The sequence below is a fragment of the Paractinoplanes toevensis genome, assembly GCF_018332695.1.
Classification (GTDB): domain Bacteria; phylum Actinomycetota; class Actinomycetes; order Mycobacteriales; family Micromonosporaceae; genus Actinoplanes; species Actinoplanes toevensis.
The window spans coordinates 1-57,671 of sequence record NZ_BOQN01000023.1; the positions used below are offsets into that span (position 1 = coordinate 1).

Sequence of the window (57,671 nt, forward strand, 5' to 3'; positions counted from 1 at the left end):
CCACGCACGCGGATTTGCCGAATTGAGTGCGTCGCACAAAGGCCCTCGGGCCAGCCAAAAGTGGTCGTTCAGTCACTTCTTGAGTCCGAGGAGAAGGAGCAATGCTGCTACTATGATTCCGGCCACGATCGACGCAGTCATGGTAATCATCTGCTTGGATCCCTCTTGGCGGAGGGTGACCAGAAATCCTTCCCAAAATGTTGGCCGAAGACCTTTCACGAGAAATAGATCATGTCCTAACGCCGAAGTTATCGCGGCGACCGAAGATGAATTATCCGGTGACCCGATCCATGATTTGGCGAGCATCTTCTCGATGTCGGGTATAGTCTCTCTGACGCCATCGTCTGCGAGCGCGCCCCTGCAGTACTGGCACAGATACGACGATAAAACCTTCTGACGCACCTCATCGAGAGACGGCGTGAAGTCGCAGGGGCAGCCCTTTGTTCCGACGTGCACCGATCCGCTCAGTCTCGGGCTCACGGACGCGATCACCTCACGCACGATCAAGGTCAGGATAAATTCGAGGATGGACGGAGGCGCCATCGAGCGCTTCCAGTTGCCGAGTGCGATAACAGAGATGCGGTCGCAGCGTAGGCTATAGAAGTTGTCAGAGAACCGCACGGTCGACAACACGATGATGCGATCTGGTGGCAGCTCTTTCGTCAGATATCCTTCAGCACGCCGACGAAATACTCCGAATTGCCTTTCCTGGAAAGCTGCGCAACCGTTGCGTATATCTTCCCGATCGACAGGCGAGTTCGAACGCAAACCTATTAGCATCTGATCCTGCGAGTCAAAGGGAATGAACTCAAACTCGAAGCGGTCTTGAATTGTGTTCAAACTGAGAACAAGAAATCGAAGTGCGGCATCGTTGACCTCTGCCATAACCGACAAAATGCCGAATCGGCGACGTGGCCCAGAAGAGGGTTGGGCTTCATCGATCATGGCATCATGCACGGAAGCCTCCTGATTGGTTGGACATTGCAGCCCCACACCTACAGCAGTTGCCGCGCGCCGTCCATCGCTAATTCCGTCGGAAGCGTGTACGGTCCGGACGGAGATCTCCAGCCTCGTATATGGCTAACAACGTCCCGGCCGGACGACAACATCGGCGACGTGGTCGCGAGCCCGCTCGTCTACCCGAGCAACGTAGCGGCCTTCGTTACCGACCATCGATACGCGCTCTCATGCCGCAGACAAGGCGTGCCCTGTCTCAGCACCCGTCACAGTGCGTGAACAGCGGGGTCGGCCGACGACGCGCGAGCGGGTCTCGCTGGGGTGGTGCCCGAACTTCACCGGCTGGTCGACGTGTTAGCCGAGCGCGGTGACTTCGAGGCATTGCGCGGCCGCGCTGACGCCGGCGACTCTCACGCCGCCGGTCGACTCGCCGAGCGCGGTGTCTTCGACGCACTGAGTCGACCTGTTCGCCGGCGTCGGCGGGCTCGCCTACGGCCGCCACCGTTCCACGTCGGCCGGATCAACGTCAGCGCGTAGGCGTAGCAAGCGAACGGGATGGCGATATCGGCCTTGGTCGTACGCCTGATCGACCACGACCTCGACGACAAGCAACGGTTCGACCTGCTGGTAGGGCTGAGGCTCGCGGCGGTCGACCTGGCCGATCCAGGCGGCGGGCAGCGGTTGCGGCCACTGATGGACGCCGCCGGAAGCGGTGAGCATCCGGCCGATCTCCTGGCGCTGGCTCAGCGCGAGCGGTACGGTCCGGGCGACGTAGCGTAGCCGACGGCCGTGGTCGTCGAAGCGGCCGAGCAGCAACGCTCGCGGTTCCTCGACCGCGCCGATCACCCCGCCGACGATCGCCTCGACGGTGACCTTGCGCTTGTACTTCCACCAGGTCGAACCTCGGCCGCCAACGCGATAAACCCCGGCCAAATCCTTCACGACCAAGCCTTCCGCGCCCGTCACGCCCAGCTCGTCGAACCAGGTGCGGGCCAGCTCGACGTCGTAGGTCTGCGGGCAGAGCACGAGCGTGGGCGGCGCGTTGACGAGCATTTGCTCGAGCCGGGTTCGCCGCTGGCGCAGTGGCAGGCCAGTGAGGTCGTCGCCGGCGGCGGCGAGCACGTCGAACACGACCAGGTTCGCCGGCCGAGCCGCGGCCTCCCGACGCAAACGACGCCCGGCGGTGATCCGTCCGAGCAGCGCCGGGAACACCGTCCTGCCTACCTCAGTATCGAAGATGATCAGCTCACCGTCGACCACTGTGCCCGCCGGCAGCGTCTCGCGTACCGCAGCGGCAACGTCAGGAAAAAACGGCGTGAGGTCCTTGGCCCGGCGGCTCTGGAGGTAAACCCCATCCTGCCGGGAGAACGCCAGGCATCGCCAACCGTCAAACTTGACCTCGTAGGCGCAACCGCCGCGGCACATCCGTGGCTCGGGCAGCTCGGCCACCCCTACGCAGCGCATCGGCTCTACCGGCGGCCTGAGCATATTCCGACGCTAAAGATCACAACGTGTCCCGCGTGCCGGAATGACCATTTCATACATGGCCGGGTGGCCGGGTGCCGCCGAACTACATCACTGTTCTTTGATCAATGATATTGCTGATGACCTGCGCAGACGCGATCGTGGAAGAACCGGCGGACGCTCGGAACACACGGAAGCAATGAGTCACTGAAGGTCACACTCACCCATGTGCCGAGGTCCGCCGTTTCACCGCCACGCGATCTATCACTCGAAGCTTCGATCACGTACCGGCGGTCGAGTCGACGCGGCGATAGGCGCGCTGCGCATTGAACACTGACCCCGGTCCCTCGCGGACTTTCCGTCTGGTTGGCCACCACGCCCAGTTGCTCCGCACGTTATGTCCGACGGCCGTAGATGACCGGCACGAGTTGCCGGCTCCCTCGAAGCTGTACTCGCCTGCGTGCTCCAGGCGCCGGTGTTCGCGTCGACCAAAAGGTGCGGAGTGCTCGCAGCTGTGGGCGCTCAGCGTTTCGTGTCGTTCGGCGGGCTACTTTCCTGCTAAGGCCCGGGTGGCGGCTTTACCGATCAGGGCGATCGCGTCGATGGGGTCTTTCACCTCGATGGTGGTCACGCGGGTGTAGGTGTGGGTGCTCTGGTCGGCCGGGGCGAGCCAGAGCACTTTGCAGCCGGTGGCGGTGAGCCAGTCGATGGTGCGTTGAGCGTGGTCGTAGCCGTTGCGGTAGAACAGCCCGTCAGAGACCACGACCAGCAACCGTGCGGTTCCGGCGGTTCGTAGGTCGAGAAGGTTGTGGGCGACGCCGACCGCGACGTCGAAACACTCCGCCTGGGCATCGGCCTTGAGCTTCGAGACGGTGCCGGGCCGCTGTCCGGGAGCGATGACCACGGTGGCCCGGCCCCCGACGGCGATAGTGGTGCTGCGGGCGCCGGCTTTGTGGGCGGCGGTGCCGAGGATCCACGCGGCCGACGACAGCGGATCGACGAAGGACCGCATGGAGCCGGACACGTCGACTAGCACCGCGACCTTAAGTTCGGGGGCGGGTGCCTGCTGGCGAATGGTGCGCTGCCAGGGTAGGGCGGTCGGCACGGCCCCGGCGGCGGCCTGCGCCTCACCGGCGATTGCGGCACGCGCTCGTAACCTTCCCGGGGGTAGGGCGGCGTCGTGACGCATCATGATCGGCTCGCGGGCCTGAGCCCGGCGCAGGGCGCCGGCCAGGACGCGCGCCGCCCGTAGTTCGGCCGGGCGTGGTGTTCGGCTGGTCCACTCGGCTTGCGGTCCGTCGCCGAGGAATTTGGGCACCGGCGGCAGGGTTGCCGGGTCCGGCGCGGGTGGGGATGCGGCGTCCTCGTCGTCGGGCTCGCCGCTACCGGGTTCTCCGCCGGGCGGTAGCGGGGGGAGGTCGACGACGGCGGCCAGGACGGCGGTGATCGCGCCCGCGATGCTGGTGCCTGTGCCTGTGCCTGTGCCGCTGCCGGGGGCGGGGATTTGCGGGGCGGCGTCGGGGTCGATCCCCAGGGCGATACACCAGCGGCGGGCTAGGTCGATCATCGCTGGGGCGTCGTCGTCGGCGACGGTGTGCGCTTCGCGCCACAGCGTGCGCAGCTTGCGGAGCAGGCGTTTGCCGAGCACGCGGGTGGCGGCGGCGCGCAGCGGGCGGACGTCGGCGGGTTTGAGGATGCCGGTATCGACGCGGGCCAGTAGCAGCCCGGCGGCGTAGGCGGCGTTGAAGGCGGTGTCGGTGGGTGCGCTGCTGGGGTCGACGATGGTGCGCACGCACGCGCGCAGCCATTGCCGGTCGCGGGGCCGGCGCCGGCGGTGGCCGAGTTCGGCCCGGGATTCCTCGAGCATCCCGGCGATGTGGGACAGGATCGGTGCGGTGCCGGGCGGGTCCGTCCACCGGCTGTGCATGGCGTGCGCGGCTTCGTGGACCAGCGCGCCGTACGGTGCGGGCACATCCTTCTTGTGGCCGGGCCGGGCCGGGTCGGTGATCTCGGGATCGCCGATGATCGTGGCGTCGACCTCGACGCGGTGCTGTGAGGGGATGTAGCAGGCGGGCGCGCCGTGACCGAGGCCGGGGGCGACGGTGACGGTGACGTCCGTGCGGCCGGTCAGTACGGCGATCTGCTTGGTCCAGGCCGCCGACCACCGATGCCAGCGGGGGTCGGCGACCGCGCTGCCCGCCGTCGCCGTCGGGTCGGGTGGGGTGGCTGGGTGCTGGACGTGTCCGGTTTCAGCTGCCATCAGCAGACCTCCCGACCGGAGCAGAGACGATCTCTCGGGGCCGATCGCGGGGTCAGCATTGCTCGCCCAGGCTGAGCGGGCTGGCGGTGTGCCGGGCCTTGTCCTTGATGGTGGCGATGACGGTGTCGCGGTCGTCCTCGGGGGCGATTCCGGCGAGGTTGGCGAACGCGGCGTCGAGGCCGAGGGTGGCGGCGATGCGTTTGAACGCCAGCAGCTCGCGCAGTTGCGGCGCCCAGTCGATCTCACCCTTGCGGAGTTTCTGGTTCAGGATGCGGGCCACCGTGATGGCGTCGGGGGGAACGCCGAGCGAGCGGGCGAGGGTGAAGTCGGTGGTGACCTCGATGTGCACGGAGAGGCGGGAGGCGAGAGCCTCGGTGAGGATCGCGCCGTGCACGCCGGGGTTGTGGCCGAAGATGACGTAGAAGCCGGGTTGCGCGGTGACGGCTTCGTGGTGGTGGGCGGGGATGGTCAGGGTGCCGCGGCCGTCCATGACCGGGTACAGCACGGCGAGTACGCGGGGCGGGATGAGGGTGCCGTCGTCGACGAACAGCGCCCGGCCCTCGCGCATCGCGGTCACCAGCGGTCCGTGCGAGAACATGTAGCCGCCGCCGGGCTCGGGGACGTAGGAGCCGAGGAAGTCCTCGACGCTGGTGTCGCCGTGCCCGCCGACGGTGATCACGTCGGAGAACGCGGCCTCGACCAGGCTGGTCTTGCCGGTGCCGGGCGGTCCTTGTAGCAGGACCTGGATGCCGTCGGCGCGTAGGCGGCGCAGCACGTCGACGTCGCGTCCGCCGGCCAGCCGGCGCGGCTGGTACCAGATGCCGCCGGGGCGGCGCACCGGCCCGGTCGTGCTCGTAGGTGCTGCCGCCGCGGCGGGTGCGGCGGTGGACGGTGTGGTGCTCGGGTCGGCGGCGGCGGTCCCGGCGGGGGTGACGCGATAGCGGCGGCTGCCGGCGGGCTGCTCGACGACGTGGCCGACAGTTTCGAGGCGCTGCAGGGCGGCGCGCACCGCGCCGGATGACCGGCCGCCGAGGACCTTGGCGATGTCCCCTGCGCTGTGCTGGCGCTCGGGTGCCGCGGCGATGACGGCCAGGACCTGAGCGCGGAGTCTGCCGGCGGACAGTTTCGGAAGGCCACTCTTGGTGCCGGGCCCTGGGTGAGTCATCGGCCGGCCGCCGGGCTGGCCAGCGCCGGGCTGAGGGCCGGCAGGGTGGAGGACGGGACTGGGGTTCGCATCGATGGGGTGCTCCTTGGCGCACAAAGGGTGCTGCCGCGGCACCCCGGGTTGTCCCGGGGCACCGCGGCAGCCACCCGAAGCGGGTTGGGTTGCCGTGCCGGCCGGGACGACCGGGACGAGAAAGGGCGCGGGGCGAAGGCCCGCGCCGAACGTGGAACAGAGACGGGACGGTTACCTGGTCAGGCCGGGTGGCCTGGCCGTAGTCCGGACGCCGGAATCAGGTAGCGGCGCCGGGGCGTGACGATCACCGCCGGGCTGTCCGCGAGGGTGCCGGGATCAGGGCGTAGGTCCGACGGTGTTGATGTCTGCGTCGCTGTCGCCGTCGATGTCTGGTGCGACGTAGAACGTGTTGCCGTACCGCCAGATGCGTCCCACCTCCCAGGGATCCTCCACGTCGGGTATGACGCACTCCAGGCGCACGCGACCGACGAAGATTCGCGGGTTCTGGGCGGCGTGGCGGATGAGCTCGTCCAGCAGCTCCTCGACGCGCGCACCGTCATCGGCGCTGTCCGGCGGGTCGTGCCGTGGGTCGGCTGCGGTCGTCGTCGGCGGGTGGTCGGGTGCTGGGTCGGTGAAGCGGCGCGCGAGGGCGTGGCCCAGCTCGGCGAGACCCTGCCGGTTGTCGACGTAGACGGTGCCGTCGAACAGCTCGATGCCGGCCTGCTCCTCGGTGAGTGGTTCTCCTCGGAAATCGTCTCCCGGGCCGAGCCACCTGGCGATCCAGCCAGCTCCTTCGACCAGCAGCCGCTGCCCGCGACCGATTCCGAGCCCGCGCCCGTGGAGGGTGAAGCAGGCCGGGCACATGTTCGCCCACGGCCCGAGCCGGGTGGCGCCGTCGTAGCCGGCGGGCACGACCATGCCGTGCATCTGCAGGTGGATGTCGCAGTTCGGGAGTTCGACGACGTGGACGAACGTCCCGTCGGTCATGCCGCTGGCGGTCGGGCCCGGCCTGGTGGCCGTGTCACCGGTCCCAGTGGGGTGGCCGAGTTCGGTGGGCTGGTCGACGGCGGCGATCTGGTTGGCGTCGTCGAGCCGCATCGACACGCTGTCCGCGGTGTCGAAGTCGATGTCGACAATGTTGGTGTGCCGATGGTGGCGGCGAACGGTGCCGAGGGCGCCGGGCCGCAGTGCGGTGTGCGGGTCGCTGGTGCGGATCAGCAGGATGCGTTGGCCGCTCTGGTAGATGGTCACGGCCGCGCCCCGCCGGTCGGCTCAGCCACCGATGTGGTGGTGGGTAGCAGGTCGGCTGCGGTGACCAGCCGTTGCCGGTCGTACAGCGGGCTGTCGGCGGCGTCGGCGTCGGTGACCTGCACCGGTTCGGGGCGGTTGGCCTTCAGGATCCGGCCGGCGGCGGTGCGCAGCTGATCGGCGGTGGCGATTGTCGCGTGTTGCAGGGTGACCAGCCCGGTAGCCAGCGCGGCTCGGATCTGGTCGAGGCGTTCGCGTTCGCGGTCCAGCCGGACGAAGGCGCGGCCCTGCTCGACCGCGACCGCGTCGAGGTCCTCGCTGCGGCAGCTCGGTGGGACGAGCGCGATCGCGGCGTGCAGGAGCCGGTGGGCGTCGAGCCGTTCGTGGTCGGCGCGGAGGCGTTCGCGGACCGCGATGGCCCGGTAGTGCTCGATGACGTCGGCGCTGGTCGGGCCCTCGGTCCGAGGAACCGCGTCCCAGCCGTGCTCGTACCAGGCGGCCAGCCACTGCAGCAGTTCCCCGGCCTGGGCCCGCGAGAGCAGGATCGAGCGCCGTGAGGAGTCGCCGTAGGTGCGGTGCTGCACGCCGAGTACCAGGTCATCGGTGCAGGGGCGGTGGTGGCGGGGGCCGAGCAGCAGCACGTCGTTGCCGCCGGTCTCGTGCAGTTCGAGTCGAGCGAAGCGGGCGCTGTCCGCTTTCGGTGTTCGTGTCACGGGGTGTGGTCTCCTTCGGTAAGGGAAGAGACCGCGCCGACCGGGCCGGCCGGCGCGGTGCGAACAGGCCCGCGTGGCGCGGGGTGTCTGTTCGTGGTCGGCCGGCAGGCCGGTGATGCCAGAAACGTGCGTAGCTCCCTGAGGTCAGGTAACGCCGCCGTCGGCGGACGTGTCCCGTCAGGGCGGGTCAGTGAGGGCGTGTGGGACGTGCCGTGTCACCAGTCGGGGGTCAGCCCGAAGTGTTCGGCGAGCCGTTCGTACTTCTCGCGCAGCTCCCCATCGACCGGGAAGCTGTCGTCGACCCCGTCGTCGCGGGAGTGGTACGCGTCTTCCAACGCGCCTTGCAGGGTGTCGCGCTGCTCCACGGTCAACGTGTAGGTGAAGTCCGCTGGCGCCGCCGTCTCGCCGGCCGGGCTGCTCGACCACCGGTAGAACGTGACGGTGGCCGCCGTCGGCCCGTTGGCCTGCGGGTGTATCAGCCCGAGGGCGGCGCTGAGCTGCACGCACCAGCCGGTAGGGAACTTGTCGTCGGCGTACGCGATGTCCCAGGCTTCGTAGCTGTCGGTGAGGGCGTCGCTGGGGGTCACCCCGCCCGTGACGTAGGCGTCGACGGTGTGGCCGGGGTTCTCGCTGCGGGTGCGGTCGTAGGGAAAGCGGACCACGTCGCGTTCGGCCAGCGATGTCATGAAGGCGGCGAGCAGCTCGTGCAGCCGCTGCTCGGCGGTGACGCGCAGCTGCGCCTGGTGGGGGCGGATCTGCTCGTCGGACAGCTCGTAGCCGTACAGGCTGGGGTGCTCGATCCAGTCGTTGTCGAGCAGGGTCCGCAGGTCTTCGATGGTGGCGTTGCGGCACAAGGTGGTCGCCGCTGTTTTCGCGGCGGGTAGGTCGGGGATGCGGTCGGCGGGCAGGTACAGGTCACGCAGGCTCATGTGAGCACTCATCGCGACCACCTCCTTCTTGTTGGGTGGCGGTGCATTCGTGGGTGACGCCCGGTGGCGGGCAGTCGCAGTGCGCAGCGGCCGGGGCCGGGACGCGGGCGGTGCCGCGTCCGGCCCGTTCACCGGCGGATTGCCGTCACTGCGTAGCGGTGTCGGTGGTGAGGTTCAGCCGTGCGCGTTCCAGGGCGATCAGTTCGCGTGCCGGCGCCTGCCAGCTGTCGTCCCCGGTGGGTGCGGGTGTCTGCCCAGTGAGCAGGGCGCGCAGTGCGGGCACCTGGTCGGCGTAGGCGCCGCCGAGGGTTTCCAGGTCAGCGCAGGCGCGTTCGGTGGCCTCGCGCATCTTCTTCGACCACTGCCCGGGTTGTCCCCACTTTTCGCGGCGCCGGCCGAGCATGGCTCCTTCGCACAGGTTGTAACCCAGCCACACCACGGGGGTGTGCACGCCGAGGGCCTCGGCGATCAGGGCGGTCTTGTCGTAGTTCCAGGCCCGGCCCCGGCCCATGCTCGCCCGGAACCCGGCGGCCCGCGGGTTGGTCAGCGTGCGCCAGACGTCGGGGTGTACCGCGGTGGAGGCGACCAGATCCTTGGCGTCGGTGAAGCCACCGGCGACGAGTGCCTGCGGCAACCGGTCGGTGATCAGGTGGGCCAGCTCGCGGCGGGTCACGGGAACGGCGGGATCGTCCACCCGGGACCGGCGAGCCCGACCCGTTGCCGGGGGTTGCTGCGCGGTCTCGTCGAGGTCGGGTAACGGGGCGCCGTCGGCGAGGTACTCGAGCATCTGCGCGGCGAAGTCGCCGAGCACGTGCTCGAAACCGCGGCAGCGGTCGGCCCAGTCGGGAACCGGGATCCAGCGGCCCCCGCCGCGATGCGCGACGCGGTGGGCCGCTTCGTGCAGCAGCACGCCGAGCAGCCGGTACCGGTCGGCCAGCGCGTTGAGGTGGACGGCCACCCCACCGGTCTGGGGGTTGTAGAACCCGTCGGAGCACAAATTGGTCTCGCTGGCCGAGTACACCCGCACCCCGTCCAGGGCGAACGCCCCGATCCCGCGGCGCACCAGCAGCGTGGCCTCAGCCAGCGCAGTGCGCTGCTCGTCGGTGAGCGCGCTGTTGGGCACCCAGGTGGTTTTGTTGCGAGTCTTTTCGTAGTGCCGGCGCTGGCTCTGCCGGGCGGCCTCGACCCCGAGCAGGTGCATCAGCGCCCACCGCTGGTGGCTGGACAGTCCGTTGGCGGTCACCTCGGTGAAGCCCTTGTCCCGCAGGTCGAGGGCTGCTTCCTCATGATTTGGGTCGGTGTAGAACGTCTGGGCCGGTAGGTGCACGCGGGCCCAGGACCGCCACGCGGCCTGGGGTCGTGGCTGACTGACCTTGTCGAAGAATTGTTCCTGTTCGCGGAGTTTGTGCCCGGCCAGGACGTGGGTGGCGAAACGGTCCACGATGGTGGGGTCCTGGCTGTCGGCGAGGATGGCGCGGACCGCGTCGCGCAGGGCGCCGGCCTCGATGACGGTCCGGTCGCGGTTCTGCAGTGCTTTGTCGTCCAGCGGCAGGTCGTAGGAGGCCAGGAAGCCCGGCATGGTGCAGACCAGCACGCCGCCGATCCAGACGCGTCCCGGCTCGCCGGTCAGCACGCACCGGCCCGGGGCGTCGGGGGCGGTGTAGCCGGGTTCGCTCAGGGCCCGGAACCGGCCGATGGCCTCGTCGGCCGGCTCTGGTGGGCAGACGATGCTGATCACGGTCCCCTGGGTCCGCGTCGTGCGGAACAGGTGGTAGATCAACACCTCCGCTCCCTGCTCGGAGCGCGAGGGAATTAGTCCGCCGAGCAGCCGTCGATGTTCGACGGTCGGGGTGAAGCCGTAACCGACGGTGTCACAACGCACCTGCCCGATGTGCGGGCTGCGGGCCAGTACCAGGCATGCGAGTTTCTTGCCCTCGCCGAACTGGCCGATCTGCGCGTTGGTTTTCGACGAGTAGCCGAGGATGAGTCCTTCCTCGGGGATGCCCGGCCCGGTATCGGTGATGGTGAGGACGCCGTCGGCCCAGACGACCCGGGCTTGCGGGTCTTCGTCGAGGGCGTTGGCGATGAGTTCACAGATCGCCCGGACCGGGGTCCAGGACTTCACGTAGTCCGGGGAGATCGGATAGGCGAGCGTGTCGACGGTGGCCGGTAGCGGCGCGAGGGCCGGCATCGCGGCCTCAGGGTGCCGTTGGGGGGAATTGGTAGGGGGGTGGACGGAATCCACGGTGAGCTCCTCAGGGGAGGTGAATGGCAGAAGGCCGGCCCGGGGGTGTCCGGGCCGGCCTTCTGGTGTGCTGTGGTCTTGCCGTGTCGTGCGCCTGTCATTGCTGGTCAGAGGTCGTCTGGCGGCTCCTTGCGCGTGGGGCGGTGATGCGACGCGCCACTGAGGTGGGCGGCGACATGGGTGTAGCCGGCCGGTGGGCGTCTCGAGCGAGAAAGCAGGCGAGGCTGCCGGCCTGGCCGGCTGGCGTGTCGCGTGATGCGGTCGGTGGGGTGGGCCGGCTCGCGGGCCAAGGACGCCGGGCTCGACCGCCTCTGGCGCGCAGCGCGAATGCGCTACGCCCAGCCGTGCCTCGATCACTTGCGACGGCATCTGGCCAGGGCGGTGCTTGGCGTGACGATCGGGCTGTGCCGGTGGTTCAGTCACGCCAGGTGGGACTGATGGCATCCAGGGCAGCTTCGGCGGCCTCGGCGAGGGTGCCCGCACGCAGTTTGGTGCGTTGCCGGACGAGCCAGGCCCCGATCGGGTAGCCGTCGGGGCTGGTCGTGGCCTTGGCCATGTGCAGGGTCTGATGCAGGCGGTGGTATTCGCGGGCGTGGGTCAGACCGTCGGCGAAGCTCTCGGCGAAGCTGCGGCTCCATTTCATTCCCAGCAGGTTGAGGGCGTTGATCCGATCGGCGGCGACGGTGCCTCGCTGGTGGAGCATGCGTTGCGCGACGATGAACTGACCGAGCCGGTAGCCGTCGGCATCGACATAGTGGGCCGGGACCCTCAGGTGGCCTGTCCGTGCGTGGTAGGCGATGGCGTGGCTGATGCCGCGCTCCCACATCGCCTGGTAGGGATCCCATTCGATGCCCAGCCGTTGCAGAGCGGCGGCGCGATCGGCATCCAGTTGGCCGGCGTTGAACTTCTTGCGCTGCAGGCGGATCCATTGGCCAAGCCGGTAGCCGCTGTCCGTGACGTAGTCGGGAGGAACCCGAAGATGGCCTTCCCGGGCCCGGTATTGCGCGGCGTGCAGCAGGCCGGTCTCCCAGCGGGCACCGCGGGGGTCCCAGAGCATGCCGAGGGTGTCCAATGCGCGGATCCGTGCGGCAGGGAGCTGGCCGCGGCGGCGTGCTTTGCGTTGGTGGTGGATCCAGGAGCCGAGCCGGTAGCCCGTGCTGGTGACGTGATCGACGTGGACGAACAGGTGCCCGTGCTCGGCGTGGTATTGGGCGGCGGCGCCGTAGCCCTCCCACCACGGTGAGGTTGTCGCGGTGACCAGTCGCACGGTCAGGTGGCGCAGGTAGTTGTCGATGTCGTAGCCGTCGGGAAGCCGGACCACGATCTTGTCGGGGAGGGCGGTGGCGGATGTGGTGGCCATGCCGCGGCGTTGCAGGTCGAGGGCTGCGGCGAGCGCGTCGTCGTGGGCGCGTAACGCGCGGACGACCTGCCAGACGGTGGCGTAGCCGTCGGCGTCGGCCTGTGCCGACAACTCTGCGTCGTCGTCGACCAGGACCGGGATGAGGATGGTGGCCACACCTGTGCCGTCGCGGTTGCGGCGTAGGGCACGTCCGACACCTTGGATGACCTCGGTGACCGAGGACTTGGGGTGGCTGAACGCCACCGAGTCGATGGCGGGCACGTCGATTCCTTCGCCGAGGCAGCGCACGTTGGACAGCACGGTCCAGCCGTCGTCGGGCGGATGCGCGAGGTCGGTGAGAAACTCCCGCCGCTGGGCGGCGTTGTGTCGCCCGTCGACGTGGTGGCAGGTCAACTTGGGCATCGGCTGCTGCGGGTCGTGCAGGGCCGCGGCGATCGGCGCCAACGCGGCGACCAGAGCGCGCGACGCCGCGATGCGGGGGGCGTAGACGATGGTCCTGCGCAGGTCGAACTCCGCGGCGGCGCGACTCAACGCCGCCGCGACCATCGCCGTTCGCAGCGGCCCGTCACCACCGGTACGCAGGCCCGGTGGCGCGGTCAGGTCGCGCAGCAGGGGCAGGATCTCGGCGCGGCTGACCCCGACGACGGCGATGCGGTAGTCGTCGAGCCAGCCGTCGGCGATGGCCTGAGCGAACGTGTACCGGTAAAGGACCGGGCCGAACACCTCAGGGTCGTCCATCGACAGCGCGTTGTCGTCGTCGGTGTCATCGACGCGTGGGGTTGCCGTCAGGTACAGCCGCCGCCGGGCTGGGAAGGTGTGATCGGTGTGCAGCCCGGCGAGCTGTTTGCCGTCGTGGCCGGCGCTGTGGTGCGCCTCGTCGACGACCAGGATGTCGGCGGTCTCGCCTGCCTGCAGCAGCGCCTGGCCGAGTAGCTGGGCCGAGCGGTGGGTGGTGACGATCAGCCGGACACCGGCGGCGGCAGTGCGTAACCAGGCGGTGATGGTGTCGACGTCGGTGGCGACGGTCGTGGGTAGATCTTGGGGGTGAACGGCGGTGTCGGCCACGGCGTCGTCGCCGCAGACGGCCAGGGTGGCTGTGGCGGTGGGGCTGAGCACGGCGAGGGCTTGCCCGACCAGAGCCACGGTCGGGCAGGCCACTACGACGATCCTGCCGGTCGGGCACAGCCGGGTGGCGATATGCGCGGCGGTGATGGTCTTGCCGGTGCCGCATGCGGCGTGGATCTGTCCGCGGCCGCTGTCGCGGAGGTGGTTGACGGCGGCGTCGACGGCGGGGCATTGCCAGCCGACAGTGTCCGGCAGAGCGTTGGCGCCGACCCGTAGCGGACCGGGTCCGGTCATCGGCGGCGTCCGATGGTGCCGGTGGCCGTAGCCGTTAGCTGCTGATGCGCCCTGCTTTTCGCGGCTGTGCGAGCGCGAGGAGGACAGGCGAGGTGTGGTCGTGACATGGGCAGTGGTCCTTTCGTCGGCAGGTCGGCGAGACCGAGCCGGCCGCCCGGTCTGCTCACCGCGGGTAGCCGCCGACCGGGGTGGTCGCCGGTAGGCGTCGATCGACGCGTGGTGTGCGGGGAAGATCAAGTGCTCAGGTGGTGGTCCACCCAGTCGGTGATGACGGCGTTGGTGTCGACCCCGCCCGGTGTGGCCCGCTGGTCCTCGCGGGTGTCGAACGCGATGTCGATGGCGGTGCCGGTGTCGGTGGCGCGCACGGCGTTGTCGATGAGCTCGGCGGCGGCGTCGAAGGCGTCTTCGGCGGTCTCGGCGGTGACTTCGCAGACCATCGGCAGGCTGAGGTGAACCCGCCAGCGGCGCGGCAGCGGCGGCTCCCGAAGGCTTCGAGCATGCTGTTGGCCACCTCGATGTCGAGGCGCCCGTCGTTGACGGCGGCGGCGAACTGTTCACCGATGCGGTATTGCAGGCGCCGCACGACGGTGAGCAGCCGCTGCAGTCGCTCGGCGTCGCGGGATTCGGATCCGGCGGCAGGCTGGGTGGGCGCGGGGCCGGTGTCGCTCATGCCGGCACGCCGGGGCAGGTGAGGCGGGTGACCGCAGCGGCAAGTGCCGACAGCCCGGCGGTTGCGATGACTCGTGCGGGTCAGGCCGATCGTTGAGGTGGGCGACGGGACACGTCTCGCCCGGTGCCAGGCTCAGCTGGTAGGAGCGGCCGTCGACATCAACACCGTCGATGCGTACTACCTGCTGCGGGAGGCCGGTGGACACGTCGATGTCGGTGTAGCGGGCCGCCCACGTCAGGGCCCGGTCACCGACCGAGGCCCGGTCGCCTGCGGCTCGCAGCGTGTGGACGGCCTGCAGGATCGGGTGACTGGCGCCGTGGCGGCTGAGCGCCTCGGCGGTGTCGCGCAGCAGCAGCGCCAACGGATGGCGCGAGGCCGTGCCGTGCGGCAGCGGGATCTGCAGCGTGCGCCGCAGCCGCAGGCCGGCGGTGGCGCGGTGCTCGTCGAGCACCACCAGCAGCACGGGGGCCTGGGTCAGACGGTGGACGACGAGGGTGCGGCTCGCGGCTGGGACGACGGCGGCCACGAGGTATTCGGTGATGGCGTGGACAGTGTCGAAGAACAACACGGTGGGACGCTCCGATCGCGCAGAAGGGGGTGGAGATAGATGGGTATGCAGACAGGAAGGCCCCGCAGCCGATGGCTGCGGGGCCTTCCTTAGTTCTTGGGGTGTTGGTTTTCTACGTTGGCCGGTGGCGGGCTCCGGCCCGGCCACGGGGGTGGGACTTAGCGGTGGTTCAGTGCGGTGCTCGTGGCTGTGGCAACGATGAGCTCCGCGACGTTGGTAGCGGCAAGGTCATCATTGGCGGTGGGTGCGGTGCTGGCCGTACCAGGCGACGGCTCTGACCGCCGCCCAGCCGGCGCAGCGTGGCGCGAGGCGGGCCGCGATGGCATACACCCTCGATCGATCCGATGTGGCCGCCAGGGTGCGGGGGAGCTTGGCCAAATCCTCGGCAAGCGTCCATGACGTCAGCAGGTCGCCGTGGCAGAGCACGAACCCCTCGAACTCGACGCGCTCCTGCACGCGCAAACGTGCCACGAGCAGGTAGTAGGGCTCCTCGAACTCTGGATCGAGCCGAAGGCCGTCCGGTGCGGTCGAGTCGGTGTGTACCTGGGTGGCTATCTCTGCGGTTCTGGACACCGTTTGAACGGCGCTCTTGACACCGCTTGATCGTCGGTCGATTTCGTGTCTGCGAGTATTGACACCACGGCGCAGCGGTCGGGACGCGGTACGCGACTACGCGTCGAAACCTTCGGCGCGTAGAGCAGCACGTAGCTCGGTTACGGCGTCAAGCGCCCGGCTGAGGTTGGCCTCGGCTTGTGCAATGAGCGTTTTGATCTCGCCGGCCTCGTTCACGGGCAGGAATCGCAGCTTGATCGCGGCCGCGGCCGCGGCCAGTGAATCGGCGATGACGGCGCCGCGCGGGTCTCCTGGATCTATCGAGTCGATGGTGTGCTGCAGGCGTTCGTGGATAAGCACCGCCCATCCCTGAACGACTGCTTCCTCGCTGCCGGCGGTCAGCCCATGGAGGGTCGCCCTATAGCCTTTGAGGAAGCTGTCAGATTCTGTGCCGGCCGCGGCGACTTCCGCGAGTGCGAGCAACGCACCGACGCGGTAGCCCCGGTCTTGAGGTAGGTCATCGACGGTCACATGAGGCGGCTTTCCGCGGAGTGCGTCGAGCGCTGTGCGCAGGCGAGAGTCGTCGATGAGGGTGTCTCCGAGAGGCAGGGGCACGGATGTTTACTCCTTACGCACGTCTGTGGCTGGTCGGTCGTGGTGCAGTTCAACAATCGGCGAACGATACGGTGGCGTTGCCTCTGAACATAACGAACTCCTTTGTCCGGCTCCCTACGCGGCCCCACCGGCTCCGGCCAATCCGTGACGGCGGACGGGAGTGCGGTCAAAACTCGCGGAGATTGATCAACGGCGGAACCGATCAATGGAGCCAAGACTCACGGGCCGCTGGTGTCGCAACTCGCGAGCAAAGCCACCTGGGCCAGGGCGGAGCCGAGCACGATGTCTGTCATTTGCCATCGAGGTGTGTCCGTCGTGCCAGCGAACTCTGTCCCGGCGAAGGTTTCTGCCAGCGAAGTTTGTCAGCGATGGTTGCAACGAGGCATCGTGTGGAGCTCGCTAGTCGTCCTGGTCGAACTCGAAGTCCCTGAGCGTGGCGACGAGGTCGACGCCGTCGGGAGCCCAGGTGTCCAGGTAGCCCTCGCCTTGGCGCTGGTACGCCATCCACTTCAAGGCCTGCTCGAACTGCTGGACGGCGATGCCGTTGGCGATCGCCTGTTCCGCGATCTCGATGACCCGCGTCTGTGCGCCGATCATGGACACCTGGTCCATGGCGATGCGCACGATGACCCGGTCATCGGGCCGACCTGTCGCGGCGCGCTCGGAGGCGAGCGTAGTGAGTCGGATGGAGTCAGCTTCGAGGCGCTCGCGGAGCCAGGTGGTCAGGTCGTCAGTCATCCGGCACATGCTGCCAGCTGAGGAAGATCGATGCGACACCATAGCCCGCCTGTGCGGCAGCGCGAGCCCGTCGCCTCTGCGAACTCGATCTCGAATCCAACACGGCCAGCCACATCTTCGCCGGCCTGGATCTGCGGCTCAGATCGATCGTCTTGACGCCAAGGACAAACTTCGCTGGCAGAGACCTTCGCCGGGACAGAGTTCGCTGGCACGACGGACACACCTCGATGGCAAAGGACAATGTCACCCACGCCCTGACGCTCGGGGTGCAACCCGCGACAGAGTCCGGCGAGGAGGACCAGGTCAGGGCGGGCACGCGACAGGCAGCGTACGGCGTCGTGCACGGTGTCACCGGGCTCGGCGACCTTCAGGTAGAGCCGCGCCCGGCTGTACGTCGCTAGGTACTCGACACCGTGCCGCTGCCGCCAGAACCGAGGTTTGCGTTGCCCTGCAGTAGCGGCTCGCATCGCGGTGGCCTCAACGGGGAGTTCCACGACGATCAAGATCCGGTTGGTTCGCCGCCGGCCCACCCACGCCGTCACTTCCTCGACGAGCCCGGACCTATGGACGGCGAACCGCAGAATGATCAGAATCGCCAGGGCGAAGGTGGAGACGCTGATCAAGGAGTAGAGCAGCGAGCCGGCCTGGTCGACAGTGATGCTCGTTCCTACGTCGTGGTCGATGGTCATAACCTTTCAGCTCTTGCGTCGACGGTAGCGGCGCTGCACGTCGCCGTACGGCTGCACCGCCTCGAAGACATCGATCAAGGAGCATCGGAGGCGGGTGAAGGTAACTGCGACGTCCGCCTCCGGGCTCATCGGCACGGTGGTCGGTCAGGCGCCGGTACGGGCCAGTTGGAAGGTGGCCGGTTTGTCGACGGTCTGCGTCAGCAGTCCCGCGGTCGCGAGTTTGGCGCAAGCGTTGGAGACCGCGCCCTGGCTGACTCGCTTCGCGTTGGTGCCGGCGTTGTTGGCGTCGATGAGCCGGCTGAGTTCACCGACCTTGTACTGGTGGTCAGGGCGGGCCTGACAGATGGCCAAGATGGCGGCGGACAAGCTCCCTCGTGCGCGCCGTCCCCGCGTGGTCGCGTCCTTGCTGGTTCCCTCAGCGGTGGCATCACGTTGAGTGGCGGCGGGTACGCCCGGCTCCGTGTCGCCCTGGGTATCCGCAGCGGACGGGACAGCGGGTTCGACGTGCTGCCGGCTGCCGGCGTCCGACGTGACACTCTCGGACCGTTCGTCATGTCCGAAGGGCGGCTGCGCGGCGGGCTCGGACCGGCTCGTTGGGTCGTCGGCCATCGGGGTGGACGGGGCGGTGTCCGGGCTGTCGGACGGTGCCGCCGTGGCCGCTGTCGTGGCCGTCGTGGCCTTCGCGATGTCGGGTTCCGGCTGGTCAGCGGGGTGCGGCGCGGGGTCGGTCTGCGCATGGTGGGGCTCTGCGGTCGCGGTGGCGGCACGGCCGGCGTCGGTCAGCCGCCACAGCGTGCGTCCGTCGCTGGTGCGGACTCGCTCGGCTTGCCCGGTGTCCTCCCAGGTGCGCAGCTTCGCGGTGGTGGTGGAGTAGGCGACGCCGACGTGCGCGGCGATGGCCGCGGCGGTGGTCTCGCCGAGTTCGGCCAGCGCGGCGAGCACGCGGATGGTGGTGTGTGCTCCCGGAGACGATGTCTCGGTCATGGTCAGTTTCCTTTCGTCCGTGGTCTGAGTCGTGCGTCAGTGCCACCGGACGCTCACCGGGGCCGTTGGTCAGCGTCCCGGTGAGCGCCTGGCGGTGGTGGTTCAGGCGGTCGCGTTGCTGATCAGCGCTGCTCGGCGGTGTGCCGGGCCGCGTCAGGACGTGGTGCCGAAGAGTGAGGCAGGTTCATCCAGTGGGTGCCGGTCCAGATCAGCCACTGTGTCGCCGCAGCCGTGCCGGACTCGGCGGCGAGTCGGCGCCCCAGCTCGGATAGCTCGGCCCAGCCACGGGGAGCCGGTCTGACGGGGCGCAGGGACAGGGTGTGGCCGGTGTCGTCGACCAGCCGCAGCTGGCCTGCACCCTCGGCCTGCGATTGCGCGACGGCCTGCGCCAGGTAGTACTCGTCGGCGAGGGCGTCCATCAGCCGTGGCATGGTGACGGGCCGGCCCTGGTAGCGGCACCCGGCCAGGTATCGGCTGAGGAGGTCCTGGTTTGTCTCGGGGTGGGTCAGCACCACGTCGGTGCCGCCGCTGGCACCGTCGTTGCCGACCGTGCCGATCCGCTGGTCGTCGAGCATCAGCGCGGCGACGTACGCGAGGTCACCCGATACCGGCCACAGCCGCAGCATGCGCAGGTATAGCCGGTTGTGCGGGACCCGCATGCCGGGGGTGTGGCGCAGCATCTCGAACTGCTGCTGCTCGCCCGCCTCGGGTAGGTCGCCCACGATGCGGTCACAGGCGTACGGGTCGACCGCATCCCAGCACCAGTTCCAGCCCATCACCACGTACCGGCCGTCGATGTCGGCTTCGATACGTTCGATGGCCTGCGGATCGTCGTACATGGCCCGCTGGTCGGCGACGATGACGTCGCCGTCGAACCGCAGGTCTGCCAGAGACTGGCCGACCTGCTGGTTCAGGTCGGCCTCGGGGACGCCCTGGTCGCGCAGAGACTGCTGGTACTCGTCACGTTGGTGGCGCTGGTCGGCGACGATCGCTTCGGCGACCGGCCGGGTGCAGGAGAACACGGCCCACCCGTTCCACCGGTCGATGAGGGTGCCGACGAACCCGACACCGATGCGCTGAGATCCGTCGGAGCCCTCGGTCCAGGCCCAGTCGCCGGAGAACACGCCGACGCTGCCGATCCGGACCTTGTCCGGGTGCAGGTAGGACACGTCGCGGCCGGTCGGGCTGGAGGCCAGCCCGCACAGCTCGGTCACCCGGGTAAGCACGGCGGTGTCGAACGTGTCGCGGTAGGCGTCGATCGCCTCCTCGCGTTGGTGGTCGTTGAGGCTTTCCCACGCGGCGACGTCGCCGGCCGCGTCCGTGTACAGGTCGGCCTCGCTCGTGCTGCCCGCCTCCTGACCGAATAGATCGAGGCCAGGCAATGTGTCGAGAACGGCGGGGTCGCCGTCCTTGATGCCCGTGAGGACGCGCCGGGCGGCGGGACGTACATCGCCGGTTGCTCGGCCGCCGATGATGTCCTGGGCCCACCAGTCGGCGGCGGTCGCACCCGCCACGGCCCCGGCGTTGCGTAGCTGCCGCAGCGCTGTCGCCCACGAGGCGACCTCGGGTTGGGCGGTGTTGTCCCCGCCGGGCACGGCGGTGATGCGGTCGCCGGCGTCCAGGCACATCGACAGCGTGGAGCCGCTGTCCCAGTCGACGTAGACGGTCTGCTGTTGTTCGTCATGACGGCGCACGGTGCCGGTGTCACCGGGCCGCAGGTCGGTGTGCGGGTCGTTGGTGTGCTCGAGGCGGACCCGTTGCCCGGGTCGGAAGGTGCTCACGGCTGAGGTCTCCTTGCTCATGAGGTTCGGGACTGCGAGGTGGGCCTGCGCGATGCCGCATCCGGCGGCGTCGCACTCTGTGGGTCGAAAGCGATGGCGCCCTCGGCGACGGCAGCCGGATCTGTCGCCGCCGCGCAGAAGGACTGCGACGTGAGGGCGTGTTCGGCTGAGGCGGCGCGGTTGCGCTGAGGGCGCACGGTGCGCGGCGTCCTCGACCGGATGCGGCGCGGGTCGAGGAATGAGGCGGGCCGCGAAGGGCCGGTTCCCTTGAGTCACCGCGGCGCGGCTGCTTCCAGCTTCGGAAGCTGACTGGTCCATGAGATCGGCTCGGGTGAGGCCGGATGTCGACCTCACCCGCCGGGTCATGGCAGTGCGCGAGACAGTTGCACGGTCACCGTTTCTGGTGTGACGCGCAGCAGCAGGTACCGGTAGTGCTCTCGGTTGCCTTGCCGGAGTAGCTCGAGAACGGACTGACCGTGGGCGCCGTAGGGATCGTTGAGGTGCAGCTGCTCGCTGAAGTCGTCGCCGCCCAGCGGGGTGTCGGTGGCGTCGGGGTGGTCATCGCCGGGGGCCCAACCGTGGGCGTAGGCGACGAGGTTGGGGCTGCCGTCGTCGCCGGGCAGGGCGGGCCGGCCGGTGGACATCAGGTAGGTGCCCCAGTCCTTCGCCCAGACCAGACCGCCGGGGCAGTCTTTGCCCTCGTCGCCGTCGCAAAATGCGGGGGCGTGCTGGTCGCAGTCCAGGGCGTGTTCGGCGAGGCGCAGCGCCAGTCGCAGGTCGAAGTACAGGTCGAGGCGGTCAGTCACGGGTCCGGTACACCCTTCCGATCGGGCGCTGCGCCGGTTCGGTCGTATCGCGGGGCAGATCCCGCGAACGGGGTCCACCACCGACGCCGAGGGCTTCGGTGGTGGCGCCGTGAACGGTGGCTCGCCCGCGCCGTTTCGCCTGGTACATGGCGAGGTCGGCGGTGTGCAGCAGGTCGCGGACGCTGGTCCCGAGACCGGCGGTGGCGTGCCCGACGCTGGCGGTCACCGTGATGGCGCGGTTGCTGGTGCGCACCGGGGCGCGGGTGATGACGCGCAGGGCGGCGTGGGCGGCGGCGGCGCTGTGCTCGGTACCGCCGTCGACGACCAGGGCGAATTCGTCGCCGGACAATCTGGCGGCGAACAACACTGGTCGGGTCAGGGTGTCCAGGCGGTTCGCGATCTCGGCGAGGACGTCGTTGCCGTGTTCGTGGCCGTAGATGTCGTTGATCGCTTTAAACCGGTCGAGGTCGATCAGGACCAGCCCGATACTGCGGCCCTGGCGCAGCGCTTTGCGCAGGTAGGTGGTGACGGCATGGCGGTTGGCCAGGCCGGTGGTGGAGTCGTGGGTGGCTTGGTAGCGGGACCGGCGCAGCTGGACGTGGAGCCGGATGTTCACGCCGAGGACGGCGAGCAGAGCCGCGCTCAGGCACACGAGGATGAGGTGTTGCCAGGTCTGGAACACTGGACTCGCTCCTTGCTGGTTAAGGAGCACCGGGTCGACCGTCGAGACCGTCGAAGTGTTGACGGCCGGCCCGGGCTGATGGACGGTGTCAGTCGGTTTCGGCCGCAGGCGGCGCGGCCTGGTAGGTGGCGTGCGTGGCCTCGACCTGCACGGCGAGGCCGTCGTTAACGAGTTTGGTCGCGGCGTTGGCGACGGCACCCGCGCCGGCCTTGTTCGTGCCGTCAGGCGCGGCGGCGTCGATGGCCCTGCGGATCTCGTCGACCTTGAACCCGCGATCCGGCTCATCAGTCAGGACTTTCAGCACGGCGGCGCGCAGGGCGCCCTTCTCGCGGCGCGGCTGCGTCGGTTTGCGGTAGGCCCGGGTGCCCGCCGGGCGGTCGTCGTCGCGCCGGGGCTCGGTGTCGTCCTGCGGCGGTTCGGCCCCGTCAGCGGGCGCGGCTGCGTCGATTTGCGTCGCTACGGTGCCGGTCTGAACTGGCGGCTCATCGGTGTTGCCGTCGCCGGGGTCGTCGGTGCTCGCCTTTGCCGCATCAGCGGTGTCGTCTGGTTGTTCGGTGTCCGTCGTCTCCGGCGACTTGGGCAGGTCGGTCGCTGCGGTGTCAGCACTCGGCGGCTCGGCGTCGTCGGGCGCTACCGAACTGCCGGCACGGGTCGGGGCGTTCCTGTCGTGGTCGGAGGTGCTGCTGGCGGTCAGGTGCCACTGGGTGCGCCCGTCGGCCTCGGTCTTGGTGGCCTGCTGGTCGGCCAGCAGGGCGCGCAGGATGGGCGTGACGGTGGAGTACCCGAGCGAGGCGGCTTCGGCGATCTGCTTCGCCGTGGCGGGCTGCTGCATCGACCACATCGCGGTAACGACCTTCTGCGACGCCGTGGCTGCGGGACGCGGGGTGTCGGACATGATGAGATTCGGCTCCAATCTGGATGGGCGTGGACTTGATCCACGCTTCGTTGCGGGATTTGTTCAAGTCGTGCGCTGCCGCCGCGTCCGCATCGGCGAACGTGGTGGGGTTGTGCGGCGGCGGACCGCCGGTTCTCGGCTGCGCGGTGAACGGGCCCTTGGCCTCGGTCGGCGATGAGGGCCGAGACCGTGACGGGAGGCTCAGTGCTCGGTGAACGGCGCTGCGGTGTCCCGCTGGTCACCGATGGGCGCCGGTGCGAGGTGTAGCAAGGTGGCGACCTGCCCGACGGTGAAGTCACCGAGCAGGCATCCGTGCTGTTCTCCGTCGCGGTCGGTGACCATGGACGCGTTGGCGTAGACGGTCACGACGACGGTGCCGTCCTGGACCAGGCGGCGCAGGATGGTGCCGAGGTGGTCGGCCAGCTCGGCGATCTGCTTCTGGTCGTGCCGGGCCGCTGCGATCGCGGGATGCGCCTGAACGTCGGTGAAGTCACCGACGACGTCGGCGAGCATGTCCGCCATGAAATTGGGCGGATAGCGCTCGGCGATCCATTCTTCGGTGGGCATGTGCGGTGCACCTTTCCGGGTGGAGGAGAAAACCCGGGCACGGCCGCATGGCCGTGCCCGGGGCTGCGCGGGAGTGCGCGGATGGGCCGGGCTACGGCCGGGTCATGCGGTATCAGGGCGGGCAGCGCTGCGGAATCAGGTCAGCGCCGGGCCTTCGAATGCGGCGCCGAGGCGGCGCGGGCTGACCGAGCCCCGTACGGTCGACGACCGCAGAGGGTCGGCTCGGACTCAGGGGTACGCCGATAGGGGCGCAGACGCCTGTCCCGTGCGCTGATCGGAGCGTTTGCCGGCTCAGCTGTTCAGGGTGCCGGGTTCGGCGGTGATACCTCGACGAATCCCCACAGCCGTCCGATGACCTGCAGTTGCCACGTGGAGTAGCGGTCGGCGAACCCCCGGCAGATCGCAGGTGGAACAGGGCTTTCGGCGTAGGGCAGGGTCTCGTGGCAGATGATGTACCCGCCGTCGGCGCGGGCCCCATCGACCAGTTGCCGAAGCCGGCCAGGGCCGAGGAACATCGGGTTGCCGGGACGGAAGATGCAGGTCCGGCATTGCTCGGCGAGCAGACGGGTCTTACCGAGCGTCTCGTCGGCAACACTGAGCCGCCGCGAATAGTCGGCGCTGGATCGGCCCGAGGGGTCGGACCTGTCAGTCACAGGTCTCTCCCACGCGGGTACGCCGCACACCGCCGACGCATATGACGGACCCCTCGCGCCCAGTGGGTGGACCCTGGTTCGTGAGGGCGGGTGGAGCAGTTGCTCCGCGGATACGAGCCGCAGCGCGGCAGTCCGCCTTCAATTGCTTTGCCACACCGAAAGCGTCCAGGTCAGCTTGCTGGAGTTCAGTTATCGGCATGGCGCTGCTCTCGGCGACGAGCCGCTCGAGCGAGGCGCCTCTGGACTGCTGCCAGCCGGGCAGCATCAGTACGCTGTCGCACTCCAGCATCATGCGCAGGCTGGCCCGCACCCAGCAGGGGTAGGGGTGCGAGCCTGCAGCAGTGCTCTGCTGCTCGCCGGCAGGACATGGCCCGGCATGCGCGGGATCGGTGTTGCGAGGGCTTCGCACCTGCCAGCCGCGGCCGATCACGTACTGCTCGGCGAGCATGAAGCTGCGACGGTTGTAGTCGGGGTAGCCGGTCATAGGACCGGCGATGTAGACAATCATCGAAATTCTGTCCTTTCGGAAAGGGCTGGCGCCGTATCGGCGCTGCATAACTGCGCGTGCCGAATCGGGATGCGTCAAGGCCGATGGCATCTATTGGCGTTGCGAGTCGCCCGCCGAATCGGGGAAGGCGTCGAGACGGTAGCCGACACGGTTGCGCAGGATGTCCTTGTACTGCGGGGTGTCAGCCGGTTGCGGCAGCAGGACCAGTCGAGTCGGGTCGACCTCGGTGAGTGCGGCTCCGGGTAGCAGCAGGGCGTATTCGCCACCGGGTCGGATGAGTGTGTATGCGTCGAAGTCGTCGCTGATGATGTACGGCTGGTCGGGATCAGCGTCGTCCTCTCTGCTGTCCGGGTCGGTGATCAGTACGACCGAACCGATGACCAGGCGGGCCGGGTCAGCAGTGCGGTGGCCGGCGACGATCGCGACACTCCAGGCGGCTGGCTCGAAGTGCTCGGCGTCGTTGATCTGTCGTTGCCCGGTGAGCAGCTGTTCGAAGATGTCGTGAAGCTCGAGGGGTGTGGTTCCGTCAGGGTTTGAGCTGAGCCAGGTGTAGCCACGGGAATCCACGAATATGTCGGGAAGGGCGGATCGACGCTGGTCGGTGGGCTGGGTCAGGTGGCGCCAGTCGGCGAGCAGGAGGGGTAAGGGCACGATGTCGCCGGGGTGGGCTTTCCATTGGCTGCTGCCGGCGAGCAGGGTGCCGGCGTGGCGTCCGAGGCTCTCGGCGTCGCTGCAATGAGGGCACGGCTGTTGGTCCAGCTCGGCGGGGATTTCACACATCTCACAGGGCTGCCAGTTCGCCGGATCAATCTGCGGCGTGTACGTGGGGTCCCAGATGCCGGTGAACATGCCACCGAGCCGGTATTTGTCGATGATGTTGGGCATGAGGTGCTGCATGGGGCCAGCGAGGTGCGTATCGATGGTGTCGACGGTGGTGTCGGCGGGGACGAGCGCCGCTATCAGGAACATATCCGATTGCATGTGATTATCTCCTTGTAGCAATTTTCTGGAATGCGATGACGGACTTCGATAAAGGGGTTACGCTTCAATTCATTTCGCCTAGCGGAGCACCATTCCTGATCATGAAAGGGATTGGATTTATCGCCCCGGCCGTGGATTCGTCCGCGTTGGTGTGTACCTCGAAGTGAAGGTGCGGGCCGGAGGAGTGGCCGGTGCTGCCGACGACCCCGATGGGTTGTCCGGCGACGACGGCGGCGCCGACGACAACGGCGGGTGGCCGTCCCATGTGGCAGTAGCGGGTGATGATGCCGGCGGCGTGGGCGATGTCGACGTACCAACCACAGCCCCTGGTCAACTCCGGGCTGCCGTCGCGATCGCAACCCCACTCGCTGCCGTCGCGGGCATCGATGGCGTTGCACCGGACCCGGATGACCTTGCCGGCCGACGCGGCGCGGATGGTGAAGCCCCGGGGTGCGATGAGGTCCACACCGTCGTGGCCGGGCCTGCCGCTGGTACGGAATCCGGAGCCGACGGGCGCGTTGACCGGCTGGGTCCAGGCGCCGGTCGCGAAGCAGCCATCAGGATCCGCACCGGCGAGGGCGTTGACCAGGGCGGTGGCCGCGGCCTCGTGTTTGGCGTAGGCGTCGGGGTAGGCGCTGTGTTGTACCGCTTGCGCGGCCTCGGTCAGGGCCAGCTGTTGCCAGCCGGGTACCTGGTCCAGGGCGGCGTAGAACGTGTCGGCGGCGTAGGCGGGATCCTGCAGTTTCGCCGGGCTGCCCCATCCTTGGCTGGGTCGTTGCTGGAACAGTCCGACGGAGTCGCGGTCGCCGCCTTCCGAATTGTGCAGGCTGGACTCTTGGATGGCGGTGGCCACGGCGATCACCCACCCCCGCCGGGGTATTGGCCGGTATCGTCCCGCTGTGACGATCGCCGCGGCGTTGGCGACCTGCTCGGCGCTCCAGCCCGCCACACGAGGCAAGGAGCCGGCCGGCGCGGCGCTGGGGGATGAGGTGTTGCTGGGTGGGGTGCCGCTGGTTGAGCCGGCCGGTGACCCCGACGCGGTGGGCAGGTAGCAGCTCACGGCGGTGATGCCGTCGCCGGACCCGCCGCCGAACAGTGCGGTGACTGATCCGGTGCACAGCAGGATGACGGTGCAGGCCGTGATCGCGATCCAGGCGAGGACACGCGTGCTCATCGCGGCACCTGCGCCACCATGGTCGGTGTCCGCTCCGTAGCCGGGCGGTGTGGGGCGAGGCAGGTGACGGGTCGGAGGCGATCAGGCATGGCGGTGTCCTTCGCGGCGAGGGTGGGAGAACCGGTGACGGCGGCGACCAGCCGGATCGGAATGTGGTTGGCCGGTCACCGCGGCGCGGGCCGCACGGCCTAGCGGCACGTGAGGTGCGGCGCTGGCCAGGCCGGGTCTGATTCGGCCAGCGCGAAGCCCCGCGGCTCGGCGGAGCCGCGGAGCTCTACGGGTTTGAGGCGGTATGCGCCGGGGGCCGCTGCTGCGCGCAGGCGCAGGCGGAGGCCGGTCAGGCGGTGAGGCCGGCGTAGAACGCGGCCACGACAGCCGGATCCTGCGGATGACCGGTGCACTCCAGCGCCCCGCAGGACGGGCAGCGCTGTATGTAGCGGCCGTCGGTCCAGACGAGTTCGACAGCACCCGGGGTGCCCTCTGGCACGTGCCTCAGCTGGGGGCGGTCGACAAGGTCGTGCCCGAGCAGTACGCGCGGTCGGCGCCAGACCCGCACGGTCGCGTCGCGGTCGGCGTCGACGCGGACGGTGGGCGCGCAGTCCTGGTCGCGGTCGGCGCTGGTGTAGACCGCGACGTTGCCGAACAGGGGCACCGCAGCGCAGTACCAGCGGCACCCGTCGACGGTGAACAGTTCACCGTCGATGAGGTGGTCGACGACGCGGCCGTACGTCGGGGCGCCCGCAGGGGGCGGTCCCGGCCAGCCAATCCCGGCGCAGTGGCGGCCGTCGGCGTGGCGGCTCAGATGACCGGTGCGTACGGCGGCGGTCCGCAAACACAGCGGGCACAGGCCGTCGTAGTCCACAGCGGGGGCGGGCGCAGGGCTGCGACGCTCGTCGTGGTCGGCGTGCCGTGGGGCATCGTGGTGGGTCATGCGGCACCGGCCGGCATGTGCATGTCCGTGCGAAGCCACGGCCACAGGTGCGCGCCGACGGGGTAGTGGCCGTCGGCGTCGGGACCGATGACGTCGTAGCGGCGCAGCGCCGGGATGCCGCCGAGGTCATGTTGCTCGAAGACCTCGACGCGGTCACCGGACCAGCGCAGCACCGGCCGCGGGCCGGGTTGATGGCCGTCGGCGGCCTGCGCGGCTGCGAGGTCGAGGATCATGTGGGCCACGGTGTGGGTGTCGAAGCGGGCGATCTCACCGCCGAGGGTGTTGCGGTAGCCGTCGGCGACCAGCGCGGGGTAGGTGCCGCTGCCGGTGGTCGGGACGCAGGCGACGGCCGCCGGTAGCCAGGTGACGTCGGGCGGGTAGAGGTCGCCGCGCTGCTCGACGACGTCGAGGCGGTCGGCGCCGATCACCGGGCGGGCCCGGGTGATGTCGATGCTCAGCCAGTGGCAGCCCGCGACGGCCGCCTCGCGGAGCCAGTCGATGACCTGGATTCCGAGGCCGGGCACGCTGCGCAGGGGAAGGTAACCGCCCGCCGGGCCGGTGGGCTCGGGGCGGCGGCTGCCTGGCCGTACCCAGCTTCGGCTGCGGACGCGGTGCGGGTCACCGTCCGGGTCGTACCAGCCGGGGTCACCGTTGGAGGCGAGGGTGTCGGCGTCGCCGGTCCGGGCCCAGATCAGGGCGGGCAGGCTCGGGGCATGCGCGGTCAACTGCTCGCGGGTGAGCGCCTGCCGGGGGGTGCTGGCGGCATGCGCGGCCAGGGGTAGGACGTCGTCGAGGTGGAACCACAGCCGGTGCCGGCCGGCGCGATCGGTGGGCTGTGGTGAGGTGGCAGGGGCTGCCATGGTGAGGCTCCTTCAACTGTGGTGGGAGCCCCGGGTACGGCCGTGTGTCGGCCGCGCCCGGGAACTCACGCGGTCAGCGCGGGTGCGCGCTGGGTTCGGCCGGGCGTCGGCCGCAGTCGTGGTGCTCGTCGCATCGGACGGGGGTCGGGTCGTGGTCGGGCGGCTCAGATCCGCCGCCGGCTGGTGGTGTGGCCCTTCCCGGAAACGGCCGTGCCCCACGGCCGGGAGTCGGCGGCGGGGCACACGGGGTAGGGCGCTCAGGGGTCAGCTCGTCGGCGGCTGCCCCGGCGTGTCCAGGGTGGGACGGGTGAAGGCGATCTGACCGTCCGGCAGGCGGCAGGCCAGCAGCCAGCCCTGGCGGAGCGCTTCGACCAGGGCCGCGTCGAACGCGAGAGTTCCTCGGTCGCCGTCGGGATGCTCGCCGGTGATCAGGACAGCAACTGCCTCGTCGGCGGTGAGCAGCCGGGCCCCAGCCGGTAGCGGAGGTGCCAGGTGGGCGGTGCCGCTGTCGTTCGGGTCATCGGCATGCGGTGCGGAACGAGGCGGGCTCACCGGTGGCGGTCCGCGACGATCGGATACAGGGGCACCAGGAACCACTCGACGGCGTCGTCGCCCGGTTTCCAGGCGCTCGCGCTGGCCGGGCTGAGGAACGAGCCGCCGGCGGCCAGTCGGTGGCCGGCCCGGTCGAGCAGGACCACCATGCAGGCGCCCGTCTCCGGTGGTGCGTCCAGCAGACGGTCGGCGAGGTCGTCGGGCAGGTGCCGCCAGGCGTCGGGCGCGATGTTCGCGTCGGTCGGATTGTGCACCGGCACCGCGACGGTCGCGGTGATCATGCCGTCGGTCAGGACCAGGTCGGGCGCGTATTCGAGGGCGGTGGCGGGTCCTGCCACGGTTCCGTGGGCGGTGAGCCGTCCGTCGGTGTGCACGGCGAGCAGCACGTGCGGATCGCTCACCTCGAGCGAGTCCAGAACCGTGAGACTGATGGTGTCTCCGCTGGAGACGTGAACCAGGCTCAGTATCGCCGGCCGGCCGTCTTCGCGGGCCCAGGTGAGGACTTCGAAGTGCTCGCTGGCCAGGGCGAGCAGCCGTTGCCAGGCTCGGTTGTCGGTGTCGAAGGGGTATTTGTCGTCGTTGCTGTCACGCATCGGGGGTCAGCTCCGTTCGGGGGGTGTCGTTGCGGTGCGCGGACGCTGCCGGCGCAGGTCCGGTGGTGTCGGGGTGCGGCTGGTCGGCTGTGGTGGTGGGCTGGTCGGCGTGCCGCCACGGCCACAGGTAGGCGCCGAGCGGGTAGCGGCCGTCCTGGTCGGGGGTGAGGTAGTCGGTGGCGCGGACGGTGCCGCCCTTGAGGTGCGGGTTGTCGTGTTCCTGCAGGACGGTCAGGACGTCGCCGCTCAGCCGCAGGTGCGGGTATTCGCCGGGTATCGGGTCGCTGTCGCGGTCCGGGTTGGTGTGGATCTGCTCGAGGTCGGCGGTCATCCGAGCGATGGTCGTGGTGTCGAAGCGGGCCAGCAGGTCGCCGCTGTCGCTGGTGTAGCCGTCGGCGATCAGAGCGGGGTAGGGCCGATCGTCGACGTGCCGGCAGGTGACCTCGGCCGGCGTCCACGCCGTGTCGGTGGGTACAAGGCCGTGGCGGCAGGGCAGGGCGTGGACACGGGTCGGGCCGATCAGGCGTGCATCGGTGGGGTCGATGTCGACGGCGAGCCAGCTGTAGCCGCTGTCTCGGCTACCGCGCAGGACGTTCATGACGAATCCGGTGGAGCCGTCGGGGTTGGTCAGGGGAAGGTAGGCGGTGTGGTAGCCGTCGGTGTGGGCGGTGCCGTACGCGCCGGTGGTGTTGCGCCAGGTGTAGGCCTCGGCGATGTGCATGCTGGCGTCCTCGCGGTGCCAGGTCGGCACGCCGTTGGAGCTCAGCAGGTCCATCAGCGCGGACCCGGTCCAGATCAGCGCCGGTCCGTGCGACACGTCGAGGCCGACCTCGACGCCGGTGGTGCGGTGCTCGAAGCAGGCCATCGCGTGCTCGGCGAGCGGAAGGACGTCGGTGAGTCTGAACCACATGCGGTGCGACATGAGTGGATACCTCCGGTCGAGAAAAGGGGTTGGGAAGAGCCGATGTACGGGTTGCAGTACCGGGCCTCGGCTCGGCCACGGGGACAGACCCGGATGGATGCGCGGCCTGGTCGTGGGCTGGCGCATCGGCGCGGTGGCCCGACAGGGTGCTGCATCCGTCGAGTACGGCCCGAGGCTTTAGCTGGTGCGCAGGTCGCGGGCGAGTCCACGCAGGATGGCGACTGGCTCGCTGTCGTGGGCCGGGTCAGCGGTGCGGATTGTCAGGTCGCCGTCCGGGACATAGCTGATCGTCATGTCCGGTCTCTGTCTTCGCTAGTAGCGGTCGGCGGGGATGTGGGCGGGCCGGTCGGTGAGGTCGGTCCAGCGGCTCTGGTCGGCTTGCCAGAGCTGCCACCAGCCGAGCGGGGGCGGCGCGTGCCGGGTGTGGCCGAGGAGGCTGGCGCGCAGCCTGCCCCGGTTGGCTGCCACCGTCTGGGCGGTCTCGAGCAGGCCGGTCACACTGGCCCAGCCCTGGGGCCTGTTGCCGTCTTCGTGGTCCTGCATCAGGCGCAGCAGGGTGTTGCCGCGCTTGGCGGCGCGGGCGATGTTGCGGCGGGTCTGGTATTCGATGACCAGGTCACCGAGGACGTATTCGACGTCGGGCGTGTGGCCTTCCGCGTCGGTGCACTGCGCGGCGAAGGTCTCCAGTGCCGCCTGCTGCCCGGCGTTGGCGAGGGCGTGGTTGGGGTGGAACGTGTCGGGGCCACCCACGCCGTCGTTCTCGACCGTGCCGATGATCTTTCGGTTCAGGCGCAGGGTGGCGGTGAAGGCGACACCGTCACGGGTTGAGAGTTCTTTGTAGGCGGTGACGGTGTAGCCGTCGTGCGGGACGGTGAGGCCGCTGTGCGGCAGGCGCAGGGATTGCGGTTGCACGAGTTGATCTCCTTGGTCGTTAATGAGGCGGATGCCTTCGGGGAAAGAGGGAAAGAGCGGCCATAGGCGCCGGCCGCGGGCGTTCTGGCGCTGCCCCCGCCTGGGGTCCCGGCCTCGGTAGGCGGGCAGCTGCCGGTGCGGCGGTGGAGTCGGCTGCCGGGATGCTGCCGCGTGGCTGGTCCGCGGGCGGGCTGAGGAGTCGCCTGACGTGGGAGTCGGTCGTGTCGAGCCGCCCGAGTGCAGGTTCGTTCGGTCGCCGTGCGGGTTCACCGCGGGGCCGCAGGGATGGAGCCGGTCGGGCAGCACACTGATCCCTTCGGGTACGGGGGATGAGGGTGTGCTGCTCCGACCGGTCCGTGGTGTCACGCCAAGGTGACGGCGAGCAGGCGCTGCGCGGGGTCGAGGGACTCGACGTAGCGGATCGCCTGGCTCAGGTAGGTCAGCCGGTCGGCGGCACTGTCGCTGGCCGGTTGCATCCGGGCGCCGTTCAGGGTGTAGACGGCGTCGGTGCAGACCACCCACATGCAGTGGTAGTTGGCGTAGGCGGCAGGACCGGCCTGCAGCAATTCCAACTCGAACGGGTCGAGGTACACGTCGCCGAACGTGGCGGCGTTGTGTGCCCGCATCGCTAGGACCCGTGGCTGGGCCTCGAAGTCCTTGATGGCCTGCTCGACCGGGTACTTGACCTGGTCGCTGAGGTGCCGCAGCAGGTAGTCCTGCCACGGTCGGGCGTCGCGGGTGCCGCGTACGACGCCGGCCCACTGCTGATGGCGCATGCTCGCGCCCAGGGCGCCGCCGTGACGCATACCGGCCAGATCCAGCAGTCGGATCGGGCCGCCCGCGCAGTAGCGCGGTCCCGTCTTGGGCTTGCGCAGATCGATGAGGTGCTTGTTCTGCCACATGTGGATGTTCGGGTTGACCCAGAACCGGGCCTCGCTGCTGGCGGTGGCACCGATGTGCCGGTCGAGCTGGCGGGTGCTGTCGAGCACCTGCGTGGACAGCTCGTCCGGAACGCAGACGATCATGGTGCGGATCGTCGGCAGCGGTCGCTGCACCGGTGCTGCGGTCGCTGGCGCGGACGCGGCCGTCGGCGTCTTTGCGCCCGTCCGTCGGGTGGTGGTCGGCTTCTTGCTGTCTTTGCTCGGCGGCTTGGTGCTGCCGTTGAGGGACGTGGTCATGGTGGTGGCCTCCTGGGTTGTGGGCGCTGTAGGGCGCGCAGAGATGGCCGGCCCACTGGGTGCGGGGGTCGGCTAGGGATGTGGTGCTTGCTGGAGCGGTGGTGCGGGTGGTTGGTGCGACCGGGAGGGGGCGCCGCGTGGCGGTCTGGACCGACCGGCCCGAAGGCGGGTGGGTGCAGGTGCCACTGATGCGGCGAAGGAGTCCTCGGGGTGGGACCGAACCGGGGTGGAGCGATATATGGGTGTTGGTAGTGCCGAAACCGTAGCGGCCTGCTCTGACACCACCGTCTTCCTGCGGACGCGGGTGCAGGGCGGCTGACCTGCGGTGTCAGAGCGAACAGGCCGTTGGCGGGGTGTGTTGCCGCTGTGGTGTCAGAATCTGCGCGCTGACACCACAGCAGGCCGCGTCAATTCTTGAGGTCGGTGGGCAGAGCCCGGTCGTGGAAGCCCTCGACGGGCCCGCTGGGCAGCTCGTGCAGACGCAGCCGGATTCCCGGCTGGTCGACCGGCGCCCAGATGGCTTGCGCGGGGGTCCGGCAGTGCACCGCGGTCGCCACGGTCACCGCCATCGGGGTGTCGGCCAGCGCCTGCTGCAGCCGGCGTTCCCGGTCGGCGGTCGGGACCCAGAGCAGCACCGGCCAGCGTGGGCCGTCGGGTTGCAGCGCGAGGTACTCGTAGTGGCGCAGCTTCCTGACGACCTCGAGGACGCTCATCGTGTCGTTGTCGTACTCGAGGAACAGTCCGATGGTGGTGTCGCCGACCTGCCAGGTGCCGTGGCCGTCGGGGCGGATGATGATCGGTTCGGCCGCTGGGCCTTCGGAACTGTTTCGGTAGCGCCCGCCGAACACGGTGGTGGCGTGCTGTTCGGACCACCAGTGCGTCAGCCGTGCGCCGGGATGCGTGCGGGCGTGGGCGTAGAGGTCGGTGAAGAACCGGTTCACGCCCATGAGGTGGCGGCGGGTGTGGCTGCGTTCGATGCGGGTGCGCCGTTCCAGGTGGGTGCGCGGCGGTTTGGCCTTGATGTCGTCGGGATCGTGGTAGGCGGTGGGGTGCAGCAGGACACCGAGCGGGCCGAGGGAGTAGCGCAGGTCGGCGGGGTCGATTTCGGGGACGCCGAGGCCGTAGCGCGGTAGCGCGCCGATGCGGTACAGCACGGGGTCGGCGGCGGTGGGGTTGTACCGAAACGCCGACAGCGCGCCGTTACGGGTCAGGGCGGTCAGGCGGCGCTGGGCGATGCGGCGGCTGGGGAACAGCGCGGCGGTGACCTGCGAGGTGCTCAGCACGTAGTGCTCGGCCAGCCAGGACAGCAGCAGCCGGTCACGAAGGGTCAGGACCCGGGCGGACTTGAGCGGATCGAAAACAGACGACGAGGAGGAGTTGGCGGACATGAGGATGGATCTCCCTAGGGAAGGAATCGGACCCCTCCTATCGGAGGGGACTCTTGGAGGAAGACAGTGGTGCGAGGGCTCTGTCACCGGCCACTTGCTGCACTGACACCGCAGCTCAGCACCGTTGCGAACAGTCGTGGCGGCACGGGCGACGACCGGCGAGACGATCACCGCAGCGATCACCAGGACGATCGCCACGAATGGTGTGGGCAGCTGCAGATGCCCAGTGAGGCGTTGGCGGGGAAAGCCGGCTCAGCCGGCCGGGGTGCCGGTGTCCTTCTTGCTGCGGCGGACCCGCTGGTCGTTGGCCGGCCTGCTCAGCCTCTTGACGAGCTGATCGATCCCGGAGACATCCTGCGGCTTGACCCGATCGCTGGCGGCCTGCCGGATCACGGCGGCGACGCCGACCAGGTCGCGCGGCGGCCGGGTCTTCATGGTGAACGCCGCAGTCTGGCGGCCGTCGACGACCAGGCGGGCGGCGGCGGTGTAGGCGTCCAGGTGGGACAGGTCGTGCTCGTCGAGCTCGGGCAGGGTGTGCCGGGCCAGGACCCGCGCGTCCTCCGGAGCGACGGAGAAGTAGATCTTGTTGCGGGCGTTGGCGCTGACCGCGGCCAGTAGTTCTTTGGGGAACTGAGCGAGGTCCTGGTGGGCGAGTTTCATCGACAGCCGGTACTTGCGGGCCTCGGCGAGCATGCTGTCGAGGCTGCTGGCCAGGGTCAGGAAGTTCTGGCACTCGTCCAGGTAGATGGATGCGTCGCGGCGCTGCTCGACGGGGATGGACGCGCGGGCCGTGGCGGCCTGCCACACCCGGGCCAGGATCAGCGAGCCGAGCAGTTTGCTGGTGTCCTCACCCAGTACGCCTTTGGGGATGCGCACGAGCAGGACTCCGCCGTTGAGGATGTCGGCCATGTCGAAGCTGGACTGGGGCAGCCGCATCGTCTTGCGGACGAAGTCGCGTAGCAGGAACGCGCGCAGCCGGGCCAGGACGGGACCGATGACCTGGGCGCGCATGCCGTCGTTCATGGTGTCGTACCACTGCCAGAACCCCGCGAGGCCGTCCGGGTCCTGGAGGTTGACGGTCATTTCGGAGCGGAACTGCGCCGAGTTGAGCAGCGGTGGGATGTGCTGCAGGGTGACGTTGGCGTGCTTGAGCAGGGTCAGGCAGGCCACCCGCATGACGTCGTCCATGCGCGGGCCCCACGCCTTGGCAAAGATGTTGCCGAAGATGGAGACGATGTTGTCGACGACCAGGTCGTGGTCGTCGCCCTCAAGCGGGTTCAGCGACGGCGGGTTGACCTGGTCAGGGTCGAACAACACCACCCGGCCCTTCACGCGTTCGGGGAGCCGGTCGAGGACGTCGAGGACGAGGTCGCCATGCGGGTCGAGCACGACGGTGCCGCGCCCGGCGAGGATGTCGTCGATGATCATGTTGGCGAGCAGGGTGGTCTTACCAGAGCCGGTCTGCCCGACCATGTGGGTGTGGTAGCGGCCGTCGGTGACCTTGAGGCCGACGGGGTGGCCGCCGACCTCGGCGTCGCCGAGGATCGTCAGGCCACGCCCGGAGCTGGGCACGGCGACCGGCGCGGGCATCGACTTGGCGCGGGCCCGGTCGAGGCCGGGGACGGCGAGGTCCTGCGGCAGCGCGGCCAGGGCGGCGAGCTCGGGCAGTGAGGTGAGGAACCCGGCGCCGAGCCGGCGGGCGGCGAGCACGGCGACGGGCTGGTGCATGCGGGTGCGGTGGGTGAGCCGGTTGCGGGCGGAGTACACGGCATAGGACGAGGCGATCGCGTCGGCGATGCCGCGCAGCCGGCCGGTCGGGTCGGCCCCGACGCGGGTGTTGGTGCTGGCCACGGCGTAGCGGATGCCGGTCTGCCACAGCGGGTGCGCGGTCTTGTCGAGGATGGCCCGCACGTCGCGTTCGGTGCCCGGGTCGCGGCGGGCGGCCGGGACACCGCGTCGCGTACCGCCGGTCGGGCGGGACCGTCCGGGCAGGAACACCTCGATCAGCGCGAGTAGCGGCCCGGCGACATCGAGAGCGGCCACGGCGGATTTGCCCTCGCGCAGCCGGGATGCGGCGTGGCGGGCCCGAGCGGCGCGGCGCGGGGCGGCGGGTCGGGCGAGGATCTGCACGCAGCTGTGCTCGTCGGGGCGTAGTTGCGCTCCGGCGGACATCAGCGCCCGCAGCGGGTCGGCGTCGTGGTCGACGTGGAACGGCAGCCAGTCCGGGTGCCGTGGCAGCACGTGCCCACCGACCGCGGGATCGGCGTGCTCGGGGATCGGCGGTGGGGCGGGGGTGTCGGTGGTGGTCGCGGCGCCGGGCCAGGCCCCGCGGACGGCGGCCTCGACCGCGCCGAGCGGCACGGTACCGGGCACCCAGAGCGAGATGAGCAGTTCCCGGCCGGTCCAGGTGTACTGCCAGACCAGGTGCGGGGTGCCGTACAGCAGCCGCTGGCGCCACGAGGGGGTCAGGATGCCGGCGAGGTTGGCCCACAGCGCGGTAGCGCCGGCCGCGTCGACCTGCGGCGGCGGCGCGATCGTGACCAGCCGGGCGTCGGTGGCGAAGCGGCGGTGCCGCCACGTGGCCAGCAGGGCGCGCGCGGTGACGTACGCGATGACCAGCATGGCGGCTACGGCGGCGAGCCAGGGCCGCTGGAGGGCCCACGCGACGGCGTGTTCGGGCCAGTCCGGCACCGACGGCGGGGCGATGGGTTCAGCGAGGATGGCCGCGGACGGTGCGGCAGCTGAGGTAGCGGGTGTCACGGGTGCTCCTTGATCGGTGCGGCGACGCGAGGGTGAGGAACAGGGCGGGAAAACGGACGACGGCGCCCCGCCCGGGTGGGCGAGGCGCCGTTGTCGGCGGCAGGCGAGCTGCCGCGAAGGCGAGCAGGGGTGAGGCCGTCAGGCCAGGTCCAGTTCGCCGTCGTCGTCGAGCAGGTCCATCGGATTCGTGGTGGCCAGAGCGTGCTCGTCGGCGGAGCTGATGGCCTCGAAGGTGGTGCGGTTGACGCCACTGAGGAGCAGGCCGTGTCCGATGGGTGCGTTGAGCAGCATCCGGCGTTCGCCGTCGGTGAGACCGAACGCGGCGCCGACGGCGGTGATGGCCTGGGTCGGCTGCTTGAGCAGTACCTGGGTGGCGGCGTTGGACACCACGGCCAGGCCGAGGTCGGTGCCGAGCACGTCGGCGACGTCCTGGGTGACGACGGTCAGTCCGGCGTGGCGCTTGCGGGCGGCCTTGGACATGCGGAACAGGAACTTGGCGCCTTCGCCGTCGCGCAGCAGCAGCCATGCCTCGTCGACCACGACCAGCCGCCGCCCGGATCTGCCCGCGGCGGGGCTGTCGACCGAACGCCAGATCGAGTCCAAGGCGAGCAGAGTGCCGATCGTGCGTAGCTCGTCGGGCAGCTGTCGCAGCGACCACACCACCAGGTGCCCGTCCGGTCGGGTGGTCGTGGGCCCGTCGAACAGTTCGGAGAACGAACCGTGCACCCATGGGGCGAGCCGCGCGGCCAGGTGCTTCGCCGCCGGGTCGGCGTCGGCCTCCAACGCTGTTGCGAGATCACGCAGCAGCGGCGCGCTGCGGTCGTGGGTGGCCGGGTCGGCGGTGATGCCGGCGGCGCGGTAGACCGCCAGCACGGCGCGATCCAGGGCGGCGCGTTCGCCCGGTGGGGGCTGCTGGCCGATGAGTACCGCGATGACGGTGTGCAGGAACATCCCGCGTCTGGTCAGCACATCCGGTCGACGGTCCCCGGCGGGCAGGTCGAACGGATTGATCTTCACCCCCGGTGCGCCGAGACGCACGACGGTGCCACCAACGGCGTCGGCCAGACGCACGTACTCGTCCTCGGGGTCGACGACCGATACGTGAACGCCTTGGTAGAGGTTGCGCAGCACGTCGAGCTTGACGAAGTAGCTCTTGCCGGCGCCGGAGCGGGCCAGGACCACGGAGTTGTAGTTGTCCTGGGTCCACCGGTCCCACCACACGATGCCGTTGCTGGCGGGGTTGATGCCGTAGAGCACCCCGCCGGCGACCGGCGGGTCGCCGGGCAGCGGGGCGGGCAGGTCCGCCGAGGCGAGGGGAAACGCCGCGGCGAGGGCCTGGGTGTCCATGGTGCGCAACATCTGCAGGCTGTCGGTCGCGAGGGGCAGGGTGGTGGTCCACCCGGCGAGGTGGCGCCAGGTGGCCGGCTGCACGTCCAGCAGGGTGGACGCGGCGGCAGCTTTGACCTGCGCGCAGGCCTCGGCGAGCTCCGTCTCGGTGCGGGCGTGCACGGTGCAGTACAGCCCGACCCGGAACAGTTTCGCCGCGCCACGGGCCAAGCGGTGGGCCAGGTCGGCGGCGTCGTCCGCGGCGGCGTCGACCATGGGGTCGCCGAGTTTGCCCTTGTCGGCGTCGGAACGCCGTGACGATTCCAGCTTGGCGCGCTGGTTACGCAACCGGGTCGCGGCGATCGGGGCGGGCAGCGGGTCGATGTGCAGGGTCAGATCGAGTCGGCCGGGCCAGGACAGCAAAGGTTCGAGCCAGGCGGGGCCGACCTCGGCGGGGTAGCCGGTGACGACCAGGGTGGCGGCGTAGCCGTCCCCGACGCGCAGGAACCGGGGAGTGACCTCGACCGAGGCCGGGGCGACGGTGCCCGCCAGCCCGGCCTCCACCGTGGTGGGCCGGCGGGCGGGTGGACGGCGGGTGAGGTTCACGGCGGTGGCTCCTTCGCAGGCGCGGTGATGACGGTGTCGGGGGCGGCCAGCCCGCCGGGGCGCGGCGGCCGGTACGGGTCGGCGGCGGCGGCCACGGCGGCGGTCACCGCCGCCCCGTCGAGGGCGCGTGCGGTGACACCGAGGCTGGTCAGGCTGCGGGCGGTGTCCTCGGCGCGGCGGCGGGCGCTGTGCCCGGCCCGTTCACCGGGGTGGGTGCGGGTGACGATCAGGACCTGCCGGCGCAGCGGGTCGCGGCGTTCGGCGAGGTCGGCGAGGAACGCGGCGTGATCGCCGCAGGCCGCCCGCAACCTCGGATCGGGCAGCTGGTGGGCGGTGTCGGCGAGCGTGTCGGCGTGCGAGCGCAGGTCGACCGGCTGGGCGGACACGACGACCTGGGTGGGCGTGGACAGGCTGTTGAGCCACCGCCCGTAGGAGTCCAGCAAGGCTTGCTGCTCGTCGTCGGTGCGCAGCCCCAGGTTCACCGTGGTCGCGGCGACCATCGCCGCGGTGCCGCCGGCCAGGCTGATCTGCCCGTCGTCGCCGATGGCGTCGGCGGGCAGCCGCAGCGGCGCGGGCAAGGCGACCTTGGCTCGGGGCTGCTGCACCCAGTCCGGGACCGGGGCGGTGGTGTCGGTGCTGGCCAGCGCCTTCGGGCTGCGGGAGTGCCGGACGGCCGACAGCAGCCACAGGTCCATCGGCCGGCCGTCGCGCCGCGATACGGCGAGCGCGAACACGACGCCGCCGAGCACGACGGCGGCGCCGAGCAGCAGGGTGGTCGGCACTCGGGTGTGCAGCGCTTGCCAGGCGCCGTAGAAGACGACGGCGGCGACGGCCAGGATGGCCAGCTGCCGAAACGTCAGCCCGTAGGCGACCTTGTCCGGCGCGTCGACGTCGGCGGGCATTTTGATGCGGTCCGGATCACGGCGCTGCTCGCTCATCGTCCACGCACCAGACGACCGACGCCGGGCACCGCCCGGGTGATCTGCTGGACGACCGCGACGCGGGCGATCATGGCGAGCACATTGGTCTGCCGGCCGCCGCTCATCACCCAGCGGCTCATGAGGCCGGGGATTCGAACGGTGTAGAACAGCAGGACCACAACGACGAGCAGGTTCATGATGCTCCCGGGATCGATGGGCAGCCCGAAGGCCGGCATGAGGTGGCGAGGGTCGAGCAGCATCCACTGCCCGGCGTAGAGCAGGAACCCCTGCGCGGTCGGAACGGCCAGAGCACCGGCATAGCCGCGCCACCACAGCCGGGCTATCGAGTCGGTCTGAGGCAGTGCGTGGCAGGCCAGGGCCATCGGCGCAACCGCCGTCATGATCAGCAGCAGGGTGAAGCGGCTGATCATGGAGAACGTCGTCGAGGCGAGCAGGACGATGATCAGCACGATGAGTACGGCGAACAGCAGCGCTGCCGTGGGTTCGCGGGCGGCCTTGATATGCGCTTGCATCGCCGCGACGGCACCCTGCTGGTTGATGTCGTCGGAAGTGACCGCCGCAGTCACCGCGTTGGCCAACTCGATCATCTTGGAGCAGAACAGCTGGGAGAAGTGCGCGGCGACGAACCCGACCACGCCGCGCGGGATCAGGTCCTTGGCGGTGTAGCGGGCCTTCTCGTCGCCGCCGGCGAACATGGTCAGGGCGCCGGCGGCGGTGAACACCAGGACGAAGGCGACGTCCACGATCCAGATCGATCGGCCGGTCAACGCCTGGACCTGCGGCAGCGCGGTCACCTCCGGCGTCTTCAGCAGCGCACCGGTGATCAGGGCGAACAAGCTGTCCAGACAGGTGAGCAGGGCGTCAACGACCCAGTCCATGATCTGGTCGAGGACGGAGCCCATGCCGAAACCCATCACTCATCAGCCCCGACGATGCCCTGCACGACCTGCAGGAAGATCGGGGCGAGAACCGCCAAGGCGTAGCCGATGAGGGCATTGCGGAACGTGGACTTGGCCTTGTCGACCTGACCGGGGTCACCGGCGGCGGTAGCCGCGTACACCCCGGCCAGGACGAGAAACAAGGTGGCGACAGAGAGCAGGATGTTCCGGAGCCAGAAACGGATGTTGTCGACTACCACGGGCAGCGGATGCACTGCCCATACGGTCGGTTCGCCGGTGCCGGCAAAGGCCGCCGGCGCTGCCAGGACCAGCACGATGGCGCTCACGGCGAAGGTGAATCCGACCCGGCGCCAGAAACGCCGCCGGGTGGTAACGGGCGCCGCACGGCACTGTCCCTGGTAAGGGCGAAGGCTGCGGGTCAGCCGCAGCAGAAGAGGGTGGATGCGGGACATTGGTGGTCACCTCCCGCCCCGGGCGCCGGCCTCTGGAAGGTGGCGCTCGGGGCGAATCACGAAGCGGGAAGGGACCGCCGCCGGGCAGTACCGGCGCTCACGACCTGGTGACCTTCGGGAGGAGCTGTTCCTCCCTCATGGGTGGTGGCGTGATCGATGTGGTGTCAGCGCACCGAATGGCGCGGCACCCGAAAGGGCCCGGCAGTGTGCGCGGTGGCCAGGCGGCGGACGAGACCGAAGCCGGGGGCGGGCTGCGCCTCGCCGCGGTGGTCTCGCACCTACCAATCGCGATGTGTCAGAGCTGACGAACGCCTCGGCCGATGACACCGGATGACAGCGCCACTGACACCGCCGTAACCTGCGGATCTGACCTGCATGACACGCTCGTCGCCCCGGTTGCACCGGCCGCTGACACTGCCGTGCGAGCCGGTGACACCGCTTCCATGCCGCGTGACGGCTCTGACACCGGACGCTGCTCTGCGCCCTGCCTGCGCAACCCGCCCGCAGACCGGGGGATGACGCACGGTGGCCCGGCACCGTCCATCGGTGCCGGGCCACAGGAACTGCTGATGCGGGCTGCTCAGGCCGCCGCCGTGGTGGGGCCATGGGTCGCGGGGGTGGCCATCGCCGCCCGGATGTTGCCCCGCCTGGATGCGCGTTCGCTGAGCCGGGTGACGGTCTCGGATGACACCGAGCCGCTGAGCAGACCAGCCAGCACCGCCTCGCCGATGCGGCTGTCCGCCCGGGCGAGCCGCATCCGCAGCAAGTCGGCCGGCAGACCGAGACCTTGGGCGACCCGGGGGACGCTGTGACGCGCGAGCCGGGTATCGATCCACGGCTGCACGTCCTCGTCGTCGATCAGCCCGAGGGTGGCCGCGCGTTCGATCAACAGGTCCGGGTGACCGTAGGGCAGCTGCGGCAGCCGCGGCCCGGGCACCGCGTGCTCGATGTCCTCCACCGGGACATACTTGAAGCGTTCGACGCGGACGCGCTGCCCGGCGCGGAACCCGGCGTAGACCAGCGATGCGCACACGGCGGGCTTGTCGAGGTCCACGGTGTTGCGCAGGGCGTCGAGGAAGCCGGTGAGGATCTCGTTGTCGATGTCCGCGGCGTCGCCCTGATGGTCGGCGGTGAGCTCTGCCGCGGCGCGGATCAGCGCGGGCATGGCCATCCCGACGGCGGCGACGACCCAGTGCGGCGCCCCGGTGCGCGCCAGCCGCACCAGCTCGCGCCAGACGATGTCACGGGCCAGGTAGTAGTGCGGGTTGGCCAGCAGCCATTGCCGCAGCTCGGTCAACGGCACCGTGCCGGGCGGCAGGCCGCAGTCGACGCCGGCGGCCGTGGCCACGGCGTCGCAGTCAAGACTGAGCGGGTCGGGCTCGCACGTCAGCGCAGCGAACGCAATGTCCGCGGCCTGCAGGTGTGAGGTCGGCCAAACGGCCGTGGTGGACGAGGTCATGGTGGAAACTCCCCCAAGGGTGTGGCCAAACGGGATTGGTCACCGCCTCCGGGTGGCCGGCGAATGCCGTGGCCACGGCGGTGTACCGGTAGTGGCCCACACCGCTCTGACAGGCCGATGTCACCGCAGGTCACCGCGGCGGTCACGGCCTGATCTGCACCGGCGCACCGTCGAGTGTCATCACCGCCCGCGGGGGTTGTCAGCGGTGACACGAACGGCAGCTGTGGCGGACACAGCCCTGCTGGCCTGCGATGTCATCGGGTATCGAGCCACGCGACGAGCCGGCGGGGTGACCACAGGGGCGATGCGCTGACAGCGGCGGCGGCTCCCGAGTGCCCGAGTGACCCGCTGACACCGTCGCCGTGTCAGCGCGCGATGCGCTGACACCCCACCGGTGAGCGTGCGACGGTCATGGCCACGAGCTACGGCCATCCGGCAGTGGTGGCCACGACGGTCGATGACACCAGGGTCAGTCCTCGGTGTCAGCTGGTCACTCGCGACGGCGGTCGCTCATTGGCCACGGTCATCTGGCCATGAGTAGGCGGGCAAGGCGACGGGCAGCGTCCCGGTGACACGGCGGTCCGTGGCCGACGCCGCAGTCATAGCCAACAACGCGCCGGCCACGCCTGCGGCCTCGCCGGCGTCTTCGCGGTCACGATGTCTCTCACACGCGCATGGCCGGGCGCTGTTGAAACCAGCCGACCCCACTACCCGCGCTCAGCGCCGTGCGCACGAACGCTTCCTGAGAGCACCACTGGTGGGCCAGCCGAACAACGGGCCGCGTCACGGTGTCACCGGCTGCCCGAGGACCTCGGGCACTTCGAACTCACCCCGCCGGTGACACCGGAACCGGCTCCGGCCTAACGCGATCGGCGTCCATGCTGCGAAGCCGAGGTGCGTATGAGCTGCGGTGTCATCGCCGAGGACCGCGGTGTCATCGCGGCAAGCGTTCGTCAGCGATGACACATCGCGTTTGGTAGGGGTCAGCGCATCACGGTGCGGCGCGGAGCCGACCCCGTATGAACGAGCACTTCACTCCTGAGCCCGCCGACGCGGGCACGTCCCCCGTCCCGTCCATCGACCTGGTAGCCGGTGACCCGCCGGTACCGATCACCGTCTGGCGTACCGCTCGCAGCGAGCAGGACACCAGCCGCAGCATTCCGACCCGCCTGGCCTACCGGATCGTCGCCGCCTACAGCCACCCCGGTGAGGCGGTCATCGACCTGACCGACGGCCACGCCATGGCCGGCGTCACCGCCTCCGGTGGCCGCGTGCACCACAAGGCCTGGTTCTCCGACATCGCCACCCTCACGGTCGGACCGCCGAGCATCGCCGACGAAACCGACCCGCCAGCCGGCGACGCCGACCCGCCGGGCGACGACGACGGCAGCGACGACGAGGACGCCGTCGCGATGACGGCGTGGTTCGGCGACGACCTCACCCACCCCGACCCGGCAGCACAGCCGAGCCCGCATGCCGATGCCGACGTGCGGATGGGAGCCGCCCTGGTGGTGGCGAACTGGCCGCTGGATCCGAGCGACACCACCAACCACGTGCGGCTGTCCTGGCTGCTCGCCGCCTGCAGCACGATGCTGCGTCCCGGCGGCTGCCTCGTGCTGGTCGTCGCCGTCCCGACCGGGATGGCCGCCACCCCGCAGGACTTCACCCCGGTCGTGAAATCGGCATGTCGAGCCGGCCTGGGCTACCTGCAGCACATCGTTGCGGTGGCCGCCGACACCGACGGCGACACCTTCTCTTACCACGCCACGGACGAGGAACTAATCGCCCTGCAGCACGCCCGCGCCCAGCAGTGGTTCGTGCACATCACGGTCCACGCGGACCTGCTGGTGTTCACCCCGACCGGGGGTGAGCACCGTGACTGACGACCTCAACCCCCTGGGCCCGTCCGAACCGGGCGGGCCGATGTTCACCGGTGAGGACCTGTCGGTCTGGGCCACCGCGCAGTCGACCGGGCCGGTGCAGCGCCGCGGCCGATACCTGCCGCAGTCGATCAAGCACCCGGCGCGGATGCTGCCGGCGATCGCCGAGCACGCCGTACACGCCTACACCCGGCCCGGCGAGCTGGTGCTCGACCCGATGTGCGGGATCGGCACCACGATCGTCGAGGCCATCCACGCTGGCCGTGACGGCATCGGCGTGGAGTACGAATCGCGGTGGTCCGACATTGCCGACGCCAACGTCGCCCACGCCCACACCCAGGGCGCCACCGGCCGCGGGTCGATCATCCGCGGCGACGCCACCCGGCTGACCTCGCTGCTGCCCGCAGCATTGCAGGGGCAGGTGGCCCTGGTCGTGACCTCACCACCGTACGGGCCCACCGTGCACGGCTCGGTCCGCCCGGAGGCCGGTGCCGGGATCCACAAGTCCAACGGGGCCTACAACGACGGCGCCGACAAGGGCAATCTGGCCTACCGCGACCTGGCCGGGCTCACCGACGGGTTCACGCAGATCCTCACCGGCTGCGCGGCGCTGCTCAAGCCCGGCGGCGTCGTCGTGGTCACGGCCCGGCCGTGGCGCAAGAAGGGCGAGCTGGTCGATCTGCCGTCGGCGGTCATCGCCGCCGGCACCGCGGCCGGGCTGGTCCCGGTCGAGCGGGCAGTGGCTTTGCTGGCCGCCGTCCGCGGCGGCCGGCTCGTGGCCCGCCCGTCGTTCTTCCAGCTGTCGTCGGTGCGTAAGGCCCGCGCGGCCGGGGTGCCGATGCACCTCATCGCGCACGAGGACGTCCTGGTCCTGCGCAAACCGCCGACCGCTGAGCCGACGGGGCGGGGGCGCCCGTGACCGACCCCACCTACAGGTTCCTGTCGCTGGGCGCCGGGGTCCAGAGTTCCACCTGCCTGCTGCTTGCCGCCCACGGCCGGATCCCCAGGTTCGACGCGGCGATCTTCTCCGACACGGGCTGGGAGCCAGCCGCCGTCTACGAGCATCTGCACCGGCTCGAACAGCTCGCCGAGTCGGCGGGGATCCCGGTGGTGCGGGTGTCAGCCGGGAACATCCGCGCTGACGCGCTCGACCCGCACCACCGGTTCGCCTCCATGCCGCTGTTCACCCTCGGCCCTAACGGTGAGACCGGGATGGCCCGCCGGCAGTGCACCTCGGAGTACAAGATCCGCCCGATCAAGGCCGAGGTACGGCGCCGTCTGGGTTACCCGCACCCCGCCAGGGTGCCGGCCGGGATGTGGGCGCAGATGGCGATCGGGATCTCGGTCGACGAGATCGGCCGGGCCCGCGACGCCGACGTCGCCTTCATGCGCAACACCTTCCCCCTGCTGGACCTCGAGTGGCGGCGCAGCGACTGCCTGCGCTACCTGCAGGCCCACGGGTGGGCGGACACGCCGAAGTCGTCGTGCCTGGGGTGCCCGTTCCACGACGACGCGTTCTGGGTGACGCTGAAAGAGAACAACCCCGAAGAGTGGGCGGACGCCGTCGCGTTCGACCACGCGATCCGACACGGCTCCGCGCGGGCCAACGCCGACGGGCATCCGCTGCGCGGGCAGTTCTTCCTGCACCGCCAACGCGTTCCGCTCGAGCAGGTCGTCCTGCGGCCTCGCCGGCAACCCGATCCGGACGCGCCGGGGTGCGGCCCGTGGACGTGCCCGCACCCGGGCGAACCAGCGCCGGCGCACGCGCAGCCGCACGCCGGCTCCAGTCGTGATCCGGAGACCGTGTCGGCTGGGGAGGTGGCGTGATTGCCGCCGAGCCCGGACCGCTCATCGGCTCGTTGTGTACCGGTTACGGCGGCCTCGACCTGGCCGTCGAGCTGGTGCTCAGCGGCCGGCTCGCCTGGTACGCCGAAACCGACCGGCACGCCCAAGCCGTACTCACCCACCACTGGCCCGACGTGCCCAACCTCGGCGACCTACGCACCGTCGACTGGGCCCAGGTCGACCCGGTCGACGTCCTCACCGCAGGTTTCCCCTGCCAGGACATCTCGAATGCCGGCAAACGCGCCGGCATCACCGGCCAGCACTCCAGCCTGTGGACCTGCGTCGCCGACGCCGTTCGGGTACTTCGACCCGGACTCGTCGTCGTGGAGAACGTCGCCGCCCTGCTCCGGCGAGGATTCGACGTCGTCCACCGTGACCTGGCCGCGCTCGGGTACGACACGAGCTGGACGTGCCTACGCGCATCCGACGTCGGCGCCGCCCACCGCCGCGACCGGCTGTTCCTGCTCGCCGCCCCCGCCGAACGGATCGGGGGTGCGCACGTTGCCGACACCGTGCGCTCGTGACGGCAAAGGCCGTGGTCATCAGCGCAGCAGCCTGCCAACGCTTCTGCAGTCCGAGGGCGGCGTGCACGGCCCGCTGCCAACGCCGACGGCTGTCGCGTACGGCTCCAACCGGTCGCCGTCGCCGGGGGCGACCCGCCGGCCCGGCCTACATCAGTGGGCCTGCCAGCTGCTGCCCACCCCGACGGCCGGGGACAGCCGTTCGTCGGCCGACGCCACCGCCGGGCGCAGCAGCCCGCACACCGGGCACGCCGGTCGCACGCTGACCGACGCCGCCCGGCTGCTGCCCACCCCGCGGGCCAGCGACACCGGCACCCCGGGCTGGCGCGCCGGAAACGGTTTCCGACCGCCGTTGTCGCAGGTGCTGCTGCCCACCCCCCGCGCGAGCGACGGGGAGAAGGGATGTCCGGGGCAACGGGGCTCGCACGGGGATCTGACCCTGCCCTCGGCGGCGGTCCGGGTTCCGGTGCGCACGGTGCCGACACCGCGGGCGTCCGACGGGCACGGCTGGAACCGGCACGGCGACGGCGGCGCGGACCTGGTCACCGCCATGGTCGACCTGCAGAACTCCGGGTTGGGGGACCTCGACGAGGCGCGGTGGGGTGTCTACGCCGCCGCGATAGCCCGGTGGGAGGTAATCCTGGCCCGGCCGGTGCCGGACCCGACGCAACCCGGCCGGCACGGCAGGCCCGTGCTGGCGCCGCCGTTCGTCGAATGGCTCATGGGTGTCCCGCACGGCTGGGTCACCGACCTGGACCTGCCGCGCACCGCCGCGTTGCGGGTGCTCGGGAACGGGGTCGTCCCGCAGCAGGCGACAGCCGCGATCCAGGCGCTGCTGTGCCCGTGCCGGTGGCAGGTGAAGCCATGACCACCAATCAGAATGGACCTGCCGCATCCCCTGAAGACGGGCCGTTGCTGTACTCCAGGAACGGCCCGGTCAGCCTGCACCTGGGCGACGCCCGCGAGGTCCTGGCCGCGATGCCCGACGGCAGCGTCGACTGCGTGGTCACCTCCCCGCCGTTCTGGGGTCTGCTTCACTGAACCTCGGCGAACGTCGATGGACACTCCACTAGACACCTTTCGAGGTCAGGGTCTGAGATGGGTCTATTGAAGACGCTTTTGGGGGATCGACTGTTTTAGGTGTTATCGGTTGTGCTGGTGGTATGCGGTACGGCGATGGTGGTGGGGTGGATCAGCGGCAGCGGCAGCGGCGTGAGCAGGTGCGTTGGCGGGCGGCGGGTTTGTTCGCGGCCGGTGTGACGGCGCCGCAGGTCGCGGTGATCCTGGAGGTGTCGACGAAGTCGGCGTATCAGTGGCGGCGGTCGTGGGTGGCCGGTGGCACGGCGGGGTTGGCGTCGAAGGGGGCTCCAGGGCCGCAGCCGGTGTTGTCGGATGCCCAGCTGCTCCGGCTCGGCCAGCGGTTGGCTGCTGGTCCTGCGGCGGCCGGCTACGGCGATGATCAGCGGTGGACGCTGGTGCGGGTGGTCGCGGTGATCGCCGGCCTGTTTCATCTGCGGGTCAGTGTCAGTACGGCCTGGCAGGTGATGCGCCGGTTGGGATACACCGTCCAGTTGCCGGTGCATCGGGCGATCGAGCGGGACGAGGACGCGATCGCGTCGTGGCGCAGGTATCAATGGCCGGCGCTAAAAGAGTCGCCGCCCGCAGCGGTGCGTGGATCTGTTTCGCTGACGAGTGCGGGCAGACGTTAAGGGCGCACAAGGCCACCACGTGGGCGCCGCGGGGTGTCACTCCGGTCGTGAAGGTCACCGCGGCCGGGAATGTGCGGGTGTCGGTGGCGGGGCTGGTCTGTTACCGGCCGGGCCGGCGGTCCCGGTTGATCTATCGGGCGATGGTGCACGGCAAACGTAAGGGCACACCTAAGGGGTTCCGCGAGGCTGACTTCGTCCGACTGCTCGATGCCGCCCATCAGCGGTTGCAGGCGCCGATCGTGCTGGTCTGGGACAACCTGTCCGCGCACCGGTCGGCCCGGATGCGCGCGATGATCGCGTCCCGGCCGTGGCTGCGGGTTTATCAGCTACCGGCCTATGCACCCGAGCTCAACCCGGTCGAGAAGGTGTGGTCGGCGATGAAACGCAGTCTGGCGAACCTGCCCGCCCGCACCGCCGGTCAGTTGCACACCGCAGTCAAGAACCGGCTGAAACGGATGCAATACCGGCCCGGTCTGATCGACGGCTACCTCGCCGCAACAGGCCTATCCCCACCAACACCAGCCAGACCCTGACCTCAAAAGGTGTCTAGACGAGACCTCGTCGGATAGCCGCGATGTCGGGTTAGTCGTCGAGCCCATGTCGTTCAGCACGACTTTGTTCCGCTTCCGGTCGCCGTAGGACGTTCCGGTTCTGCCAGAAGAGGTGAATCCGGATCGAGCCTTACGTCGACGTTTCGGCGCTGATTCGGCGGCGTCGTCCGGGCGGTGGACCACCCACCGGGCGGCGTTCGAAGCCGTCCGACAGCGCCCTGCGCCGCCGGTGACCACCCCAACTGCTCCCTGGCCGATCACCAGGTTTGGGAGCAGCACCGAACCGATCTTGCCGCGCACGCCCATATCAGGCAGCCCATACTGAAGGTCGACTTAGCTCTTACGAGGCATTCTTCGCGGCAAGATCGGCTGGCGGCGGGTCACTCCGAAGCGGTCTGGGCGGGCGGTGCAGAACGGTCAGGAGTAATGTCAAGAGGCAACTCACCATGACGGCGAGGGGTCTGGTTCGGGCATGGGAATCGCGCCGTTACTGAGCATCGGGCTTCCGCTCGTGCGGGTCTTACTGCGGCTGCAGAATCCCAGCGGTGGCGATCTCGCCGACTCCATCACGGACTTCAGCCAGCTAGCCACGTCGGTCAAGGATCGGGCTGATCAGCGGGAGATCGGCCGGAATCTCGAACGTATCTCCGACAAGGTCATCAGGCGGCTCGACAAGTTCATTCAGATCGAATTTCGCAAGGCGACCGAGGACGAGATCGAACGGGCGGCAGGCATCGTGGCGGCGGCGCTTACCCGGGCCGGCTCGGCCGACCTCACCGCCGTGGTGAGCAACGACGTGCAGGTGCGGGCGCTGGAGCGGTACACCCTCGAGCACAGCGACTTCGCCACCGAAGCCGCCGAACTCGGCAGCGTCACCAAGGCCGCCGGGCGTGGCCGACCGGATCTCGAAGACCTGGCCTACAAGCTACTGCGCGAGACCTGCTACGAGGTAGTCGAGCTGGCTCACAAGCATCCCAATTTGACCGCCACCGCGCTGGCCGGGCTGCTGTCGCGCACCACTGAACTGCGCGAACTGCTCGACTCGGTCGATCGGTCGCTGAACGATCTGCCCGGTCGTACTGCCGCGCTTACCGGGGAGGACCAGCGGACCGAGCAGCAGCGCGCATTCGGCGAGTTTGCGCTGGACTACCGGCGTGCGGTCGCTAATGATCAGGACAAACTCGAACTTTATGGCGTCGACCTGATCCGCGAGGTGCGGCGCTACTCCCTGACCGCCGCCTATCTGTCCCTGAGGCTGGCCGTGTCATGGTCGGACGACGATCAGGCTGGGGACGGCGACGTCGCGGCAATGCTGCCGGCGCACGGACTGGCGGTGCTGCGCGGCGCGGCGGGCGCGGGTAAGACCACGATCCTGCAGTGGCTGGCCACCAACGTCGCGCGCCGCACGTTGAGCGGCAGGCTCGCCCACCTCAACGACCATGTGCCGTTCGTCATCAAGCTGCGCAACTACGCCGATCGGCCGTTCCCGAAGATCGCCGGACTGGCCGCGGACACCACGCAGAGCACCCTGGTCGGCGAACCGGACGGCTGGATCGGCGACGTGTTCCAGCAGAACGTGCTGCTGCTAGTCGACGGGCTGGACGAGCTGTCTGACCGAAAGCAGGAGGATCTGGTCACCTGGCTCGAGGGCTTCGAAGGGCTGGGGCGGCGCGTTCTGATCGTGTTGACCTCGCGGCCAACCGCTGACCCTGTGCTGCGGTCCCTGTCGCGCCTGGGGTTCTCCACCACTCGCATCATCGACGTGCTGCCGCTGGACCGCGAGCAGATCCGCAGTTTCGTTATGCATTGGCACACGGCAATTGCCTCCCAGTTCACCGGCGCCGAGCGAGCCAAGCTCGAGGGCCAGGCGGGCAAGGTCGCGGCAAAGGTGTCCAGCGACCGTGAATATTTGCTGCTCGCCTCCTCGCCGCTGCTCTGCGCGGTACTGTGCGCGTTGTTCCACTTGAAACGTGGCATCCTTCCGTCGCACCGGATCGAAATTTACGACACGCTACTCAACTTGCTGCTAGGTGACCGTGACGCGCACAAGCGGGTAGAGGTTGACCAGGTGCGTCTCAGCCCCACCGAAAAGCGGATGGTGCTGGAGGAGATCGCCGACTTCATGCTCACCAACGAGCTTTCCGAGGCGGAGCACTCCCGCATCGTGGACGTCGTTGGGCGGAGCGGGGTCGCGTCCCGCTTCGGGTCAGCCACCCCGCAGGAGGTCGTCCGGCACCTGCTCGCTCGGTCCGGCATACTGCGGACCCCGAGCGAAGGCCTCGTCGACTTCGTGCACCGGACCTTCCTGGAATACCTGGCAGCCCGATCGTTGGTCCGACAGGACCGGATCGAGCTGCTCGCCTCCAACGTCGAGAAGGCCAACTGGAACGAGGCGGTCGTGCTCGCGGCCGGCGTCGGCATTGAGCGGCAGGTGGAGTTACTGGTCGGCGCTGTCGTCGCCCGGGCAGAGGCCGCCGATGACCCGTTGCTGTCGGTCACCTGCGCGAGTCTCCTCGATACCGCGCTCGTGGTCCCGAAGGATCTTCGGCCCCGGATCTTGCGGATCATCGCCCGCATCGTGCCGCCGATGGATGAGGCCACCGCAAAGGCGTGCGCGGCCGCCGGCAACAGCCTGCTGCAGCCGATGCGCGATGCGCTGCAGGCCCCGGACCTGCACCCGCTGGCGCTTCAGACTTCGATTCGGACGCTCGGCGAGATCGGTACGCCCGAGGCATTGGCCGTGCTTGGGGCCATTCCGGCCCGCCACCGGGTCGACGCGATCAAGCAGCTGGTGGCGGTGTGGACCTGGTTCGACCCACGCGAATTCGCCGAGACCGTATTGCGGAATCTCGCGCCAGAGCGGGGCGTCCCGGTCACTCTGCCGAATTCGATGCTGCTGCCGCACATCCGCGGCCTGCACGCGAACTTCCTCTGGGAGTGCGCAGTGGAGGTGCCAGAGGAGTCGTTCAACGACAACTGCCGGGACGTGCGAATCCAGACGTTATGGGTCTCTAACTTGCAGGTCTTGCAGGATCCGCGCGCGCGGGACGGCGAGTTCTTGTGGACGATCGACGGGCTGCGGCGGGTGCGCGCGGACGGGCTGCGGTCGGTCCGGGTCACGGCGGACAGCGACGCCGCGCGGGCCGGGTCGATCGAGGACGTGACGTTCCGGCTGCGCAACGGCTCGATCGGCGTGGACGTCTGGGATCATCTGCCCGGCCTGCGAAGTATAGAGCTCGGCGGTGACGTTGAGGTCGACTTCAGGGGGCTGTGCCGGTCTACACGGCTGCACCGGCTGATCCTCGACGGGAAGGTGCGGTCGAGCGAGCCCACCGACTTCGATCTGCCCGCGCTGACGGAGCTGCACTGGGCCGACACGGACGACACGGAACTGCTGATGAGCATCGTATACGGGGCGCCGGAGCTGCAGAGGGTGTCGATCGCCGGGGTGTCCGGCCTGGCGAACCTAGACTTCCTGTCCCGGGCCGCATCACTGCGGGTGGTCGAGCTGACGGATCTCGAGGATCTGTCAGACGTGTCCACTCTGGTGAATCTCGGCGGCCTGCAAACGGTTAAGGTCGGTGGGAATCACGCGCTGGAATCGTCGCGGTCGCTGGAGTTGCTGGCGTCGGAGGTCGAGGACCTCGCGATCGACGGCCTCGACCTGGGTCGGTTCTCCTGGTCGGAATACGACGCAAGCGTCGCGGTGCCGGTGGCCGGCCCGGTCGATCCGGAGGCGGCACGGGAGCAGGACCAGGCGGAGGCTATGGAAAAGCTGGAAGAGGAGTACGGTCCGCTGCTGCCCTGGGACGAGGAGGAACGCGTCTGGGAAGCCGAGCTGGAACTCGAGGACCCCGATGTAGAAGCCGACATCGGTGACGCTGACCAGAGCGGGAAGTCGGAGTAGTGCCGTACGGATGAGGAGGTTAGGCGTCGAGTCTCTTCGGGCGCACAGACTCTTGAAGGACCTGAACTACGAGAATGCAGTTCAGACCCTCGTGTCGCTCCCAGATGGCGGTGAAGCGTGGCCTGTCGGCCGCAGCGCACATTTCTGCTTCTGAGTGAGCGCCCGTCGACGCAAGGACCTGTGCAACTGACCGGTCGCTGTACGATCGATAGGACTTCGTTGGCAACCCGCCCTGGATGTTCGGAGAGCCGTTGCCCGCGACTTCGTAAGGTCACTTCTCAGCGGGTCGGCATTAGCGGGCGGCTGGCTCCAGACCTAGCACCGCTGTCCTAGGGCCTGGGAGTAGGTATGCCGAGGTCGACCGTCCTCTTACGCACAGCGATGGCGTCCATGGCTGTGAGTTTCTGCTGGGCGGCGGCAAGGGTGGCTTGAAGCCCGTCGACTTCGCCGAGCCAGCCGTGTTCGCGGGCTTCGTCGATGCGTTCGATGAGGTTACTGCGGATGTCTTGCAGGCGGCTCTTCTGGGCCGGGTCCGGCCGTAGGAGCGGGCAGCGGATGCACGCGTTTTCGTGCTGGCAGCTGGTGCCGTACTCGCGTGCGCAGTCGCCGATGGCGACCTTGCGCTTAGCGAAGTGGCCGAGGAACTCGTCCCATTCCGCGGGGGTGACCTCACGGTATTCGTGGCTGGGGCGGGCTTTGCGGCGGCGGGCGAGGAAGCCGCGGAAGGTGTTGATGGCTTCGACGGGGTAGGCGGCCTTGTAACCGATGGTAGTGTCGATGCTGCCGTGCCCGGCGAGGACCTGGGCGATGTGCGGCGGCAGGCCGTGCATGATGGCGTCGGTGATGAAGATTCTGCGGAAGTCGTGAGGGACAAACCGTAGCGTCCTGCCGTCAGCGTCGGTGAGGCCGGTGGCCCTCAGGGTGACGTCGAGCATCGTGCGGAGGGTGACGTAGGTGATCGCGCGGTGCTCGTGCCCGCGGGGTCGTTGGAACAGGAAAGGCATCGGCGCGCTCCAGACCTGGTCGGCGGTGTGGTAGGCCGATACCTGGGGTAGGGTCGGCCGGCCGTTGCGGACCCGGTGGATGACCGCGGTGAGGACCTCGCCCAATTCCGGCGTGACCAGCAGCAGACGTTCCTTGTCCAGCTTCGACGGGGTGATCTGCAGCAGCGGAACGATCTCACCGGTGTCGGGCAGCTTGTAGGTCACGAAGCTGTGATGGGTCAGCTCGAGGAGTTCCTCGATACGAACCCCGGTGTGACGCAGCACCTCGATGGCGGACCAGGACCAGAACGCGTACTCCTCTTCGGAGATCACGTCACGGCGCCGGCCGATGTCGGTCTCGATGGCCCACAGCCGCACGCCGCCGCCCTTCTTGTTCTCGGCCCGGCGGAAGGTCTGTCCGTCGAGGGTGAAGGTGTGCCCGGGCGTGGCGGACCGGGTGGCGGCGAGCAGCCGCTGGGCCTGCTCCACTCGTCGCTCGGCGGTGCGCACCAGGGCGGGGACGACGGGGAGCCGTTCGCGGGTGCGCTGGTCCATCCGCGACTTGCGATGCGCGTCGCGTTTCCGGGTATTGGTCTCGCCGACCCCGATCGGGCACGGCGCGACCCACCGTCCCCACCGCCCGGGTTCGTCCACCGCCCACTGGGCGAGGTCGAGGTAGAAGGCCCGCACGGTGATCAAGACATCGGCCTTGCCCACGCGTTCTCGTACGATCTGACCGTGCTTGTCGCGGACGTGGTGCAGCCGCTGCTTCCAGCCGGTGAACACCTCGGGCGACAAGTGCAGCGAGTCGATGCCCGGGTGGTGGCCTTCCAGGTCGGCCCAAAACAGCTTGCCGAGGTGGATGGCCAGCTGGCAGCGGGTGGTGTAGTCCATGGCCTGAGCGCGTTCGCTGAGATAGTCGACCAGCAGGTCACGGACCGGTCGGTAGGCCAACCCGTACTGGTCGATGAGGTCGGCGACGCTGCGGGGGCCCGGGGTGAACGCGGCGCGCAGGCTCAGCGGCGCGGTGGGAGTGAAGACGTCGAGGTCACGCAGGATCCGGTAGGTAAGCGTCGCGGCGGGCGCGTCCTTGCGGATGGCGCGTTCGGCCTGGTGCAGCTCGAGGAAGTCCCCGACGGTGATGTCGCCGATCTCGCCGCCCTTGACGATCACGATCCAGGTCAACCGTAGCAGTACCCACTGCCGCATGGTGGTGCTGATCGCGGGATCGGCCTGGCAGGCGGCGTCGACGCGGGCGAAGCCGTCGGGGTCCATGCACAACCGGGCGGCGTGTAGCACCGCCGGGGCGTGCTGGCGCAGCAGCCACTCGTAGCCTGGCCGGACCGCTCCCGAGCCGACGACGACTGGGTTGCCGATCAGCAGCTCGGCGCGCAGGCTCTGCGCGCTGCCGTGCCCACGGGCGGCCAGCCAGTCCACGGCCTGGTCGAGCCAGCCGCGGCCGGCCTGTTCGGCGCCGCTGGAGAGCCACCGTTCCTGCCAGCTTTGGCCCGGAAACGCGCCAACCAGCTCAGGAGTTTGCGGGCGCCGCGGCGACGGCCGAAGTCCTGGGCGTCGGTTTTCAGCGGCGCCACGGTGGCCAACGCGACGATCTCGGCGGCGTCCAAAGTGGTCCCGGGCCACCCGGACGGGCGTGGCCGTGCCGGCCACGCTGCCGATGCGGCGGTGCCCTCGCGGACAGGCTCGGAACGACCCGGCACTTCCCGCCGCCGTGGGATCAGCTTGGTGGCGACGCTCACCCGAACGGACCGCCCAGCAGCGCTTGCAGCACCTCCGGCCGGTATCCGGCGGCGGGCAGAGGCGGAGGCGTGGGTTCGTTGCGGCGGGCGAAGTGCGCCTTCGCCCGCGCGATGACCTCCTCCTGCCGCGGGTTCATGTAGCGCTGCGTGGTGGTGATCCGGGCGTGGCCCATCACCCACTGCACGTCGGTCAGCGGCATCGCCGGGTCCTGGGCCATCCGCGAGCACGCCGTGTGACGCATGTCGTGAAGCGTCCAGTTCGTGCCCAGCGCCTTGTTGGCGCGGCGCAGCACGGCCAGGCACGCCGCGTAGGTCAACGGCCGCAACGGGCGGCGCAGCGTCCACCACACCGCGGCGTTGCCTCCGGTCGGGACCAGGCCGCGGATCTGCTGCTGATAGCAACGAAGCCACACCAACGCGTCCGGCGAGGCCGGCACCCACTGCAACGCCCGGGTGCCTTTGCGGATCACGCCGATCAGCTGGTCACCGACGTTGACCCGGCTGCGGGTCAGGCCGAGCAGTTCGGCGGCGCGCACGCCGGTGGAGACGAACATCGCCAGCAGCGCCCGGTCGCGGTCGTTGTCCATCCGAGCGAACAGGTCGTTGAACAGCCCGTCCTGGATGGCCCGCGGGATCGTGTCCGGTTGCCGCCGCCGGTACAACCCGGTGCGTTGCCGATGCCACGGCAGCATCGGGTTGTGATGGGCCTGCGGACGGCGGTTGGACACCGGGAACGGGTTGATCACCGGGCCGCGGCCCATCCCGGCGTGGTAGTCGTAGAACGCCCGTCCAACGGTCTCGTTGTGGTTGTGCGAGGCCAGCGACAACGTCGCCCCGGGCGACGCCTTGCCGGTGATCCGGTTGACCGACCCCGGCGCCGGTCCCCGCCGGCCACCGCGACGCGGGCGCGGTGGCTTCGGCGCGTGCGACACCCACAGCAGGAAGTCACGGGCATCGACGCGCTCGGCCCGGTCCCACGCCACGTCGATCGCCCACAGGAACCGGAACCAGCGCTGAAGATCGTAGGCGTACGAACGCAGCGTTGTCGCCGGGGAGCCCCGCCCGGCCATCTCCCGCAGGTAGTCCGTGACCGGCTCCACCTCGCAGCCGCCGGAAGTCAACAGCCGGTACGGCACCAACTGGTCGTCGACGTCAGCGACCCGCCCAACCCGCGGCACCGCCAACCTCAACACGTCTCGCCCCGACACCACTCAGCCTCCTCGTCGCGCTGTCCTCCAACGTCAGGGCCAACGAGGTATCTGAACTGCGGAAACGCACGAATTAGTCAAGTTAACAGGACGCGACTACGGCACCGGCAGCTGGCAGGGCGGCGACCCGGACTGCCCGCACCCGTCGACCCGGCGGCGTACCCGTCGGGTTGACGGGTCGGCATGCGCCCGGTGCGGGGCGCGGTGGGCTGACCCGCAGTACGGGCTCGAGGACAGCCTCGACGACTACGTCGCCCGGCTGGTCGCCGTGTTCGCTGAGGCCCGACGGGTGCTGGTGAAGACGGGCACCTGCTGGCTCAACCTCGGCGACAGCTACAGCACCGGCAGCGCCACCGGCGAGCGGACACCCGGCCCGCTACCGGCGAAGAACCTCAACGGCGTGCCGTGGAGGGTCGCGTTCGCGCTGCAGACGGCCGGCTGGACCCTGCGTAACGCGGTGGTGTGGCCAAGACCAACCCCATGCCGGAGTCCGTCCGCGACCGGCTGTCCACCTCATACGAACTGCTGTTCCTGCTGACCCGATCCCAGTCGTACTACTTCGACCTGGATCCCATCCGGGTCCCGCTGCAACGCCCTGACGCGGTCGACGGCACCCGCATCGTCGGCGGCGCCCGCAAGGGCCGCACCGGCGGGATCGGGGCGACCGCGAGACGGCGCGGGAGCAGCGCCTACGGTGCCGGCAAGTACGACACCGACACCGTGCTGGTGGAACCGCGGGCGGGACGGGGCAACCTCGTCGCGGTCGGGCACGCCCACACCGCCGGCCACCCCCGGGGCCGCAACCCCGGGGACGTGTGGCGGATCGCGACCCGCCCGTACCGGGGGGGTCGCACGTGGCTCTGTTCCCGATCGACCTGCCGTCGCGGGCGATCGCCGCGGGCTGCCCGCCCGGCGGGCGGGTCCTCGACCCGTTCTCCGGGGCCGGCACCACCGGC

51 protein-coding genes and 1 pseudogene (1 of these 52 running past the window's edge) are annotated in these 57,671 nt (G+C 69.7%); 11 read left to right on the top strand and 41 right to left on the bottom strand.

Annotated elements, in window-relative coordinates:
• Positions 1 to 72: 72 nt before the first annotated feature.
• The 39 genes from Ato02nite_RS09450 to Ato02nite_RS09640 form a co-directional block, all read right to left on the bottom strand.
• A complete protein-coding gene (locus tag Ato02nite_RS09450; protein WP_213006047.1) occupies positions 73 to 957 on the bottom strand; it encodes a hypothetical protein in 885 nt (294 codons plus the stop codon).
• Between the two features lie 489 nt (positions 958 to 1,446).
• Entirely contained in the window at positions 1,447 to 2,406 is a 960-nt protein-coding gene (locus Ato02nite_RS09455) for an ATP-dependent DNA ligase (protein ID WP_213006048.1), read from the bottom strand.
• A gap of 562 nt (positions 2,407 to 2,968) precedes the next feature.
• Positions 2,969 to 4,681 (bottom strand): vWA domain-containing protein, encoded by a 1,713-nt coding sequence (locus Ato02nite_RS09460; protein WP_213006049.1) that lies wholly within the window; start codon positions 4,679 to 4,681, stop codon positions 2,969 to 2,971.
• Positions 4,682 to 4,733: 52 nt separating this feature from the next.
• Positions 4,734 to 5,846, bottom strand: coding sequence for an AAA family ATPase (locus Ato02nite_RS09465; protein ID WP_213006050.1), 1,113 nt, complete (start codon positions 5,844 to 5,846; stop codon positions 4,734 to 4,736).
• A 348-nt stretch (positions 5,847 to 6,194) separates the two neighbouring features.
• A complete protein-coding gene (locus Ato02nite_RS09470; protein WP_213006051.1) occupies positions 6,195 to 7,109 on the bottom strand; it encodes a hypothetical protein in 915 nt (304 codons plus the stop codon).
• A complete protein-coding gene (locus tag Ato02nite_RS09475) occupies positions 7,106 to 7,819 on the bottom strand; it encodes a hypothetical protein (protein WP_213006052.1) in 714 nt (237 codons plus the stop codon). Before Ato02nite_RS09475 ends, Ato02nite_RS09470 begins: the two co-directional genes overlap by 4 nt.
• Before the next feature lie 215 nt (positions 7,820 to 8,034).
• Entirely contained in the window at positions 8,035 to 8,760 is a 726-nt protein-coding gene (locus tag Ato02nite_RS09480; RefSeq protein ID WP_213006053.1) for a hypothetical protein, read from the bottom strand.
• A gap of 133 nt (positions 8,761 to 8,893) precedes the next feature.
• Complete coding sequence (locus Ato02nite_RS09485; protein WP_213006054.1) at positions 8,894 to 10,939, bottom strand: ATP-binding protein; 2,046 nt, start codon at positions 10,937 to 10,939, stop codon at positions 8,894 to 8,896.
• Positions 10,940 to 11,408: 469 nt separating this feature from the next.
• A complete protein-coding gene (locus tag Ato02nite_RS09490) occupies positions 11,409 to 13,712 on the bottom strand; it encodes a DEAD/DEAH box helicase (RefSeq protein WP_213006055.1) in 2,304 nt (767 codons plus the stop codon).
• 233 nt (positions 13,713 to 13,945) lie between these two features.
• Positions 13,946 to 14,149, bottom strand: a complete 204-nt coding sequence (locus Ato02nite_RS09495; protein ID WP_213006056.1) for a hypothetical protein — start codon at positions 14,147 to 14,149, stop codon at positions 13,946 to 13,948.
• A 117-nt stretch (positions 14,150 to 14,266) separates the two neighbouring features.
• Positions 14,267 to 14,950 (bottom strand): hypothetical protein, encoded by a 684-nt coding sequence (locus tag Ato02nite_RS09500; protein WP_213006057.1) that lies wholly within the window; start codon positions 14,948 to 14,950, stop codon positions 14,267 to 14,269.
• Positions 14,951 to 15,181: 231 nt separating this feature from the next.
• Entirely contained in the window at positions 15,182 to 15,523 is a 342-nt protein-coding gene (locus tag Ato02nite_RS09505) for a hypothetical protein (RefSeq protein ID WP_213006058.1), read from the bottom strand.
• 96 nt (positions 15,524 to 15,619) lie between these two features.
• On the bottom strand, positions 15,620 to 16,033 hold the full coding sequence (locus Ato02nite_RS09510) for a hypothetical protein (protein ID WP_213006059.1): 414 nt from the start codon (positions 16,031 to 16,033) through the stop codon (positions 15,620 to 15,622).
• A gap of 483 nt (positions 16,034 to 16,516) precedes the next feature.
• Positions 16,517 to 16,855: a hypothetical protein gene (locus tag Ato02nite_RS09515; RefSeq protein ID WP_213006060.1), complete on the bottom strand. Its 339-nt coding sequence runs from the start codon at positions 16,853 to 16,855 to the stop codon at positions 16,517 to 16,519.
• Positions 16,852 to 17,544 carry a hypothetical protein gene (locus Ato02nite_RS09520; RefSeq protein WP_213006061.1) on the bottom strand — a complete coding sequence of 231 codons (693 nt, stop codon included), beginning with the start codon at positions 17,542 to 17,544 and terminating at the stop codon, positions 16,852 to 16,854. The genes Ato02nite_RS09515 and Ato02nite_RS09520 overlap by 4 nt, the downstream gene beginning before the upstream one ends.
• Positions 17,545 to 17,688: 144 nt before the next feature.
• Positions 17,689 to 18,528 (bottom strand): MarR family winged helix-turn-helix transcriptional regulator, encoded by an 840-nt coding sequence (locus tag Ato02nite_RS09525; protein ID WP_213006062.1) that lies wholly within the window; start codon positions 18,526 to 18,528, stop codon positions 17,689 to 17,691.
• A 122-nt stretch (positions 18,529 to 18,650) separates the two neighbouring features.
• A complete protein-coding gene (locus Ato02nite_RS09530; RefSeq protein WP_213006063.1) occupies positions 18,651 to 20,309 on the bottom strand; it encodes a DUF4314 domain-containing protein in 1,659 nt (552 codons plus the stop codon).
• A 362-nt stretch (positions 20,310 to 20,671) separates the two neighbouring features.
• Positions 20,672 to 21,115, bottom strand: a complete 444-nt coding sequence (locus Ato02nite_RS09535) for a DUF3085 domain-containing protein (protein WP_213006064.1) — start codon at positions 21,113 to 21,115, stop codon at positions 20,672 to 20,674.
• Positions 21,108 to 21,797 (bottom strand): GGDEF domain-containing protein, encoded by a 690-nt coding sequence (locus Ato02nite_RS09540; protein ID WP_213006065.1) that lies wholly within the window; start codon positions 21,795 to 21,797, stop codon positions 21,108 to 21,110. The genes Ato02nite_RS09535 and Ato02nite_RS09540 overlap by 8 nt, the downstream gene beginning before the upstream one ends.
• An 88-nt stretch (positions 21,798 to 21,885) precedes the next feature.
• A complete protein-coding gene (locus Ato02nite_RS09545; RefSeq protein ID WP_213006066.1) occupies positions 21,886 to 22,692 on the bottom strand; it encodes a hypothetical protein in 807 nt (268 codons plus the stop codon).
• 201 nt (positions 22,693 to 22,893) lie between these two features.
• Positions 22,894 to 23,259: a hypothetical protein gene (locus Ato02nite_RS09550; RefSeq protein ID WP_213006067.1), complete on the bottom strand. Its 366-nt coding sequence runs from the start codon at positions 23,257 to 23,259 to the stop codon at positions 22,894 to 22,896.
• A 299-nt stretch (positions 23,260 to 23,558) separates the two neighbouring features.
• Complete coding sequence (locus Ato02nite_RS09555; RefSeq protein WP_213006068.1) at positions 23,559 to 23,912, bottom strand: hypothetical protein; 354 nt, start codon at positions 23,910 to 23,912, stop codon at positions 23,559 to 23,561.
• The gene (locus Ato02nite_RS09560) at positions 23,905 to 24,420 is read right to left on the bottom strand and encodes a DUF4406 domain-containing protein (protein WP_213006069.1); all 516 of its coding nucleotides are present in this window, start codon (positions 24,418 to 24,420) and stop codon (positions 23,905 to 23,907) included. Before Ato02nite_RS09560 ends, Ato02nite_RS09555 begins: the two co-directional genes overlap by 8 nt.
• Positions 24,421 to 24,510: 90 nt before the next feature.
• Entirely contained in the window at positions 24,511 to 25,401 is an 891-nt protein-coding gene (locus Ato02nite_RS09565; RefSeq protein WP_213006070.1) for a hypothetical protein, read from the bottom strand.
• A 64-nt stretch (positions 25,402 to 25,465) separates the two neighbouring features.
• Positions 25,466 to 26,575: a M23 family metallopeptidase gene (locus tag Ato02nite_RS09570; protein ID WP_213006071.1), complete on the bottom strand. Its 1,110-nt coding sequence runs from the start codon at positions 26,573 to 26,575 to the stop codon at positions 25,466 to 25,468.
• A 337-nt stretch (positions 26,576 to 26,912) separates the two neighbouring features.
• Positions 26,913 to 27,506: a hypothetical protein gene (locus Ato02nite_RS09575; protein WP_213006072.1), complete on the bottom strand. Its 594-nt coding sequence runs from the start codon at positions 27,504 to 27,506 to the stop codon at positions 26,913 to 26,915.
• On the bottom strand, positions 27,503 to 28,366 hold the full coding sequence (locus Ato02nite_RS09580; RefSeq protein WP_213006073.1) for a hypothetical protein: 864 nt from the start codon (positions 28,364 to 28,366) through the stop codon (positions 27,503 to 27,505). Before Ato02nite_RS09580 ends, Ato02nite_RS09575 begins: the two co-directional genes overlap by 4 nt.
• A 264-nt stretch (positions 28,367 to 28,630) precedes the next feature.
• Positions 28,631 to 28,918, bottom strand: coding sequence for a hypothetical protein (locus Ato02nite_RS09585; protein ID WP_213006074.1), 288 nt, complete (start codon positions 28,916 to 28,918; stop codon positions 28,631 to 28,633).
• Positions 28,915 to 29,511: a hypothetical protein gene (locus tag Ato02nite_RS09590; RefSeq protein WP_213006075.1), complete on the bottom strand. Its 597-nt coding sequence runs from the start codon at positions 29,509 to 29,511 to the stop codon at positions 28,915 to 28,917. Before Ato02nite_RS09590 ends, Ato02nite_RS09585 begins: the two co-directional genes overlap by 4 nt.
• Complete coding sequence (locus Ato02nite_RS09595; RefSeq protein ID WP_213006076.1) at positions 29,504 to 30,433, bottom strand: hypothetical protein; 930 nt, start codon at positions 30,431 to 30,433, stop codon at positions 29,504 to 29,506. Before Ato02nite_RS09595 ends, Ato02nite_RS09590 begins: the two co-directional genes overlap by 8 nt.
• Before the next feature lie 312 nt (positions 30,434 to 30,745).
• Positions 30,746 to 31,345, bottom strand: coding sequence for a hypothetical protein (locus Ato02nite_RS09600; RefSeq protein ID WP_213006077.1), 600 nt, complete (start codon positions 31,343 to 31,345; stop codon positions 30,746 to 30,748).
• Between the two features lie 362 nt (positions 31,346 to 31,707).
• Positions 31,708 to 32,523 carry a hypothetical protein gene (locus Ato02nite_RS09605; RefSeq protein ID WP_246606403.1) on the bottom strand — a complete coding sequence of 272 codons (816 nt, stop codon included), beginning with the start codon at positions 32,521 to 32,523 and terminating at the stop codon, positions 31,708 to 31,710.
• 407 nt (positions 32,524 to 32,930) lie between these two features.
• Positions 32,931 to 33,911, bottom strand: a complete 981-nt coding sequence (locus Ato02nite_RS09610) for a replication-relaxation family protein (protein WP_213006078.1) — start codon at positions 33,909 to 33,911, stop codon at positions 32,931 to 32,933.
• Between the two features lie 252 nt (positions 33,912 to 34,163).
• Positions 34,164 to 36,533 carry a type IV secretory system conjugative DNA transfer family protein gene (locus Ato02nite_RS09615; RefSeq protein WP_213006103.1) on the bottom strand — a complete coding sequence of 790 codons (2,370 nt, stop codon included), beginning with the start codon at positions 36,531 to 36,533 and terminating at the stop codon, positions 34,164 to 34,166.
• 276 nt (positions 36,534 to 36,809) lie between these two features.
• Entirely contained in the window at positions 36,810 to 38,561 is a 1,752-nt protein-coding gene (locus tag Ato02nite_RS09620) for a VirB4 family type IV secretion system protein (RefSeq protein ID WP_213006104.1), read from the bottom strand.
• A 38-nt stretch (positions 38,562 to 38,599) separates the two neighbouring features.
• Positions 38,600 to 39,541, bottom strand: coding sequence for a PrgI family protein (locus Ato02nite_RS09625; RefSeq protein WP_438873028.1), 942 nt, complete (start codon positions 39,539 to 39,541; stop codon positions 38,600 to 38,602).
• On the bottom strand, positions 39,538 to 40,446 hold the full coding sequence (locus Ato02nite_RS09630; RefSeq protein ID WP_213006079.1) for a hypothetical protein: 909 nt from the start codon (positions 40,444 to 40,446) through the stop codon (positions 39,538 to 39,540). The genes Ato02nite_RS09625 and Ato02nite_RS09630 overlap by 4 nt, the downstream gene beginning before the upstream one ends.
• A gap of 11 nt (positions 40,447 to 40,457) precedes the next feature.
• A complete protein-coding gene (locus Ato02nite_RS09635) occupies positions 40,458 to 40,895 on the bottom strand; it encodes a pilin (protein ID WP_246606404.1) in 438 nt (145 codons plus the stop codon).
• Positions 40,896 to 41,475: 580 nt separating this feature from the next.
• Positions 41,476 to 42,354, bottom strand: coding sequence for a hypothetical protein (locus Ato02nite_RS09640; protein ID WP_213006080.1), 879 nt, complete (start codon positions 42,352 to 42,354; stop codon positions 41,476 to 41,478).
• A gap of 1,019 nt (positions 42,355 to 43,373) precedes the next feature.
• Between Ato02nite_RS09640 and Ato02nite_RS09645 the strand changes: the two genes are divergently transcribed.
• From Ato02nite_RS09645 to Ato02nite_RS09685, 9 genes are all read left to right on the top strand, one after another.
• A complete protein-coding gene (locus Ato02nite_RS09645) occupies positions 43,374 to 44,237 on the top strand; it encodes a hypothetical protein (RefSeq protein ID WP_213006081.1) in 864 nt (287 codons plus the stop codon).
• Between the two features lie 40 nt (positions 44,238 to 44,277).
• Complete coding sequence (locus Ato02nite_RS09650; RefSeq protein WP_213006107.1) at positions 44,278 to 45,153, top strand: TRM11 family SAM-dependent methyltransferase; 876 nt, start codon at positions 44,278 to 44,280, stop codon at positions 45,151 to 45,153.
• Positions 45,150 to 46,061, top strand: a complete 912-nt coding sequence (locus Ato02nite_RS09655) for a hypothetical protein (RefSeq protein ID WP_213006082.1) — start codon at positions 45,150 to 45,152, stop codon at positions 46,059 to 46,061. Before Ato02nite_RS09650 ends, Ato02nite_RS09655 begins: the two co-directional genes overlap by 4 nt.
• Positions 46,058 to 46,603 carry a DNA cytosine methyltransferase gene (locus tag Ato02nite_RS09660; RefSeq protein ID WP_213006083.1) on the top strand — a complete coding sequence of 182 codons (546 nt, stop codon included), beginning with the start codon at positions 46,058 to 46,060 and terminating at the stop codon, positions 46,601 to 46,603. Before Ato02nite_RS09655 ends, Ato02nite_RS09660 begins: the two co-directional genes overlap by 4 nt.
• A gap of 61 nt (positions 46,604 to 46,664) precedes the next feature.
• Positions 46,665 to 47,468 carry a hypothetical protein gene (locus Ato02nite_RS09665; protein WP_246606405.1) on the top strand — a complete coding sequence of 268 codons (804 nt, stop codon included), beginning with the start codon at positions 46,665 to 46,667 and terminating at the stop codon, positions 47,466 to 47,468.
• Complete coding sequence (locus Ato02nite_RS09670; RefSeq protein WP_213006084.1) at positions 47,465 to 47,641, top strand: site-specific DNA-methyltransferase; 177 nt, start codon at positions 47,465 to 47,467, stop codon at positions 47,639 to 47,641. The genes Ato02nite_RS09665 and Ato02nite_RS09670 overlap by 4 nt, the downstream gene beginning before the upstream one ends.
• 146 nt (positions 47,642 to 47,787) lie before the next feature.
• The gene (locus Ato02nite_RS09675) at positions 47,788 to 48,309 is read left to right on the top strand and encodes a winged helix-turn-helix domain-containing protein (protein WP_246606406.1); all 522 of its coding nucleotides are present in this window, start codon (positions 47,788 to 47,790) and stop codon (positions 48,307 to 48,309) included.
• Positions 48,234 to 48,842: a transposase gene (locus Ato02nite_RS09680; RefSeq protein ID WP_246606410.1), complete on the top strand. Its 609-nt coding sequence runs from the start codon at positions 48,234 to 48,236 to the stop codon at positions 48,840 to 48,842. Before Ato02nite_RS09675 ends, Ato02nite_RS09680 begins: the two co-directional genes overlap by 76 nt.
• Before the next feature lie 490 nt (positions 48,843 to 49,332).
• The gene (locus Ato02nite_RS09685; protein ID WP_213006087.1) at positions 49,333 to 52,767 is read left to right on the top strand and encodes an NACHT domain-containing protein; all 3,435 of its coding nucleotides are present in this window, start codon (positions 49,333 to 49,335) and stop codon (positions 52,765 to 52,767) included.
• 329 nt (positions 52,768 to 53,096) lie between these two features.
• Here the strand turns inward: Ato02nite_RS09685 and Ato02nite_RS09690 are convergent, their stop codons facing one another.
• Positions 53,097 to 55,187: a tyrosine-type recombinase/integrase gene (locus Ato02nite_RS09690; protein ID WP_213006088.1), complete on the bottom strand. Its 2,091-nt coding sequence runs from the start codon at positions 55,185 to 55,187 to the stop codon at positions 53,097 to 53,099.
• Between the two features lie 316 nt (positions 55,188 to 55,503).
• A complete protein-coding gene (locus Ato02nite_RS09695) occupies positions 55,504 to 56,685 on the bottom strand; it encodes a tyrosine-type recombinase/integrase (protein WP_213006089.1) in 1,182 nt (393 codons plus the stop codon).
• Between the two features lie 256 nt (positions 56,686 to 56,941).
• On the opposite strand from Ato02nite_RS09695, the pseudogene Ato02nite_RS09700 reads away from it, so the two are divergent.
• Together Ato02nite_RS09700 and Ato02nite_RS09705 are read left to right on the top strand one after the other, a co-directional pair.
• Positions 56,942 to 57,253 (top strand): annotated as a pseudogene (locus Ato02nite_RS09700) (DNA methyltransferase); the annotation flags it as partial.
• 316 nt (positions 57,254 to 57,569) lie between these two features.
• Positions 57,570 to 57,671, top strand: partial view of a DNA methyltransferase gene (locus Ato02nite_RS09705; RefSeq protein WP_246606408.1) — the 5' end (the start) only. 126 nt of this gene lie beyond the right edge of the window; 102 of the gene's 228 nt are visible here — the first part of the coding sequence; its start codon is at positions 57,570 to 57,572; the stop codon falls past the right edge of the window.

Bases quoted from the DNA above. Each gene is read 5' to 3' on its own strand.
- Ato02nite_RS09570 (WP_213006071.1), bottom strand. From the start codon at position 26,575: ATGAGCACGCGTGTCCTCGCCTGGATCGCGATCACGGCCTGCACCGTC.
- Ato02nite_RS09545 (WP_213006066.1), bottom strand. From the start codon at position 22,692: ATGTCCGACACCCCGCGTCCCGCAGCCACGGCGTCGCAGAAGGTCGTT.
- Ato02nite_RS09595 (WP_213006076.1), bottom strand. From the start codon at position 30,433: ATGTCGCACCGCATGTGGTTCAGACTCACCGACGTCCTTCCGCTCGCC.
- Ato02nite_RS09565 (WP_213006070.1), bottom strand. From the start codon at position 25,401: ATGCAATCGGATATGTTCCTGATAGCGGCGCTCGTCCCCGCCGACACC.
- Ato02nite_RS09515 (WP_213006060.1), bottom strand. From the start codon at position 16,855: ATGACTGACGACCTGACCACCTGGCTCCGCGAGCGCCTCGAAGCTGAC.
- Ato02nite_RS09490 (WP_213006055.1), bottom strand. From the start codon at position 13,712: ATGACCGGACCCGGTCCGCTACGGGTCGGCGCCAACGCTCTGCCGGAC.
- Ato02nite_RS09650 (WP_213006107.1), top strand. From the start codon at position 44,278: ATGTTCACCGGTGAGGACCTGTCGGTCTGGGCCACCGCGCAGTCGACC.
- Ato02nite_RS09465 (WP_213006050.1), bottom strand. From the start codon at position 5,846: ATGACTCACCCAGGGCCCGGCACCAAGAGTGGCCTTCCGAAACTGTCC.
- Ato02nite_RS09630 (WP_213006079.1), bottom strand. From the start codon at position 40,446: ATGGGCTCCGTCCTCGACCAGATCATGGACTGGGTCGTTGACGCCCTG.
- Ato02nite_RS09520 (WP_213006061.1), bottom strand. From the start codon at position 17,544: ATGACCATCGACCACGACGTAGGAACGAGCATCACTGTCGACCAGGCC.
- Ato02nite_RS09590 (WP_213006075.1), bottom strand. From the start codon at position 29,511: ATGCGTGACAGCAACGACGACAAATACCCCTTCGACACCGACAACCGA.
- Ato02nite_RS09680 (WP_246606410.1), top strand. From the start codon at position 48,234: ATGGCCGGCGCTAAAAGAGTCGCCGCCCGCAGCGGTGCGTGGATCTGT.
- Ato02nite_RS09670 (WP_213006084.1), top strand. From the start codon at position 47,465: ATGACCACCAATCAGAATGGACCTGCCGCATCCCCTGAAGACGGGCCG.
- Ato02nite_RS09685 (WP_213006087.1), top strand. From the start codon at position 49,333: ATGGGAATCGCGCCGTTACTGAGCATCGGGCTTCCGCTCGTGCGGGTC.
- Ato02nite_RS09625 (WP_438873028.1), bottom strand. From the start codon at position 39,541: ATGAGCGAGCAGCGCCGTGATCCGGACCGCATCAAAATGCCCGCCGAC.
- Ato02nite_RS09480 (WP_213006053.1), bottom strand. From the start codon at position 8,760: ATGAGTGCTCACATGAGCCTGCGTGACCTGTACCTGCCCGCCGACCGC.
- Ato02nite_RS09560 (WP_213006069.1), bottom strand. From the start codon at position 24,420: ATGATTGTCTACATCGCCGGTCCTATGACCGGCTACCCCGACTACAAC.
- Ato02nite_RS09580 (WP_213006073.1), bottom strand. From the start codon at position 28,366: ATGGCAGCCCCTGCCACCTCACCACAGCCCACCGATCGCGCCGGCCGG.
- Ato02nite_RS09645 (WP_213006081.1), top strand. From the start codon at position 43,374: ATGAACGAGCACTTCACTCCTGAGCCCGCCGACGCGGGCACGTCCCCC.
- Ato02nite_RS09605 (WP_246606403.1), bottom strand. From the start codon at position 32,523: ATGACCACGTCCCTCAACGGCAGCACCAAGCCGCCGAGCAAAGACAGC.
- Ato02nite_RS09635 (WP_246606404.1), bottom strand. From the start codon at position 40,895: ATGTCCCGCATCCACCCTCTTCTGCTGCGGCTGACCCGCAGCCTTCGC.
- Ato02nite_RS09610 (WP_213006078.1), bottom strand. From the start codon at position 33,911: ATGTCCGCCAACTCCTCCTCGTCGTCTGTTTTCGATCCGCTCAAGTCC.
- Ato02nite_RS09615 (WP_213006103.1), bottom strand. From the start codon at position 36,533: ATGCTGGTCATCGCGTACGTCACCGCGCGCGCCCTGCTGGCCACGTGG.
- Ato02nite_RS09575 (WP_213006072.1), bottom strand. From the start codon at position 27,506: ATGACCCACCACGATGCCCCACGGCACGCCGACCACGACGAGCGTCGC.
- Ato02nite_RS09460 (WP_213006049.1), bottom strand. From the start codon at position 4,681: ATGGCAGCTGAAACCGGACACGTCCAGCACCCAGCCACCCCACCCGAC.
- Ato02nite_RS09525 (WP_213006062.1), bottom strand. From the start codon at position 18,528: ATGACCGAGACATCGTCTCCGGGAGCACACACCACCATCCGCGTGCTC.
- Ato02nite_RS09485 (WP_213006054.1), bottom strand. From the start codon at position 10,939: ATGCCGGCCCTCGCGCCGCTACCGGCCACCGTCGACACGCTCGCCTAT.
- Ato02nite_RS09550 (WP_213006067.1), bottom strand. From the start codon at position 23,259: ATGCCCACCGAAGAATGGATCGCCGAGCGCTATCCGCCCAATTTCATG.
- Ato02nite_RS09640 (WP_213006080.1), bottom strand. From the start codon at position 42,354: ATGACCTCGTCCACCACGGCCGTTTGGCCGACCTCACACCTGCAGGCC.
- Ato02nite_RS09495 (WP_213006056.1), bottom strand. From the start codon at position 14,149: ATGGTCTGCGAAGTCACCGCCGAGACCGCCGAAGACGCCTTCGACGCC.